This is a genomic window from Sphingobium sp. FW305-3-2-15-F-TSA7 (assembly GCF_058787155.1).
Map to the genome: position 1 here is coordinate 1 of NZ_JBYSZM010000011.1, position 57671 is coordinate 57671.

Genomic DNA, 57671 nt, shown 5'->3' on the forward strand with positions numbered 1-57671 from the left:
AACGCTCAAGCGGGGGGGGCGACGTTGAGGGTGGGCCGGCTGGAGGCGCTGTCTCGGCAGGTGTGGGCGCAGGCGCCTCGTTCCGCACCGGCATTGCGGCAGTCACAGCCACGCTCGATGACGGTGTCGACTGGGCGAGCCGCACCCGCTCGCTCTGGCTGATTGGTGCCGTCACGGGTTCGCTGAAGCCCGGCGCCGGCGCATTGTCGCGTACGGTCGGCGCGGTTGCCGAAGTAGCCGGCGGAACGGCCGGCGCAAGGTCGGATCGCGCCGATGCAGCCGGCGTCACGATCCGCGATGGCGTCAGCGCCCGGGTCGGCGTCGATGCCGCGGGTGTCGGGCGCGGCGGATCGGCCCGTGCGGCGAGCGCCACCGGGGCACCCGGCCGCCGCCGCGGTTCGCGCGAAACCGGCGCCGGCTGCACATTGGCAGGCAGGTCGTCATCGGCTTCATGCCCCGAATCCATCGGCTCGCTCATCGGCACCTGCCCACGTGCCGAAGGCTGGGGCAAGCGTGCGTCGATATCCGCCGCAGCGAAGCTCTGCGTGGTCCTGCCATCGGACGGGATACGCCCGAAATGCACCGCCGCCGCCTTTTGCGACGCCGACAGCGACGGCAGGCGCGCGAAGAACGGCGCCATCGGCTGGGCAAGATTGGCCGGCATCACCGTCCGCGCCACGCCATTGGCGCCATCGACATCACCACCGATCGCCATGACGAAAGCGCGCGCGCGCCACGCGGCGCGATCCTGGCTCCGCAGCAACGGATCGAGCGTCTGCATCGCCTGCTCGCGCTCACCGCTGATCGCGTACGACAGCGCCAGCCGCCGCGTCACTTCCGCATCGGGGCCGTGCCGAAGCGCCGACGCATAATCGCGTTGCGCCCGTCGCGTGTCGCCGCGCAGATCATAAGCGAGCCCGCGATCCCCCGCGATCTCTGCCTCGGTGACGCCGAGCGCGACCGCGTCATTGAACAGCTTGAGTGCTTCGCGTGGTTTTTCGGTCATCAGCATGGCGCGCGCGAGTCCGGCCTTCACCCGGCCATTGCGCGGGTCGACCTGTTCGGCGCGCGCGAAAAAGCCGAGCGCGCCATTGGGATCCTCGAGCGCGAGCGCGGCATTGCCAGCCTCGATCAGCGCGCTGACATTCTGCGGATCGGACGATAGCGTATTGAGCGCCTCGGACAGAGCACGGCCAGCCTGGGCATCGGAAATGGCCTGGGACTGCGCATGCACGGCGAATGGCGTCAGGAACACGAGCGCCGCCGCCGCGGTCGCACGGAAAGTCTGGATGATTGTCATGGCTGATCCCGCACTGAGCGCGGTGTCGATGAAGCCCGGATGAATTGCAAGCGCAATCCCGCCCAGCCGTCTCCAGAGCCTGATCGGTTGAGCCGAAGAGCGATCATGGCGCAGATACAGAAAGGGCCGGACGGCGAGAGCGACGCTCCCGATCGTCCGGCCCCTCCGATCGTCCACCGCAAGCGGTGGACGCCCCCTTTACTGGTTGTTCTGGCGATTCAGGAATCGCGGGATGTCGAGCGGATCGGCCTTGCCCTCGGTATCGCCCTCGTCGCCCTTCGCCGCACCGCGCGCGATATTCGACATGCGCTCGAACAGCGTGCCACCACCGGTCGAGACACGCGGCGCGCGCGGCTCAGGAGCGGCTTCGACCTCGGGAGCGAGCCAGCTCGGCGTGGCGGGCTTGGGTTCGGGCGCGGCTTCCGCCGCCTCGGGCGCTTCGACGGTCAGGTCGAGCGGCGCGTCCGCTTCGTCCTCGACGATCCGGCCATTGTCGAGCAGCAGCTCGTCTTCGGCACTGGCCGCCACAGGCTCGGAAGCGGCAAGCTCCGCCACTTCAGTCGCGATCTCCGGCGCGTCCTGGACGGGCGCGACCTTCACCGGTTCGGGCGCGCGGTCGCGCGCGGTCGGAAATGCGAAGACGCGGGCGGGTTCGGGCTGGACCGAGGTTTCAGCCTCTATGCCGGTCGCAACCACCGAAACGCGGATCTTGCCCTGCAGGTCGTTGTTGAACGCCGAACCCCAGATGATGTTGGCGTCGGGATCGACCAGTTCCTTGATGTGATTGGCGGCCTCGTCGACTTCCATCAGGCGCATGTCCTCACCACCGGTGATCGAGATGATGACGCCCTTGGCGCCACGCATCGAGACGCCGTCGAGCAGCGGATTGGCGATCGCCTTCTCCGCAGCCTCGATCGCGCGACCGTCGCCTTCGGCTTCGCCGGTGCCCATCATCGCCTTGCCCATCTCACCCATCACCGAACGGACGTCGGCGAAGTCGAGGTTGATCAGACCGGGCATGACCATCAGGTCGGTGATGCCGCGCACGCCCTGCTGCAGCACTTCGTCGGCCATCTGGAACGCTTCCTTGAAGGTCGTGTTCGCATTGGCGATCAGGAAGAGATTCTGGTTCGGAATGACGATCAGCGTATCGACATGCTTCTGCAGTTCCTCGATGCCGGCATCGGCCGAGCGTCCGCGGCGCGAGCCTTCGAAGCTGAACGGCTTGGTGACGACGCCGACGGTCAGGATGCCCTTGTCGCGCGCCGCTTTCGCGATCACCGGCGCAGCACCGGTGCCGGTGCCCCCGCCCATGCCCGCCGCAACGAAGCACATATGCGCGCCGTCGAGCGCGCGATCGATCTGCTCCATCGCCTCTTCGGCGGCGGCACGGCCGATCTCGGGCCGCGAACCGGCGCCGAGGCCCTGGGTGATGCGCAGGCCAAGCTGGATGCGCCGCTCCGCCGGCGAGGCGTTGAGCGCCTGCGCGTCGGTGTTCGCGACGATGAAGTCCACACCCTGGACCTGGCTCGCCATCATGTTGGCAATGGCGTTGCCGCCCGCGCCGCCGACGCCGATGACGCTGATCCTGGGCCGAAGTTCATCGACCTCAGGCGGCATGAATTCGATGCTCATTTGTTTAACTCCCAAGCTTCGTCGCGGGCGAAGCAAATGCCCCTTGACGTTTTTGCACTAACCGATTCGCGGAATCACCAAAAAAGTTAATCCGGGAATAAAAAATTGTGTCGAGTCGATGACAGGACCCCCTGCCCCTTGTGGTCAAGCCACCGCACGAGCCGTTCCGGTTCATCAATAACCGGCCCGAAAGGCGGTGATCAGGCGCTGCATCAGCCCCGTTCCCGCCGCGCGATGCACCATCTGCTGCGCGGGCACGATCGCGCGCAGATCGACCGGATTGGCCGCGGCATATTGAACCAGGCCCGCCAGCGTCGCGAAACCGGGCCCGCTATGCGCGTCGGGAAGCCCGATCAGTCCGCGCGGCTTGCCCAGCCGCACGGCCCTGCCGAGCGCGCCCTGCATATAATCGGCGATGCCCTTCAGCTCCGCGCCGCCACCGGTCAGCACGACCTGGCGACCGACCGGCCCGGAGAAGCCGAGTTCGTTCAGCGCCTTGCCGATCTCTCCGGTCAGATGTTCGAGCCGCTGGCGAATGACCGAGATGAGCTGCGCGCGCGTGATCCGCGTCGTATCCGCCTGATCGCCGTCGGGCGAGATCGGCGCGACCTCGATCATGTCGTGATTGTCGCGCGGACTGGTCGTCGCAGAGCCGTAGAAGCATTTCATCCGCTCGGCATGGGTGCGCCGCGTGCCGAAGGCCGAAGCGATGTCATCGGTGATATCGGCGGCGCCGAACGGGATCGACATCAGCCCGACCAGCATGCCGCCAGCGAACAGCGAGACATTGGTGACGCCCGCACCCAGCTCGACCAGCGCGACGCCGAGCTCACGCTCCTCGTCGGTCAGGCACGCCATGCCCGTCGCCACCGGCGAGGCGACGATCGACTTGACCTTGAGATAGGCGGAGCGGACGCACAGATCGAGATTGCGGACCGGCGATCCGTCGGCAGCGACGACATGGATATCGACGCCCATGCGATCGGCATGGAGACCGAGCGGCGTCTTCACCCCGCGCAGGCCATCGAGCGTATAAAGCGTGGGCAATGCGTGGAGCACCATCCGGCCATCGGGGTCGATCGAGCCGCGGCCGGCAGCGAGCAGTTCGTTGATATCCTCCTGCTCGATCCGGTGCCCGCCCAGCTCGACCTCGACCGAGGCGATGTCGCTCACCAGTCCGCCCGCGGAGAAGCTGACCCAGACATCCTCGATATTGGTGCCCGCGATGCGCTCGGCCTGCTCGACCGCCTCGCGCACCGCGCGTTCGGTTGCCGCCATGTCCGCGATATAGCCGCGCTTGACGCCCTGGCTCTCGCGCTGGCCGGTGGCGAGCACGTTGATCTCACCGCTCTCGGTCCGCTCCGCGATCAGCGCGGAGACTTTCCATGAGCCGATGTCGAGGGCGGTGATCAGCCCTTCAACCCGCGGTTGCGCCATTGCCCTTGTCCTTCTTGGCTGGTTTGGCCTGCTTGTCGTCACCATCCGCCTTGGCGGTGGTGGCTTCGTCGGGAACGATCGATCGCGCCGCACCCTTGGGCGGCAGGCGGACGTAGAATTTGTCGGGGATCCGCATGTCGAAACGGACAAAGCCGCGGCCGAGCAGCCGGTCGGTGCCGTCCATGCGCGCGAATTTCACCAAAGCCGCCGCAGCCTCCGGCGCGCCTTCGGGCAGCGCGAGCGTCTCACCCGACTGGAAGCGCAGATCCCAGCGGCGCTTGCCGATCCAGGTGGCGCCGGCAAGCATCGGCTTGAGCGCGGGCGCCGCTTCGAGCAGCGTGTCGAGGGCCGCGGTCTGCTTGTTGGCGTCGGGCCCGACGACCAGCGGCAGATCGGGCATCGCCCCGATCGAGACCGGCTCCAGTTCGACGCCGGTGGCGTCGATCAGCGTCAGTTTCTGCGCATTCTGCCAGATCGCGGCGGGCTTGCGCTCGACAATGTCGATCAGCAGCGTGTCGGGCAGCCGGCGCGACACGCGCGCATCGGCGATCCAGCCATAGGTCATGAGCTGACGGCGCACTTTCTCCAGATCGACGAGCGGCATCGCCATCGAATGCTGGTCGGCCGCGATGGCATAGACGGTCAGCCGCTCCATCCGGTCGATGCCGGTCAGTTCGATGCGCTTGACCTCGAACCCGGCGCGTCCCGTCATTTCGGCAAGCGCGACGCCCGCGGCCTGGGGCACGCCCATGATCGTCGCGGCCGTCCCGGCGAGCAGCACGATCAGCGCGATCACGCCATAGCCGGCCAGGCGCTGGATCGTCTCGACCGGCATGGGCAGGGTTTCGACCAGCCGGGTCATCATCGACTTGCGCTTGGACACGGGCTTGCGGCCGGCAACCTTGGGTCGCGCACGGCCGGCATTGCCCCTGCGGATGGTGGATGCGCTGCTCATAGGGCGTCCCTCACGATGCGGTCGCACAGCGCGGCATAGGAAATGCCGCGATATTTCGCCTGCTCGGGCACCAGGCTGAGCGGAGTCATACCCGGCTGGGTATTCACCTCGAGCAGATAGAGGCCGGCCAGGCCGCGTTCGTCGTCCCAGCGGAAATCCGAACGGCTCGTGCCCTTGCAGCCGAGCAGGCGGTGCGCGTGCAACGCCATGTCGAGCGCGGCCGCGGCGATATCGCTCGGAATGTCGGCGGGACAGATATGGTCAGTCAGCCCGTCGGTATATTTGGCGTCATAGTCGTAAAAGCCGCTCTTGGGCCTGAGTTCGGTGACCGCGAGTGCCTCATCCCCCAGCACCGCCACCGTCAACTCGCGACCGCGGATGAAGGGTTCCGCCAGCAGACGGTCGAAATGCCGCCACGGCCCCTCGACATCGGGGCCGATGGGATCGCCGTAATTGCCGCCCTGCGTCACGATCGCGACGCCGACCGACGAACCCTCATTGACCGGCTTCAACACATAGGGGCGCGGCATCGGGTCGGCATCATGCAGCGTCGCGCTCTCGACGATCCGCCCTTCGGGCATGCGGATGCCGTGCGGCACCAGCAGCAGCTTGGTCAGTTCCTTGTCGATCGCGATCACCGACGTGGCGATCCCGCTATGCGTATAGGGGATCTGCATCAGATCGAGCATGCCCTGCACCGTTCCGTCCTCGCCGGGCGAACCGTGAAGGGCATTGAACACGACATCGGGCCGCACGCCGGCGAGCACCTGTGCGACATTGCGATCCATGTCGATGCGCGTGACCCTGTGGCCCAGGCTTTCGAGCGCATCGGCGATCTGGGTGCCGCTCGACAGCGAGACCTCACGCTCGGCCGACCAGCCGCCCATCAGCACCGCGATGTGAAGGGGCTCGCTCACTTGGTCACTCCGATACGCTGTATTTCCCATTCGAGCGTGACGCCCGATTTCGCCTTCACGCGGCGACGCACTTCCTCACCCAGTTCCTCAATCTCGCCCGATGTCGCCGAACCGAGGTTGAGCAGGAAGTTGCAGTGTTTTTCGGACACCTGCGCATCGCCGATCCGCAGGCCGCGACAGCCGGCATCGTCGATCAGCGCCCAGGCCTTGTGTCCCAGCGGATTCTTGAAGGTCGATCCGCCGGTCCGCGAGCGCAGCGGCTGCGAAGCCTCGCGCTCGGCGGCGATGCGGTCCATCTCGGCCTGGATCGCGGCGGGGTCGTCGACATGACCCCGGAAGGTCGCGCCGACCACGATGCAGCCCTCGGGCAATTCGCTGTGCCGATAGGTGTAGCCGAGTTCGGCCAGGCCCAGGATCTTGCGCTGGCCCGAACGCAGGACGACCTCGCAATCGACCAGCACGTCCTTGACCTCGCGGCCATAGGCGCCGCCGTTCATACGGACGAAACCGCCCACCGTGCCGGGAATCGAGCGGAGGAATTCGAGGCCGCCAATCCCGGCATCGCGCGCGGTGGACGAGACCAGGATGCCGCTTGCCCCGCCGCCGCACGACAGGGTGGTGGAATCGAGACGCTCGACCCTGGCGAATGCCTTGCCGAGGCGGACGACCACACCCGGCACGCCACCGTCGCGCACGATCATGTTCGATCCGAGACCAAGCCCCATGACCGGAACCGACGGATCGAGATCGGCGAGAAAGCCGACCAGATCCTCGACGTCCTTGGGCTCGAACAGCCATTCGGCCGCACCGCCCGATTTGAACCAGACAAGGGGCGCAAGCGGTGCTTGCGGCGTCATCCTGCCACGGACATGGGGGATGGTGTCGAGTGCGCTCATGCCGCCATTCCGGCACGCACGGCGGTCACGCCATCGGCAAGGCCCGCCGCCCATTTGGTGATGTCACCCGCGCCCAGGCACACGACCATGTCGCCCGGCTGTGCGTCGGCGGCCAGCGCCTCGGCCAGCGCCGACGCACTGGCGATCTCATTGGCCGCGCGATGCCCGCGCTGCCTGAGCCCCGCGACCAGGGCCGCGGAATCGACGCCCTCCACCGGGGCTTCGCCGGCAGCATAGACCGGCGTCACATAGACGATATCGGCGTCGTTGAACGCCTGCTGGAACTCGTCCATCAGATTGCCCAGCCGCGAATAGCGATGCGGCTGGACGACCGCGATCACCCGGCCGGCCACGCCTTCGCGCGCGGCCGCCAGTACGGCGCGGATCTCGACGGGATGGTGACCATAATCGTCGATCACCGTCACCGTGCCGCCATCGACCGCGACTTCGCCAACCTTGGTGAAGCGCCGTTTCACCCCACCGAAGCGCGCGAAACCCTGCTGGATCGTCGCATCGTCGATGCCCATCTCCAGCGCGACACCAATCGCGGCGAGCGCATTCTGGACATTGTGACGCCCGGGCATGGGCAGCTCGACACGCTCGATCCGGCGGAGCGATCCGTCGCGGCTGCGGATGACGACGTCGAAGCGGTTGCCGCCCGGGATCGGCGTGACCTGTTCGCCGCGCACATCCGCCTGGGCGGAGAAACCATAGGTCACGACACGGCGGTCGCGGATGCGCGGCAGGATCGCCTGCACTTCGGGATGATCAAGGCACAGCAACGCCGCACCGTAGAAAGGCACATTCTCGACGAATTCGATAAAGGCCGATTTGACCGCGTCGAACGAGCCATAATGGTCGAGATGCTCGGGATCGATATTGGTGACGACCGCGATCGTGCCGTCGAGACGCAGGAAGCTGCCGTCGCTTTCGTCGGCCTCGACCACCATCCACTCGCTGGCGCCGAGCCGCGCATTCGATCCATAGCTGTTGATGATGCCGCCGTTGATCACCGTCGGATCGACTCCGCCGGCATCGAGCACGGCGGCGATCATCGAGGTCGTCGTCGTCTTGCCGTGCGTGCCCGCCACCGCGACCGTCGATTTCAGCCGCATCAGCTCGGCGAGCATCTCGGCGCGACGGACGACGGGAATGCGCAGCTCATAGGCGCGCTCGACCTCGGGATTGCCGCGCTTGATCGCGGTCGAGGTCACGACGACCGCCGCCCCTTCGACATTCTCCGCCTGCTGGCCGATCATCACCTTGATGCCGCGCGCGCGCAGGCCTTCGATCACATAGCTTTCGGCCATGTCGGAGCCCTGCACCGAATAGCCCATATTGTGCATCACCTCGGCGATGCCGGACATGCCGATCCCGCCGATACCGATGAAATGGATGATTCCGATCTCGGTGTTGACACCCCTCATGCGAGCGCGCCCTCTCCGTTCGGCGCGGCGACGCGTCCCGTCGTGGCGGGGACGATGTTCTGCACCGGCGCGGCGCCCAGGCTTTCGAGCAGATCGGCGAGATCGCTGGCGGCATTGGGCCGGCCGCATTGCCACATGCGCCGCGCGGCATTGGCGAGCGATCCGGGTTCCAGCGCCAGTTTCTGCATCTGCTTGGCCAGTTCGACCGCGGTGAACAGATGCTGCGGGATCGCCCGCGCGCCACCGGCCGCGACCGCCTCGGCGACATTATAGGTCTGATGGTCGTCGGTCGCCGACGGCAAAGGCACCAGGATCGCCGGGCGACCGGCCACGGTGAGCTCGGCGACGGTCGATGCGCCGGCGCGGGCGATCACGAGATGCGACCAGCCGAGCCGTTCGGGCAGGTCGGGCAGATAGGTGGCGAGATCGGCCGGAATGCCGAAATCGGCATAGATGGTGCGGACCCGATCGATGTCCTCGACCCGGCATTGCTGCGTCACCTGCATCCGCCGGCGGAAATTGAGCGGCAACAGGCCGAGCGCATCGGGCACCACCGACGAGAGGACCGTCGCGCCCTGGCTGCCCCCGGTGACGAGCAGGCGGAAAATGCCATCCTCCTCCAGCGCCGGGAAAGGCTCGCCGCGCAGCGCCATCACCTCGTCGCGCACCGGGTTGCCGACCAGATGCACCTTGCCGGCATGGCGCGCGGAAAGGCGCCTGACCTCGGGATAGGCGGTCGCGATCGCGTCGACGCGGCCGGAGAGCAGCCGGTTGACCCGGCCGAGCACCGCATTCTGCTCGTGAACCGCGGTCGGGATGCCCGCCTTGAGCGCGCCGAGCAAAGCGGGCAGCGCGGGATAGCCGCCGAAACCGATCACCGCCGTCGGCTCGAACGTCTCGTAGAGACGCATCGCCATCGCGCGACCCGCCAGGATCGCACGGCCAGCCGCCCACAGGGCAGCCGGGCTCTTGCTGATCCGCCCCGCGGGAAGGACATGGGTCTGCACGCCGTCGAACAGCCCCGGGATCTTCGCGCCGCGATCGTCGGTGACCAGCGCGACGTGATGACCGCGCTTCATCAGCTCGGCCGCAAGAGCATGCGCCGGAATCATGTGGCCGCCGGTTCCACCGGCTGCGAGGACGAAGTGACGCGTGACCGTCATTTGCCGCTCCATTTGAAGACATAGGGAGAGCGGACGAGATACGGGTTCCGGCGCGTGAAGGCCAGCAACAGGCCGAAGCCGAGCGACAAAGCGAGCATCGAGGAACCGCCATAGCTGATGAACGGCAAGGTCATGCCCTTGGACGGCGCAAGCTGCGTATTGACCGACATGTTGATCATCGCCTGCACGCCGAACTGGGTGGTGAGGCCGGCGGCGGCGAGGAGCTGGAACTGATCCTCCTCGTCGAGCAGCTTCACGAACACGCGCACGACGATGGCGACGTAGAGCAGCACGATACCCAGGCACGCGATCAGCCCGAATTCCTCGCCGATCACCGAGAAGATATAGTCGGTATGCGCCTCGGGCAGGCGGAACTTCATTTCACCGCCACCAGGGCCCGTACCCAGCAACCCGCCTGCCGTCAGCGTCGCATGCGCCATGTCGGTCTGGTAGGTGTCGCCGGTCTGGAAGATGAAGTCGTTGATGCGCCGCGTCGCCGTGTCGTAGAACAGATAAGCGCCGACGACGCCGGCAATGCCCGCGCCGAACAGCCAGCCCATGATCCTGATGCTGACGCCGGAAAGCAGCAGCAGCGCCAGCCAGACGGTGCCGAAGATCACGGTCTGGCCGAAATCGGGCTGTTTCATCAGCAGCAGCGCAACGACGCCCATCAGCAGCGCCGACAGCGGCACCACCGGCAATGTGCGGTCCTGCACCTTCAGCGACAGCAGCCAGGCCATGCCAACGGTGAAGCAGGGCTTGAGGAATTCGGACGGCTGGAATTTCGCGAAACCCGAACCGATCCAGCGCTTGGCGCCATTCACTTCGGCGCCGAGGATAGGCACCAGCGCCAGGCAAAACAGGAAGATGCACGCCAGCACCAATGCCATGCGCCGCGCGCGTTCCTTGGGCATGGTCGAGATGACCAGCATCACGGGAACGCTCAGCACCACCCAGACGAGCTGGCGGTAGAGATAATGATATTGGTCGAAGCGCACCGCCCCTTCCGAATAACGCTCGGCAGCGGCGGGCGACGCGGCGGCAACCGCGATGATGCCGATCGAGATCAGCAGCGTGACGAGCAGCAGCAGGACGCGGTCGATCTCCCAGAACCACAGGCCGAGCTGGGGATGCTTGTCGCGCGTATTCTGGCGCGAGACCACCGCCTTGCTGCGGGGCACCACGGGACCGGTCATGGGGCCTGGGATCGTGGCCATCAGACGAGCGCCTCCACCGCTGCGCGAAAGGCATCGCCCCGCGCCTCATAATCCTTGAACTGATCGAAGCTGGCGCAGGCCGGCGACAACAGCACGGTCTCGCCGGGCCGCGCGGCGTCTGCCGCGCGTGCCACGGCTGCCCGCAGATCGCCACACAGGCTGACGGGCATATGGGGGCGCAGCAGATCGGCGAACATCTCGGCGGCCTCGCCGATCGTATAGGCAGCGCGGACATGGCCGAAATGCGGCGCACAAGCGTCGAGTTCGTTGGTCTTGGCGCGCCCACCCAGGATCCAGTGGATCGCCGGAAAGGCCGCGAGTGCCGGTGCGGTCGACGTCGGGTTGGTCGCCTTGCTGTCGTTAACGAAGAGCACGTCATTGCGCTCGGCCACGCGCTCCATGCGGTGCGGCAGGCCCGGATAGCTGCGCAGCCCCTCCGCGATCGCATCTTCGTCGATGCCGAGCGCGCGGGCGACGGCGATCGCGACCGCCGCATTCTGCGCATTGTGCGGCCCTTGCAGGGTCGGCCAATCACTCTGATCGCCGGCATCGCTGCCCGCGACGCGCAGCAGGCGATGATTGACGCGCGACGCGATGGCGCGGCTGGGATCGTCTTCCGTCGCGATGACCGCGACATGGTCGGCCGACTGTAACGTGAACAGCCGTTCCTTCGACGCGGCATAGCCCGCGAACCCGTCATAACGGTCGAGATGGTCAGGCGTGATGTTGAGCAACACGGCGACGTCGCAATCGAGCGAATGGGTCAGGTCGATCTGGTAGCTCGACAGTTCGAGCACATAGACGCCACCCGCCGCCAGCGGATCCTGGCCTAGGATCGGCAGGCCGATATTGCCGCCCATCGTCGTCGGCAGGCCGGCGGTCTTCACGATATGATGGATGAGCGCGGTCGTCGTCGATTTGCCGTTGGTGCCGGTGATGCCGACCACCTTGTGCGCGGGCAGCGACGCGCGCGCCTGCGCGAACAATTCGATGTCGCCGATCACCGCTACGCCCGCGTCGCGCGCCTTTTGCGCGATCGGGTGGCGGTTGAGCGGCACGCCGGGCGAAACCACGACGCCGTCGAACCCGGCCAGGTCGATGTCCATCGGATCAGCGATCTCGACCGATGCGCCGAGCGCGGCGCGCGCCTCGGCGCGTTCGTCCCATGCGGTCACCCGCGCGCCGCTCGCCGTCAGCGCGCCGACGGTCGACAGCCCCGAGCGCGCGAGGCCCAGCACCGCATAGTTTTTTCCGGCAAAGGCGTCGGAGACGATCACCGCAGCTTCAACGTCGACAGGCCGGCCAGCGCCAGCACGATGGATACGATCCAGAAACGGATGACGACGGTCGGTTCCGACCAGCCGAGCTGTTCGAAATGATGGTGGATCGGCGCCATCTTGAACACGCGCTTGCCCGTGCGTTTGTAGAAGAACACCTGGATGATGACCGACAGCGCCTCGACGACGAACAGGCCGCCGATGATGCCCAGCACGATCTCGTGATGCGCGGTGACCGCGATCGCGCCAAGCGCGCCGCCGAGCGCGAGGCTGCCGGTATCGCCCATGAACACCGCCGCGGGCGGCGCGTTGAACCACAGAAAGGCAAGCCCGCCGCCGATGATCGCGCCGCACAATATGGTGAGATCGCCCGCCCCCGGAATGTGCGGGATGCCAAGATAGCCGGCATATTTCGCGTTGCCGACCAGATAGGCGATCAGCAGGAACGCCAGGCTGGCGATGATCACCGGGAAAGTGGCGAGGCCGTCGAGGCCATCGGTCAGATTCACCGCATTGCCGAAGGCGACGATCGTGAACGCCGCGAAGACGATATAGAACCAGCCCAGGTCGAGCGGGGGATAGTTGAGGAAGGGGACGTAGAGATGCGTGCCCGACTGGCTCAGGATCATCCAGCTCGCAATGCCCGCGATCAGGAATTCCGCCGCCAGCCGCGTCCGGCCCGAAACCCCCTTGTGGCTCGCCTTTCGCACCTTGTCGTAATCGTCGAGGAAGCCGATCGCGCCGAAGCCGAGCGTGACGAACAGGCACGCCCAGACATACATGTTGCTGATGTCCATCCACAGCAGCAGCGACAGCGAGACGGCGGTCAGGATCATCAGCCCGCCCATTGTCGGCGTGCCGCGCTTGGCGAGATGGGTCTGCGGCCCGTCGGTGCGGATGGGCTGGCCCTTGCCCTGGCGCACGCGCAGCCAGCCGATGAAGCGCGGCCCGATGATCAGCCCGATGAACAAGGCGGTCGCGATCGCCCCGCCCGTGCGGAACGAGAGATAGCGGACCAGGTTCAGCAGGCCGGGGAAACCAAGCTGTTCGGCAAGCAGATAAAGCATCAGTCCGTCCCGCCCGCCAGCGCGTCGACGACGCGGGCGAGTCCGATAGAGTTCGACCCCTTGATGAGGACCGCGTCTCCGGGCTGAAGCATTTCCGACAGGGCTTCGAGTGCCGTCGCGGCGTCGGGCACATGCGCGAAATCGACGCTGCCCTCAAGCCTTGTGGCGAGCGCAGCCATCTCGGGACCGACGAGCAGTGCGAAATCGACGTTGGCTTCCTCGATCGGCCCCGCAATCTCGGCGTGGAACCGGTCGCTCGCCTCGCCCAGCTCGCGCATCGCACCCAGCACGACCAGTCGGCGCTCGGCGATTTCCCTGCCGAGCTGGCGGATCGTCGCCACCATCGATGCCGGATTGGCGTTGTAGCTTTCGTCGATCAGCAGCACGTTGCCGCCATCGATCGGGATGCGGTGACGCGCGCCGCGTCCCTTGAGCCCGGGCATTTCGGCCAGCGCAAGCCCGGCCGCGGCCAGATCGCCGCCCATGATCTCAACCGCCGCGATCACCGCCATCGCGTTGGACACCCAGTGCATGCCGGGCTGCGAAATGGTGAAGCCCAGTTCGCCGCCGGGCAGATGCGCGGTGACCAATGTGCCGCCACTGGCGGCCGGCACGGCTTCGACCGCGCGGATATCGGCGCCCTCGCCCAGCCCGAAGGTCAGGATGCTGCCGGCAAAAGGCTGGGCCGCGGCGATCAGCCGGTCGCGATGCGGGCTGTCGAACGGCACGATCGCGGTGCCGCCAGGTTCGAGCCCCTGGAAGATCTCGCCCTTGGCGTCGGCGATCGCCTCGACGCTGGCGAAGAAGGCCTGGTGCGCGGGCGCGATGGCGGTGACGATCGCGACATGCGGACGCACCATTTGCGTCAGCGCGGCCAGTTCGCCAGCGTGATTCATCCCCATTTCGAAGATGCCGAAACGCGTCTCGGCGGGCATGCGCGACAGGCTGAGCGGCACGCCGGTATGATTGTTGTAGCTCTTGACCGAACGATGGACGCGGCCGGGCGCGGAGCGTTCGAGCGCGAGCGCCAGCGCTTCCTTGGTCCCGGTCTTGCCGACCGATCCGGTGACGCCGGCGATGCGCGCGGAGGTGCGCGCGCGGCTGGCGACACCCAGCGCTTCCAGCGCCGCCATGGTGTCGGCGGTCAGGATGTGCGGATGATCGACGGCCTGGCTGGTGATCGCCCCGGTCGCGCCGCTGGCGAATGCCTGGTCGACGAAGCGATGGCCGTCGGTCGCCTCGCCCTTCATCGCCACGAACAGGTCGCCGGGGCCGATCTCGCGAGAATCGAATGCAACGCCACCCACCGCGAAATCGGCGGATGCCGCGCCGGCAACGGCCGCGGCGATCTCGGCGGAGGTCCAGAGCGCGGTCATGCCGCGCACTCGCGCGCGACGGTGACGTCGTCGAAGGGCAGCACCAGATCGCCGACGATCTGGCCCTGTTCGTGCCCCTTGCCGGTCAGCAGCACGATATCGTCGGCCCCCGCCTCGGCGATCGCGGCGGCGATGGCCTCGCGTCGCCCCGCAACCTCGACCGCACCGGGCGCGCCAGCCATCACGTCACGCCTGATCGCGGCAGCGTCCTCGGTGCGGGGGTTATCGTCGGTGACGACAACATGGTCTGCAAGCCTGATCGCGGCAGCGCCCATTTCGGGCCTTTTGCCCTTGTCGCGATCGCCGCCGGCGCCGATCAGGATGATGATCCGGCCGCGCGCATGGGGGCGAAGCGCCGCGATCGCAGCCTCGATCGCATCGGGCGTATGCGCATAATCGACATAGACGGGCGCCCCTGCCTTGGTGACCACTGCGCGTTCCAGTCGCCCGCGTACCGGCTGTACGCGCGCCAGATTGGCAAGCACCGTCGCCAGCGGCCCGCCGGTGGCCAGCACCAGGCCGGCCGCCGTCAATGCGTTCGCGGCCTGATAGGCGCCGATCAGCGGCAGGTTCACCTTATGGGTGCCGCCCTCAGCCTCGATCGTCAGCGATTGTCCATACTGGGTGGGGGAACGGGCGATCAGCCGAAGCGTATCGCCACGCTCTCCCACACCCAGCACTCCGAGCCCCCGCTCGAGAGCCGTGCGAACCACTTTTTCCGAAGCCGGATCGTCCATCCACACCACGGCTTTTCCGCCGGGCTCGACCACTTCGGAGAACAACCGCAATTTGGCGGCCAGATAGGAGTCCATGTCGCCGTGATAATCGAGGTGATCGCGGCTGAGATTGGTGAAGGCGGCCGCCTGCACGGGCAGGCCTTCGGTACGATATTGCGACAGGCCGTGGCTCGACGCCTCGAAGGCGAGATGCGTCACGCCCTCGCGTTCGAGCCCGGCAACGTTCGACAGGAACGTGACGATATCGGGCGTGGTCAGGCCGGTCTTGGCCTGATCGCCCGCGGTGGTCACGCCCAGCGTCCCGATCGAGGCGGCATTATGCCCCGCCATGCGCCAAAGCTGGCGCGCGAGTTCGACCGTCGAGGTCTTGCCGTTGGTGCCCGTCACCGCGGCCACCGTCTCGGGATAAGGCGCGAAGAATTTGGCCGCCAGCCGCGCGAACGCCGCACGCGGTTCGGTCGCCGCGATATGGACCGCACCTTCCACCTTCGCCTCCGGCCGCGCGACGACGGCGACCGCACCGTCGGCGATCGCCTGGGCGATGAAATCCTCGCCGTTGAAACGTGCGCCGGCAAAGGCGCCGAAGATCGTGCCGGGTGCGATCTTGCGATGGTCGATCGCGAAGCCCGTCACCTGTGCGGACTCGGTGCCCCCGGTGAGCGCGCCCAATCGCATCACTCCTCGCCCTTCGCCTTCCAGAGGAGCGGAGTCAGGTCGGACACATCGACATCCTTTTTCTCGTCGGGGATGACGCCCAGCATCGGGCCGGTGCGCGCGATCACCTTCGACACCACCGGTGCCGCGGTCCAGGCCGCCGTGGTGAGGCCGAACGTCTCCGCCGTGCCCTTGGGCGCGTCGAGCATCGCGATCACCACATAGCGCGGCTTGTCCATCGGGAAGGCAGCGGCAAAGGTCGAGACATTGACGCGCTTGGAATAGCCGCCGACGCCCGGCTTCTCCGCGGTGCCGGTCTTGCCACCGACGCGGAAGCCGACGGCGTCGCCCTTGCGGCCGGTACCGTCCATCACCACCAAGCGCAGCAATTGCCGCATCCGCGCGCTGGTCGACGCGGTGAAGACGCGGCGCCCCTTGGGGATATGATCCTTGTCGAGCTTCATCACCGTCGCGGGCCGGAGGATGCCGCCATTGACGAGCGCGGCATAGGCGCTGGCCAGATGCAGCGGCGTCACCGCGATGCCATGGCCATAAGCCGTGGTCAGCGTGGTCGCGCGGCCCCAGTTGCGCGGATAGAGCGGGAAGCCCTTTTCGCGCAGATCGATCGCGGGCGCCGCCGCAAAACCGAGCTTGTGGAACAGATCCTCCATCCGCGCCTGCCCCATTTCGTCGGCGATGCGTGCGGTGACGATGTTGGAACTGTGGATCAGCGTTTCGGGCACGTTGAGCCAGCGGCCCGAGGGGTGATCGTCCTTAATCCGGAACCGGCCGATCGCGACGGGCGCGGTGGCGTCGTAGCGCTTGGCCATCGAGGTGACGACGCCACCATCGATCGCCTGGGCGATGGTCAGCGGCTTGAAGGTGGAGCCGAGCTCATAGACGCTCTGCGTCACATTGTTGCGGCGCGCCTCATCGGGCGAATTGCCGAACTTGTTGGGATTGAACACCGGCAGCGACGCCAGCGCGATCACCTCACCGGTATCGACGTCGAGCACCAGGCCGGTCGCGCCGAGCGCACTGTGCCGCGTCATCGCGGCATAAAGCTCGCTTTCCATCGCGGCCTGGACGCGGCTGTCGATCGACAGCATCACCGGGGTGCTGCGCGTGGCCGGATCGGTGAGGGTCTTGTCGAGCACCTTTTCCATGCCGATCACGCCATGGCCGTCGAAATCGGTATAGCCGAGCACATGCGCGGCAAGCGTGGTCTGCGGATAAAGCCGCTCGGGTTCGCGCGCGAATGCCATCGCCGGTTCACCCAGCGCGTTCACCGCCGAGACCAGTTCGGGCAGCGCGCGACGACGCAGATAGGTGAAGCTCTTGCCCGACCGCAGGATCGCCAGATATTCGGCTTCGGATTTCTCGGGCATCAACCGGGCAAGCTGGGGCGCGAGATCCTCGGGATCGCCAAGCAGGCGGTCGGGATGGACGCCGACCGACCAGGCATCGATGGTGCGCGCCAGCGGCACACCAAAGCGATCGACGATGTCGCCGCGGGCGGGGATGAAGGTCGAACCGACATAGCCGCGGCGCGGCGGATCGCCGAACGCGCCGAGCCAGAGCAACCGCCCGCCGATCAGCGTGCCGATGCCCAGGAACATCAGCATCAGCATCATCAGGCGCAGATGCGCGGTCGCCAGCCACTGATGCCGGGTGCCGGTGTCGCGAACGCGGTGCGGACGGGCGATCAGCGTGGTCATCGCTGCCTGCCGCTTTCCGCCCTGGCGCGGCTGGCCAGTTCGCCGATCAGCCCGTCGTCGAGCAGCTTCGCCTCGATCAGATCGATCGGCTTCTTCGCTTCCTTGCGCTTCGGTTCGGGCTTGGCGGCGGCAACAAGCACGGGCTGCGGCTTGCGCGCCTCTTCCGCCAGCACGCGACGTTCGACAGTCGCGGCAGGCCGTTCGACCGCATCGCTCGCCACCGGCGCGGCGGTCGGCACGGTCGCTGCGGCGGGCGTGCTGGTCATCGCCATCAACACCGCGCTCGGCGCGTAACGCGGCCCGGGGACGATGCCGGAGCGGTCGAGCGTCGCCAGCGCGCGCTCGTTGCCGACGAACTGATCGGCGTCGGGCGTGGTCAGCGCCAGCACTTCACCGTTCCAGCGCTCGAGCTGGCGCAGGCTGGCGCGTGTCCCCAGCTCGGTCTGGAGCTGGCGGATATCCTTGCGTGCCGAAAGGATCTGGCGGTCCACCCGCTCCAGATCGGTCCGCTCGGACGCGACCTGCGAAGTGATCATATACAGGCCCATCACCGCGCAGGTGCCCGCGGCCAGCCGCTGGAAGGACTGAAAACGCTTTGCGATCATGCCGCGCGCTCCTGTGCAGGTGCCGCAGTACGGCGCGCGACGCGCAACGTCGCCGAACGAGCGCGCGGATTGCGCGCCAGCTCGGTTTCGCCGGGGCGTATCGCCTTGCCGACGGCCTCGAAACTGGGTGCCGGACCCTTGGCGGATGCGCCCGGCAGATGGCGCGATCCCTGCGGCGCGGCGCCGCTACGATCACGCAGGAAACGCTTGACGATACGATCCTCCAGGCTGTGGAACGTCACCACCGCCAGCCGCCCACCGGGCTTGAGCGCACGCTCTGCAGCCGCCAGCCCATCCTCGAGCTCGCCAAGCTCGCGGTTGAGATGGATGCGGATCGCCTGGAAGGTCCGCGTCGCCGGATCCTTCTTGTCGTGCGGCTTGTATCCGGTGGCGCGGCGGACGATCTGCGCCAGCTCGGCGGTGCGCGCGATCGGGCGTGCGGCGACGATGGCGCGGGCGATCCGCCGGGATTTCGGCTCTTCGCCGAAGGTATAGATGACGTCCGCAATCTCCGCTTCGTCGACGGTGTTGAGGAAATCGGCAGCACTTTCGCCCGATTGCTCCATGCGCATGTCAAGCGGCCCGTCGGCCTGGAACGAGAAACCGCGCTCGGCACGGTCGAACTGCATCGACGACACGCCGATATCGAGCGCGACGCCATCGACGGCCGACACGCCGCGCTCGGCCAGCGCCTCGACCATGCGCGAGAAGCGTTCCGGCACCAGGATCAGCGCGCCGCCGCTTTCGTCGACCAGCGCGGCACCTTCGCGGATCGCATCGGGATCGCGGTCGAAAGCGAAGACCTGCGCCCCCCCGGCAAGCATCGCACGGGTATAGCCGCCTGCACCGAACGTGCCGTCGACATGCACCTCACCCGGCGCGATCGCCAAAGCGGCGATCACTTCGTCGAGCAGCACCGGGACGTGCGGACCGGCATTGTCGGGCATTGCCACGTGGAGAGCGGGTGCGGTCATTTCGCCCCCCGCTGTTCGAGGAAGAATTCCAGCGCGATCTTCGCTTCCTCGGGCACGAGATCCGAGTCCATGGCGAGGGTCGGATTCCAGATCTCGATATAGTCGCCGACGCCGTAGAAATAGGCGAGGTCCTCGAGCTTGCCGAGGCGGCGGACAAGCGGCGAGATGATGAAGCGACCCGACGTGTCGAAGGGCACGGTCTCGATCGTGGCGAAGGCCTGGCGCGCTAGATATTCGCGCGTGACCGTCGGATCCTTGCGCTCAGCATAGTCGCGCTCGAGCGTTTCGGGGATGCGCTTGATATAGGGTTTGTCGAAACAGGTCAGACAGGGCGCATTGCGGCTGCGAACCAGGCCGATCTCGGGTGCGCCGCCGCTGTTTTCGAGGATCAATCCGCGGAGCTGGGCAGGAATCGCGACTCGCCCTTTGGCGTCGATCGCGCTCAGCCCCCCTCCGACATAGATCTCCCTGTTCGTCACCGTCGGCTCGCCCTTGCACCCAGGCCAGCCTTCCCCGTTCGGAAAAACGGCATCGCCGCTTCCGCGCATCATCGCTGCTTGGGGAGACCCCGCCTGTGTGCATTAGGTATCAGGGGCAGTGCGGGGAATAAAGGGGTTTTCTAGGGATTTCTAGGGACAGAAGTAACATATTGATTTTACTACTTATTTTATGGATCCAAAATCACACTTCACACGCAATATTTGAATCGTTCCTATTATGTTCGTAGTTTCCGTTGAAGAATCGACCGAATCCGCAAGTGAAACGCCCCAAATTCAAGACGAACGGCATGACGAGAACTATGGAGTCGGAACGTGTCCCGTGAAAACCCCAGCCGGACCCCAACCCTTATCAAGGCCCCGGATCAGGGGCCCTTGCGCTTCGACGGATCCGCCGGTGCGGCATTATTGTCGGATGCGGTGCTGGGCGCGACGCCCAGCTCGGCCAGCGGTTCCTTGGGCAGCTCCTCGTCGGCGAGCTTGTTGCCGACCAGTTCGGGCAGCCCGTTCGGCACCTCGACATCGGCCTGATCCTGGACAGGCCTCTCATCGCTGGCGGAGCGCGTCAACGCCCCTGCGCCCATCACCACCAGGAAAACCGCCGCCAGGCCGGTAACGCCGATGCGCACCCGCTGGAGCCGTTCCTGACGATCGGTGTCATGCGATCCTGCCGTCACGCCATCGACGATAGTCGAGCGGAATCGCTTTGTCGAATATCGGATCAGTTGGTCCTGAGCGAAGCCGGGACGACGAGCCCCTTCGATTCAAGCCATTCAGCATTGTAGAGCGTCGACAGATAGCGGAATCCGGTGTCGCACAGGATCGTCACGATCGTCTTGCCCGGACCCATCTGCCGCGCCAGCGCGATCGCACCGGCCACATTGATGCCCGAGGACAGGCCGAGGCACAGCCCCTCCTCCTCGAGCAGGCGATGCACCTGGACGAGACCCGCCGCATCGGAGATGCGGAACTGCGCATCGACCGGTGCGCCCTCCAGATTGGCGGTGATGCGGCCCTGCCCGATCCCTTCGGCGACCGAGCTGCCCTCGGCCTTGAGCTCGCCACAGGCATAATAGCTGTAGAGCGCCGCGCCGTCCGGATCGCTCAGCGCGATCACGATGTCGTCGCGCTTCGCCTTCAATCCCATGCCGACCCCGGCAAAGGTGCCGCCCGTCCCGACAGCGCAGGTGAAGCCGTCCACCTTGCCCTCGGTCTGCGCCCAGATCTCTTCCGCCGTGCCCAGTATGTGGGCCTTGCGGTTGGCGATATTGTCGAACTGGTTGGCCCAGAGCGCATTTTCGGTCTCTTCGGCGATCCGGCGAGAGGTGTGAACGAAATGCCCCGGATTCGAATAGGGCGCGGCGGGCACGAGCACCAGTTCGGCACCGAGCGCACGCAGCGTGTCCATCTTTTCGCGGCTCTGCGTCTCGGGCATGACGATGATCGTCTTATAGCCCTTAGCGTTGGCAACGAGGGCCAGGCCGATACCGGTATTGCCAGCCGTTCCCTCGACGATCGTGCCGCCGGGGCCGATCAGCCCCTTCTCTTCCGCGTCGTTGACGATGAACAGCGCGGCACGATCCTTCACCGACGCGCCCGGATTGGCGAATTCGCATTTGGCGAGGATCTCGCAGCCCGTCTCGGCGCTGGGCCCGGCCAGACGGACGAGCGGGGTGTTGCCGATGAGCGAAAGCGTGTCGGGAGAGACGGTCATGCGCGGGTCACTGAAGCCTGATCGTTCGAGGAAGGGTCTTATGTTCGATCTAGGGCGAAAGCGGCGCGACGCCAAGCAAGGCTTTGCAGGGCGGGATTCAGCAGGGCTTGTCTCCGGATCGACCGATGCCGGCACGTGCGAGATGCGATGCCAGCTTGCCGGACAACGCCAGGAAGAACATCCGGTAATCGCTGACCAGCGACCAGAGCGGATGGGTGAAGGTCGCCGGCCGGTTTCGTTCCACCATGAAATGCGCGGCCCAGGCAAAACCATAGCCCGCGATCGGCACCGCCAGCCACCACCAGCCGCCCCGGGACAATGCCAGCCCCGCAAAGACGAAGGTCAGCGCCGTCCCGACATAATGAAGCCGCCGCGTGGCGGGCCGGGCGTGCTCACGCAGATAATAGGGCCAGAAATCGGCATAGCGCGTGATCGGCCTGTCCATGCCCCATCGTAACGCAGCGGCATGCGCGCCGCAAATTCAGGCCGCGATCATCAACCTGTCGCGCCCCGCATTCTTCGCGGCATAAAGCGCGGTGTCCGCCGCCTTCAGCACACGTTCGGGATTGGCATGGCCGTCGAATCTGGCGACACCCGCGCTCACCGTCACCCGGATGCTCGCCGTTCCCCAGAACAAGGCGGTCTCGCCCACCGCGATGCGGAGCCGGTCGCAGATATAGTGCGCCTGATCGATCGTCACGCCGGGAAGGATGATCGCGAATTCCTCACCGCCCAGTCGCCCGATCAGATCGGAATCGCGCACCGTCCGCTTGGCGATCGACGCGAAGCTTTCGAGCACCTGATCGCCGGCGTCATGGCCATAGGTATCGTTGACCCGTTTGAAGTGATCGACGTCGAAGATCGCGAGGCACCCGTTCAGCCGCGAGCCCCGCGCCTCGGCGAGCCGCCGGTTGAACTCCGCGTTGAAGCCGCGCCGATTGAACAATCCGGTCAGCGGATCGATGGTTGCCGCGCGCGTCAGTTCGGCCTCGACCAGCTTGCGATGGGAAATGTCGCGGATGGCGCTGACGACGCCGACGATCCTGCCATTCTCGTCGGGAACGCTGCGTGTCGTGGTCTCGAACCAGCGCACGGATCCGTCTGCCGTCACGCCCCGATATTCGACCATGAAGGTCTGGGCGGGCGCACCGAGCGCGGCGACATGGACCGTGCGGACACGTTCCCGGTCCTCGGCTATCACCAGTTCGATCACGGGCGTGCCCATCAGCGCCTCGACCGAATAGCCGCCGATCTGGACTATGGAGGGCGACACGTAGCGAATGATGCCGCCCGGATCGAGATTCATCACGATATCGGTCGAATTGTCGGTCATCAGCCGATAGCGCGCCTCGCTGTCGCGCAGCCGGTCGCCCAGCCGCTTGCGACGCTTGAGTTCCGCGGCGACCGGCAAGGCGGAGAGCACCGTCGCGGCCAGGTAGAATTGGAAGAACTGGACATGCGCCAGCGTACCGCCTTCGATCAGATAGATCGGCCCCATCCCACGCGCGGTGAGCGTGCCGCCGATGATCGCGATCAGCACCACCGAGACCGCGGCCCCCAACCGGCCGAGCCAGAACGTCGCCAGGATCACCGGCAGGATCGGCAGGAACAGGACGGGAAACCGGTTCTGCACGAAGACCGCCAAGGTGGTCGCGGCGACCAGCGTCAGCACCGCGATCCCCTCGCTCAACTGTCGACGACCGGCCCCGCCGACCCAGCGCTTGATGTCGCCGTTCAGGACAAAGGCGAAGACCGGAAAGAAGGCGAGTGCGCCGAGCGCATGGCCGAGATACCAGTTGACGATGTTCGACCAGAGCGGCGTCGCCGAAGCGAGCGATGCGGTCAGGCCGCCGGCGAGCGCACCCAGGATCGGCCCCGCAAAGCCGGCGGCAAGCACGAAGGCCGAGAATTGCGAAAGCGAGCCCAGCGCATCCTTGCGCAACCGCCAGCGTGCGAGCAGCGCCGCCGAAACCGCGACCTCCGCCATGTTCGACATTGCCAGCGGCAGTGCCGGACCGAAGCCCAGGCCGAAGACCGTCGTCGCCGCCATCCCCGCCACGCCGCAGGCCAGCATCGGCGCGGCCCAGTCGCGAAAGAGCCGGGACGACAGCGCGGCGAGCAGCAGGGCATTGGCAATCCAGAGGCAGGCGACGCCACCCTCGAAACGGGTCAGCGCGACCGCAGCGCTCGCCGCCACGAAATAGGCCAGCCCAAGCAGGGCCGCACGGCGACGGCGAGCGGCGGTACCGAAGGAACGCGACGCAAACATCGTCGCGGTCATAGCGGCTCGCAGTTAACGAAGGTTAACGACACAGCCCGAAATGGCCGGGTTCGGCCAAATCCGCCCCGGCTTCGGCCAATATTGTTCACTTTATGTTCTTATAGTGATAGCGTCCGCACCCGAAGATGCAGACCGAGTCGCCCCCAAGCACGGGCAAGCCCCTCACCTTTCCGCCGCGGCCGCTGCGCTGGCTCTATGTCGACCTGAACAGCTATTTCGCCGCGGTCGAACAGCAGCTCCAGCCCGCACTGCGCGGCAAGCCGGTCATCGTGGCGCCGGTGGGAAGTGACACGACCGTCGCCATTGCCGCTTCGGTCGAAGCCAAGCGCTACGGCATTTCCACCGGAACCCCGGTCTGGGAAGCGAAACGCCGGTGCCGCGACATCATCGTCACCCCGGCCAGGCACATGGAATATGTCCGTTTCCACGACGCCATCGTGGCCGAAGTCGAGCGGCACGTGCCGGTCCATGCGGTCTGCTCGATCGATGAGGTCGCCTGTCGCCTGCTCGACAACGAGAATGACGAGGCCGGCGCACATGCCCTTGCATGCCGCATCAAGGCCGGGATCCGCGCCCATGTCGGAGACTGCCTGACCGCGTCGGTCGGGATCGCGCCCAATCGGCTGCTCGCCAAGCTTGCCTCGGACATGGTGAAGCCCGACGGACTCACCATATTGCGCGCGGAGGAACTGCCCGACCGGCTGTTCGACCTGCCGCTGCGCGCGATCGCCGGGATCGGCGCGAAGATGGAACGGCGCCTCGCCCGGGACGGGATCAACGATATCGCCCAGCTCTGCGCACGCCGGCCGCGCGACGCCGGCAATGCCTGGGGCGGCGTCAACGGCGACAGGCTCTGGTATCTGCTGCACGGCGTCGATCTGCCGAACAAGCCCACCCAGCATCGCACGATCGGACACAGCCATGTGCTGTCGCCAGCCAAGCGCGGGATCGAAGCGACGCGGCTCACCGCGCGCCGGCTCGCGCTCAAATGCGCCAGCCGGCTGCGGCGCAAGGCCTGTCGCGCCCGGCTGCTCGTGCTCCATGCCAAGTTCGAGGACGACAAGAGCAACTGGCGCGCCAGTCACAAGCTGCCCGCGACGCAGGACAGTTTCGCGATCCTCGCGGCACTCGAAAAACTGTGGCTGCGGCTGCGCGATGCCGGGTGTGCGCGGCGTGGCGGTTTTCGGATGCGCATGGTGGGCGTCACCATCGCCGAGATCGAACCCGTCGACGGTGAACAGGCATCGCTTTTCGCGCATCTCGATCCCGACGATCCGCTGGCGCGCGGCACCCGAAACCTTGCGCTGAGTTGCGCCATGGACCGGATCAACGAGCGATTCGGGCGCAATGCGGTCAGCGTCGGGCCGCTTCATGGCGGCCGGATCGACCATGTCGGTGCGCGCATCGCGTTCGGACGTATCCCCAGCTTGGCTGAATTCCACGAATAGACACGTTACAACGCAACATTATTGCGCCGCACAAGGAAAATCGCCGACTGTCATGGATGTGAACTTGACGAATGGCGCCGCAGCCGCAAAGCGTCTGCCCACTATGAACATTCGATTCACCCTCCCCATCGCCGCGGCCTCCGCGCTTCTCGCCCTTGCGGCGTGCTCCACTGAGCCCGAGACCATCGTCGGCGGCGGTACGCCGGACGACATGGCGGCGGAACTCGCCAACGCGGCGCCGGTCGAGCTGCCGCCCTCGGTGAAGGAGAGCAAGAGCTATCGCTGCAAGGACAGCAGCATTGTCTACATCGACTGGCTGTCGGGCGACAAATCGGCCAACGTCCGCACCGAGAAGGGCGGCATGCCGACCCTCGTCAAGGCGGAAGAGGCCGGCAAGCCGATGGTCGCCGAGGGCTATTCGCTGGAAGGCAGCAAGTCGGCCATCACGATCACGCTTCCGGGCAAGGGCAGCCAGAGCTGCAAATCCTGATCATTCCGTCCCATTGAACGCAAAGGGGCCGGCGGAGCGATCCGACCGGCCCTTTTCTTTGAGAAGCCGATCTCGCCCCATGGCGGCCGCAGTTTTTCGTCACCCTGAACTCGTTTCAGGGTCCATGTTCAAACAGACGCAGCGTTTCGAGTTGCAGCATGACGATGTAGGTCGCGCCCGCCAAAGGGCATATCGCCAGCCCAACGTTCCGCCTCAGCGCAAACCGATCACCCGCTTGCCACGGCCCGACGACGCCCAGAGAGATTCGGCCATGCTGGGCTCGATCGTCTGGAAGGGCGCGACCAGCGCGCAGGCGTCGGCGATCGGCAGCGGGTGCGAGAACAGATAGCCCTGGCCATATTTCAGCCCGAGACCGCGCAATATGCCGAGCTGGGTCTCGGTCTCGATCCCTTCGGCGATGATGTTGATGTCCAGGCTGGCGCCCAGGTTGATGATCGCGGTCACGATCGCGAGATCGTCCTTGCTTTCCGCCAGCGTGCGAATGAACGACTGATCGATCTTCAACGTGTCCACCGGCAACTGCCGCAAATGGACCAGCGAGGCATAGCCCGTCCCGAAATCGTCGAGCGCGATCTTGAAGCCGAGCTTGTCGAGCGTACGGACGGTTTCGGAGACCGTGTCGACCTGCCGGCCGAGGAAGACACCCTCGGTCACCTCGATCATGACTTCGCTGAACGAGATGCCGGCATCGGCGATGCGGTTGGTCAGCCGATCGACGAAAGTGGTGCTGCGGAACTCGGCGGTCGAGAAATTGACGCTGACCGTACCCAGATCGGTGCCCTGCTGCTTGGCGCGCACCATATCGGCCAGCACCGCGCGTAGCATCGCGTCGCCGATCGCCTCGGCCACGCCGGCATCCTCGAACGCCGCCGCGATGCTGGACGGCGCGCAGATCCGGCCCTGGCGATCCTTGCGGCGCAGCAGCGCCTCGAACCCGATCGGGCGATTGCCCTCCAGCGAGACCTGCATCTGATAATAGGGAATGATCGAATCGGTCTCGACCGCCTTGCGGCCGAGATTGATCATCGCGACGCGGCGCTGCGTCTCCTGCTTCATGTCGAGCGAGAAGATCGTCATCTGGCCGCGGCCCCGCGCCTTGGCCTGGTAAAGCGCGATATCGGCGTTCTTGAACAGCTCGGTCGGACTCTGGCCATGGAAGGGGAAGATCGAGGCACCGATCGAGACACGGCATTCCACGCTCTGACCGTTGACCGTCACGGGATCGCGCAACGCTTCGAAGATCGTGCCGCTGACGTCGTGGAGTTCGCTCAACGGGCCATCGAACGGCAGGATGATCGCGAATTCGTCGCCGCCGATGCGCGTGAGCAGCGCCTTTTCCGGCAGCACGCGCCCGATCAGGTCGGCAAAGGCCATCAGCAGCGAATCGCCGGCATCATGGCCGAGCACGTCGTTGACGTCCTTGAAATTGTCGACGTCGGCCAACAGGATCGCGACCTTCAGGCCCAGCTTATTCTCTTCGCGGATGATCCGTTCGAGCTGGCGATTGAAGACCATGCGATTGGGCAGGCGCGTCAGCGCATCATGTTCGGCGGTCCAGCGGATCTGCTGCTCGATCAGGACATGATCGTCGATATCCTCGCTGTAACCGAACCAGCGGATGACCTTGCCATTGTCGTCGCGCAGCGGATAGGCGGTTGCGCGCATCCAGCGATAGGCGCCCGCCGCCGTCCGCACACGACAGCGCACATCGAGCACGGTTCCGGTCGTCACGGAATGGATCACGCGCTCCTGCGTCACCGCCATATCGTCGGGGTGCACGACGAGCGCCCAGCCGCCGCCGACCAGTTCCTCCTGCGTGCGTCCGGTGAATTTCTCATAGCGTTCGGTGAAGGCGATGATGTTGCCGTTCGCGTCCGCCAGCCAGGGAAGCTGCGGGTTGAGTTCGACCGTGTGGCGCAGGTGATCGCGCTCGGTCTCCAAGCTTTCGACATATTCGGTCTGCGCGGTGTTGTCGCGCATCACGACGAAATAGCCTTCGCCCTTCTCGTCGGGAGACAGGCTCATCTTGATGAAGCGACGCGCCGCCGTGCCGGCCGTGATCGGCACCACCATCTCGCCGCCCGGTTCGCCGTTGCCGGCGAGTTGCTGGTCGAAGAAGCGGACGAGCGCACGCCGCTTGCGGCGGTCCACCGACCGCAGCGCCTGTTCGATCGAAACGGTGGTCGAGCGTGCGCCGAGCAACGCGCGGGCGGCGTCACCGAGCACGAGCTGCCGCTCCGCGCGCAGCAGATACGCCATCGCGACGCCCGCATCCGCGAGCGCTGCGCGAATCGGCGCAGGGACATCCTCGATCCGTTCGAGCACGCGTTTCACGCGGTCGGGATCGAGCGTCGCAAAGGTGGAGCGCTCGTTCGTCATGTCCCCGTCATGGCTGGCACCCGGATCATCGTTATCCCCATTAAGGCGCGGGGCCCTGCAAATCGGTTAACGCATCTGTAAATTCCTGCTTCGGTCTTTTTTAACGTAACGCAGCGATAACCATCGCATCGACAGAGGATGCCATGGCGCGAGCGACCCGCCCCGTTACCAAACACGATGAACGGCCCGCGCCCGTAACAATGGGTGCGCTTCATGCGCGCGCGCAGGCCGCGGAAACGCTCGAAGACCTTATCGAAGCCTTCACCGCATCGATCGCCGCCGATGGCTTCCGATCGCATTTCTGCTTTGAAATCGGTGAAGACGGCGACGTCGAACCGCTGTTCGGCGACGCCGATTCGCTCCCGGTGCAGCGCGCGCCGGGCGAAGCGGCGGCGGTGCGGCCGGGCTATCTGCTGCTGCCCCTGCAATGCTGGCATGAAGCCGACCTGTTCATCGGCCTGGGCGGGCGGCGCATTCCGATCGGTCCGACGCTACGTGCGTCGCTCCAGGGTCGCGCCGAAGTCTATGCCACCTATGGCATGGCGCTGCTCGAGCGCGAACGCGACGTGATGACTTCGTCCGGAATGGGCCTGGCCCAGCGTCAGTGCCTCGCCCGGCTGCTGACCGGAGAACGCGATCCGCAGATCGCCGAGGCGCTTGGCCTGACCCCGCTCGCCGTACGCGGACATATTGAAAGCGCTATGAAATTCCTGTCGGCACGCACGAGAGCAGAGGCGGTTTCGATCGCCGCACGGCGCGGCTGGCTGGCCGGTCTCGATCGCGAGCCGGAGATTCTTTTCGCACCGAATTAGATGTAATATGGTTAACTGATTGATAACCACCTGCATTTCGATCTAGACTCCGGTGAAACAAATCAGGGGTCTTCGTCACCGTGGTCATGCATCTGATCAATGCAGGCAATCAGCATCTCTACGGGCCCGAGCTCGAGGACCTGTATCGCGCGCGAAAGCAGATCTTCGTCGACGGTTTCGGCTGGGATCTGAAGCTCACCAACGGCATGGACATCGACCAATATGACGATGCGCGTGCGGAATATGTCGTCGGATATGATTCGGCCCATAATTCGGTGATGTCGCTCCGGCTGCGCCCGACCGATGACATCTCGCTGCTCGGCGATCTGTTCGGCCATACCCTGCCCGCCGATATGCGTCCGCTGACCGATGGCCGGACCTGGGAAGCGACTCGCGGCTTCTGCCTGGAATATGGCCGCAAGCCATGGAACATGCAGCGCAAGGGCGCCTGCATGTCGGCGCCGTTCGAGATCATGCTGGCCCGCGGCCTCGATCGGCTGGTCGCCTTCACCGACACGCGCATGTTCACGTTCGTCGTCAATATGGGCTGGCAGTTCCGCATTCTCGGCGACGCGGTTCCCTATGGCGAAGGATCGGGCTTCGCGCTCGAGGTCGATGTGAATGAAGCACTCGTCAAATCGATGCGCGAGATGTGGGGGTTGCCGGGTCCCGGCTATGTCTATGTCGAATCGCTCGAACCCGGCGAGACCGTGCATATCGCCGCCATGCGGCTGGCCCGCGCGCAGGGCATCGATTTCCTCGCCGCGCGCGACGATCTCAGCCGCCTGCGCCGCGATCGTTCCAAGCCGGTGGCGGAAGCGGCAGCCGCGGCCTGAAGCAAGCCCGGCCGAAGTTTCGGGATCGGCACTTTACCTCCGTTGGGGCCGAGCCTGAGACGATCAAGGTCTAGTCGAAGCGCGCCGCCGCCGCTAAGGCGCGGCGCATGACCGAGATCACGCCCGCAATCGTCGCCGAGCACGGCCTGTCCCCCGAAGAATATGATCGCGTCCTGCACGCGATGGGGCGCACGCCCAATCTAACCGAGCTCGGCATCTTCTCGGTCATGTGGTCCGAGCATTGCTCGTACAAATCTTCGCGGATCCACCTGAAGAAACTGCCGACCACCGGCCCACAGGTGATCTGCGGCCCCGGCGAAAACGCAGGCGTGGTCGATATCGGCGATGGCCAGGCCGCCATCTTCAAGATGGAGAGCCACAACCACCCCAGCTATATCGAGCCCTATCAGGGCGCCGCGACCGGCGTCGGCGGCATCCTGCGCGACGTGTTCACGATGGGCGCGCGGCCGGTAGCGAACATGAACGCGCTGCGATTCGGCCGGCCCGACCATCCCAAGATGCGCCACCTGATCGCGGGCGTGGTCCATGGCATCGGCGGCTACGGCAATTGCGTCGGCGTGCCGACGGTGGGCGGCGAAGTGAATTTCCACCGCGCCTATGACGGCAACATCCTGGTCAATGCGATGACGGTCGGTGTCGCGCAGACCGACAAGATCTTCTATTCGGCGGCCTCCGGCGTCGGCAATCCGATCGTCTATGTCGGATCGAAGACCGGGCGCGACGGCATCCACGGCGCGACGATGGCGAGCGCGGACTTCGGCGAGGATGCGGAGGAAAAGCGCCCCACGGTCCAGGTCGGCGACCCCTTCACCGAAAAGCTGCTGATCGAGGCGTGCCTGGAACTGATGGCATCCGATGCGATCGTCGCCATCCAGGACATGGGCGCCGCCGGCCTCACCTCTTCTTCGGTCGAGATGGCCAGCAAGGGCGGCGTCGGACTCCGGCTCGACATGGACAAGGTGCCGCAGCGCGAAACCGGCATGACCGCCTATGAGATGATGCTCTCCGAAAGCCAGGAGCGCATGCTGATGGTGCTCAAGCCCGGCAAGGAGGCTTTTGCCGAGGCGATCTTCCACAAATGGGAGCTCGATTTCGCGGTGATCGGCGAAGTCACCGATACCGGCCGGATGGTGCTGGTCCATCACGGCGAGACGGTGTGCGACATCCCACTCGCGCCGCTGGCCGACGACGCCCCGCAATATGACCGCCCCGCGATGTCGCGCGACGATTACAAGGCCTGGTCGGGCGTCAAGCCGCTGGGCGATGTGCCCGAGAGCACCGATATCGCGGCCGACCTCATCACGCTGATGGGATCGCCCGACATCGCCAGCCGCCGCTGGATCTGGGAACAGTACGACCACATGGTCGGCGGCGATACCGTCCAGCGCCCCGGCGGCGACGCGGCGGTGGTGCGCGTGCATGGCACGCAGAAGGGCATCGCGATCAGCACGGATTGCACGCCGCGCTATTGCTATGCGGACCCCTATGAAGGCGGCAAGCAGGCGATCGCCGAATGCTATCGCAACCTGTCCGCGGTTGGCTCGACGCCGCTCGCCGTCACCAACTGCCTGAACTTCGCCAATCCGCAGCGGCCGGAGATCATGGCGCAGTTCACCGGCTGCCTGGACGGCATGGGCGATGCCTGCCGCGCGCTCGATTTCCCGATCGTGAGCGGCAATGTCTCGCTCTACAACGAGTCCAAGGCGACGGGTGGCGGCTCCGCGATCCTGCCCACGCCGGCGATCGGCGGCATCGGCCTGCTCGCCGACTGGTCGAAATCGGCGACGATCGCTTTCAAGAACGAAGGCGACGCGATCTGGCTGATCGGTGATGATGGCACGCATCTCGGCCAGTCGATCTGGCTGCGCGAAGTCCATGGCCGTGAGGACGGCGACGCGCCGACGGTCGATCTCGAACAGGAAAAAGCGCGCGGCGCGGCTGTCCGCGATCTGATCGGATCGGGCATGGCGAACGCGGTCCATGACATCAGCGATGGCGGCCTGCTCGTCACGCTCGCGGAAATGGCGCTTGCCGGCAATCTCGGCTGCGAGCTGAGCATTGCGCTCGATGCCGCCAAGGCGTTCGGCGAAGATCAAGGCCGCTATGTCGTGACCGGATCCACGGATGCGTCCTTCCAGAACGCCGTCCGCATCGGCACGGTGCGCGGCGGCGCAGTGGCAGGCGTGTCGATCTCAGACCTTCGCAACGCACATGAGGGCTTCTTCCCGTCGCTGATGGGAGCTGACGCGGCGCTTGCCTAAATGACGGCCCTGATTCGTGTCCTGATCGGACTGTTGCTTGCCCTGTCCGCGTTACCGGCAAGCGCAGCGGGATCGGCGACTCCGCGCGTCCGGATCGAGACCAGCCTGGGTGCGATCGTCGTCGAGCTCGATATGAAGCGCGCGCCGATCACCTCGGCCAATTTCCTCGCTTATGCCGAGGAAAAGCGGCTCGACGGCACCAGCTTCTACCGCGCGGCGCGCAACAAGGGCGATCCCAAGCGCGGTCTGGTCCAGGGCGGCATCGACAGCAAGGTCCGCAAGGCGCGCTGGCCGATCGATCACGAACCGACGACGAAGACGGGATTGCGCCATATCGACGGGACATTGTCGATGGCGCGCAACGCCCCGGGCAGCGCGATGGGCGATTTCTTCATCACCGTCGGCCCTGCATCCTATCTCGACGCACGCGAGGGCAATCCGGGCTATGCCGCGTTCGGCCGCGTGGTCAGCGGCATGCCGATCGTCCATCGCATCCTGGCGCTGCCGACCTGGCCGGGCGGTCGATCGATCACCACCAAGGGCCAGCATATCAAGGAACCGATCCGCATTCTCACGGTGCGCCGCGTCCGATAGCGGAGCGAGGACACCGCGACGCCTGGACACCATCGATCCCGGCGCGACTTGCCACCGGGCCGAATCCGACATCAATTATCCAATCAGGATCATACTGTCTCAGTTAGGTTGCATACGGCTGTGAACTGGATCATGATCCGGCGATAAAATCGGGGGAGCCGGCCATGATCTCGTTCGCACGCGTGAGGCATATCGTCCTGTCCGCCATGGCAATCGCGCTGATTGCGCCGGCCGTGGCGCTGACCCAGCCTTCACCCCCTGCATCGCCCACCACGACGGCGCCATCGAACCCCGCCTCGGTTCAGGTGCCGCGATTGGAGCGCGCCGATGTCGATGCCTGGCTCGACGGACTGATCCCGGCGGCGATGCGCAGGGGCAAGATTCCGGGCGGCGTGGTCGTGGTGGTCAAGGACGGCGAGATCCTGACCGAACGCGGATATGGCTATGCCGATGTCGCAAAGAAGCGGAGGGTCGATCCCAGGACAACGGTCTTCCATCCCGGATCGATTTCCAAGACCTTCACGTTCACTGCGGTGATGCAGCTTGTCGAACAGGGCAGGATCGACCTCGACGCCGATGTGAACAGCTATCTCGATTTTAGGATTCCGCCGCGCGACGGCAAGCCGGTGACGATGCGGCAGATCATGACGCACACGCCGGGCTTCGAGGAGTCGATCAAGAACCTGACGACCGGGAGCAAGCCTGCGCCCGCACTCGGCACCTACCTGAAAACCTGGGTGCCGGAGCGCATTTTCGTGCCGGGCACGGTCCCCGCCTATTCCAACTATGCCTCGGCGCTTGCCGGCTATGTCGTCCAGCGCGTCTCCGGGCAGGACTATTACGACTATATGGACGCCCATCTCTTCAGCCCGCTCGGCATGACATTGTCGAGTTTCCGCCAGCCGGCGCCCACGAAGCTGCAGCCGCTGCTCAGCCAGGGCTATGCGGCGGGTTCAGACGACCCTGCCTATTTCGAGCATTGGAGCGTCGCCCCCGCTGGCAGCCTGCTGGCGACCGGCCACGACATGGGCAGCTTCATGATCGCGCATCTCCAACAGGGGCGTTTCGGTAACGCGCAGATCCTGGCACCGGCGACGGCTGCGAAGATGCATGCGATCCAGCCGCGTATCTTCCCCGCGCTCAATGGCATGGCGCTGGGCTTTTACGAGCATAGCCGCAACGGCCATCGCATCCTTGCGCATAATGGCGGCACGCAATTCTTCCACAGCGACATGCACCTGTTCCTCGACGACGGTGTCGGCATCTTCATCTCGCTCAATAGTCCGGGCCTCGAGGGCGCCGCATCGGGCCTGCACGACGCGTTCTTCCGCGGCTTTACCGATCGCTATTTCCCCGCCCGCCCATCCGCGAAGCCGTCCGGCATCGATGCCGCGACGGCAGCGCGCCACGCACAGCTCATGGCTGGCGCATGGGATTCCAGTCGCAGGTCGGATTCGAGTTTCCTCCGTCTGAGCAGCCTGATGGGGCCGTTCACGATCGCCGCCAATGCCGACGGCACGATCGGCTTCGATATGCCCGGCCAAGGCATGGTGAAGTGGCGGGAGATCGCGCCTTTCGTCTGGCAGGAGGCCGACGGGACCGACAAGATCCAGGCCCTGGTCAAGGACGGACGACCAATCATGCTCGGCTTCGACATAGCCGCACCCCAGGCATTCATCCCGGTACCAGCCTGGCGCTCCCCGTCATGGCTGATGCCCGCGCTGCTGGCTTCGCTCGCCATCCTGCTGATCAACGGCCTGGCCTGGCCGGTCCGTGCGATCGTGCGACGCCGCTTCGGCGCGCCGCCGCCCTATACCGGCCGGGCGGCGACCTTCTACCGGATCACGCGCGCGCTGAGCCTGGCCGCGGTCGCCGTCATCGCCATCTTGATGGGGACGCTGATCTACATGGCCGCCGATATCGAGCGGTTCAGCGAAACGATGGATCCCTGGCTGTTGTGCGTGAAGCTGGCGGCCGTCGCGATCTTCGTCGCCGGATCGGCGGCCGCGCTCTACGATCTGGTCGCGCACTTGTCCCTGCGGAAAGGCTGGGCAGGCAAGCTCTGGTCGATCCTGGTCGCGATCGGCTGCATCGTGCTGCTATGGATCGCCTTCGCGTTCAACCTGACCAATTTCAGCAGCCATTATTGAAGAGGGACCGCATTCTCTCGCCGGGCACAATGGGTTACAGTCCCCGCCGATAAAGGGGGAGGATCGCATGCTCAGACCCATTGTACTGGCGACGCTGATCGCCGGAACGCTCGATATCATTTCCGCTTTCGTATTCGCCGGCATGGCCGGCATGTCGCCGATGGCCGTGCTCGTCTTCGTCGCGAGCGGGCCGTTCGGCGACGCGCCGACCGCCACCATGGGCTGGGCGATCGCCGGACTGCTCGTCCATTTCGCGATCATGACCTGCATGGCGACAGCCTATATGATCGCCGCACCCCGCATTCCGGCGCTGCTGCGCCATCCGGTGGTCGCGGGCATCGCCTATGGCCTGTTCCTGTGGATCGTCATGTACTGGATCGTCCGCCCGATGCGCTGGCCGGAGATGCCCTTGCCGCACACGGCCTGGGGCATCGGCAATGCGCTGTTCTCGCACTGCATCCTGGTCGGAATCCCGATCGCGCTGGTCGCCAGACGGTATCTCGCGCCGCGCGCATGACCGCCGGCTATTCAGGCACGCCACTCGCGAAGAAATTGTCGCTGAAACCCGGGCAGCGCGCCTGGTTCGACGCCATGCCGGCAAGCGTGCTCGCCGAGATCGGCGATCTCGGGCTCGATCGCCTGACGACCCCCGCCGCGCCGATCGACGTCGCGCATATCTTCGTGACCGAGCGCACCGATATGGCGGCGAAGCTCGCCATGCTGCGGCCCCTGCTCTCGCCCGCCGGCTTCATCTGGGTGAGCTGGCCGAAAAAGGCGTCGAAGCAGCCGACCGACATCACCGAAGACGCGATCCGCGCGGTCATCCTGCCCGCATCCGACCTGGTCGATGTGAAGGTCTGCGCAGTCGATCAGATCTGGTCGGGGCTCAAGCTGATGATCCGCAAGGACCGACGGTGAGGGGCATCTGATCCTCGTCGTCATTGCGAGCGGAGCGAAGCAATCCAGCGATGTGTCCGCACCCTGGATCGCTTCGTCGCTACGCTCCTCGCGATGACGGTTGCGCTAGTTTGCCAATCACCCCGTCTCGTCCAGCCATCGCCGGAACAATGTATGCGCGATGGCATAGGGCGGCGGCGGCAGGAAACGGGCGTCGGGATCGCCGTCCATGCTGGCCGCCACTTCGTCGCGCGTCACCCAGATCGCATCCTCCAGCTCGGTATAGTCGATGGTGAGCGCATCATCCTCGACCTCGGCGATACAGGCCATCATCAGCGACGACGGAAAGGGCCAGGGCTGGCTGACGAGGTAGCGCACCTGTCGGGCCTTCACGCCCGCTTCCTCGTGCAGTTCTCGCGCCACCGCTTCCTCGATCGATTCACCCGGCTCCAGGAAACCTGCCAACGCCGAATAGCGGCGCGGCGGATAGCGTGGCTGGCGGCCGACCAGGACACGCCCCTCATATTCGGCGAGCATGATCACCACCGGATCGACGCGCGGGAAATGCTCGGCGCCGCACGCGCCGCAATTCCGGCCCCAGCCACCGCGGAACATCATGGTCGCCGTCCCGCATTTCGCGCAGAAACCGTGACGGACATGCCAGTCGATCAGGCTGCGCGCCGCGGCATAGGTCGACGCTTCCTCGGGCGGCAATATGTCGAGCATGCGAAAGATCGCCATCGATCGCGTCGCCCCTTCGGGCAGGTCGGACCGAACCTCGGTGAAGCGCGGCTTGCCCTCGATCGTCCCCAGGAAGATCAACTCGCTCTCCGGATCCGCTTCCGCCAGGCTCTTCCAGCTCAGCATGCCGGCATCGTCGAGCACCGGATCGATCCCGTCGAGCGACAATAGCCGCGCCGACAGGCTCGATATCATCGCGGCGAGCCGATCGGGGTCGGTGCGGATCAGGTCCTCGCGGTCGAGCGCGCTGCCGGTGAAACCCGGCTGATGACCATCGTGCCACAGCGTCATGCGAGATCCGCGTAGACGGCTTTGGCGAATTCCTTGGGAAAGCCGAAAGCGCTGTCGGGCATATATTGCGCGAAGCCCGCAGCACGGATGCCGCGCGCTGGATCGACCCAAGCAATGGTGGCGGCGGCCCCGCCCCAGCCATAGGTACCGAGACCCTGACCACCCGGCGTGGGATTGATGGTGACGCGGCCGCCCGCGCCGAAACCCTGCCCCTCGGCAAAGGTGCCGGCGGTATCCGCGCCGGGCGGCAGCAGGTTGGACATGCCGAGCCTGACCGTCTCCGCCTTCATCACCCGCTTGCCATCGACCGCGCCCTGCCCTGCCAGCATGAGCAGGAAACGATCATAGTCGCGCGCGCTCATCACCAGGCCCGCGCCGCCGAACGGAAAGGCAGGCTTGTCGAGATAGATGCTGGTAGCACCCGGATCGATCGGGATCACGCCGATCGCGATCGCGAGATGATTGGTGACCAGCCGGTGTGCTTCGCTCGCCGGCACCTGCCAATAAGTGTCTTTCATACCGAGCGGATCGAAGATGCGTTCCTGCAGGAAACCGTTGAAGCTCTTGCCCGAGGCGACCTCGATCACGCGGCCGAGCAGGTCGAGCGCGACCGAATAGCTCCACCGCGTCCCCGGATCGGCGATCAGCGGCAATGTCGCCAGCCGGTCGGCGAACTCCGCCAAGCTTGGTGCCGTCGCGAAATCGGGCGCGCCCGGCATTTTCTGGCGACTGACCTGACCGGGCAGGATGCCGAGACGGTTATAGGCATCGAGCAACGGCCCCTTGGTGATGATCGAATAGCCGAGCCCGGCGGTGTGAGTCAGCAGATTGCGGACGGTGATCGGTCCCTTGGCGGGGCGGCTGTCGAGACTCCTTGCGGGATCGACGAGCACCTTGGGCGCGGCAAAGCCGGAAATGAAATCGGCGATATTCTGGTCGAGCTTCAGCCTGCCATCCTCGATCAGCATCATCGCCGCCATGCCGGTGATCGGCTTGGTCATCGAATAGACGCGCCACAGCGTATCGGCATCGACCTTGACCGTGTTTTCCTTGGCAAGCGTGCCGGCGAAGAGGAAATCCGCAGGCGCCGTTCCCCGCCCGATCGCGCCCGCAAGCCCGGGAAGCTTGGCGGGCGCCAGCGCGTCCATCACAGCACGGACGAGCGGCCAATCCCCGCCCGCTGCCCGTCCCAGCGCTGGCACGGGCAGCGCACCCGCCAGTCCCAATGCCGCAAGACCACGAAGGAAATCGCGCCGTTCGAGCACCATCTCAACCATCCGCATCTCCCTCGATCGCGTGCCGGGCAGCCTTGGCGAAGACCGTCGGTAATCCCGCCGCGTCCAGCCGCTCTATCGCCCACCATTCTCCGCCCAGTTGCGGAACGCAACCCTTTTCCAGCGATGCCCGCACGACACGCAGTTCGAGCGCGAAATGGGTGAAGACATGCTCGACATGCCCGTCGATCCAGCGCCAGTCGAGCGGTGCCGGCGCATCCGCCAACCCGGAATCGGTCTCGGTCCAGGGGCCGGTGGGCAGCGCGCGCATGCCCCCGAGCAAACCCTTGTCGGGCCGGCGGACGAGCAGCACCTCGCCATCATGCTCGATCCAGAAGATCGTGCCGCGCCGTCGCGGCCTTGCGGCTTTCGGCGCCTTGCGGGGCAGCCGTGCGGGGTCGCCAGCGGCGAAGGCGGTGCAATTCCGGTCGAGCGGGCAAAGCGCGCAGAGCGGATTGCGCGGCGTACAGAGCGTCGCGCCCAGATCCATCATCGCCTGCGCGAAATCGCCGGGTCGATCGGACGGCGTGATCGTATCGGTGAGCGCATAGAGTTCGGGCTTGGCGGCAGGCAGCGGCGTTTCCACCGCGAACAGCCGCGCGACCACGCGCTCGACATTGCCGTCCACCACGACGGCACGGCGCGCAAAGGCGATCGCCGCGATCGCCGCGGCGGTGTAGCGGCCGATGCCGGGAAGCGTCAGCAATGCCGCTTCGTTATCGGGGAATTGCCCACCATGATCGGCCGCGACGACGCGCGCGCAGGCCAGCATGTTGCGCGCACGGGCATAATAGCCGAGCCCGGCCCAGGCGGTCATCACCTCCTCATCGGGCGCGGCCGCCAGCGCCTGCACCGTCGGCCAGCGCTGGGTGAAGCGCGCGAAATGCGGCCTGACCGCGGCAACCGTCGTCTGCTGGAGCATCACTTCGGACAGCCAGACGCGATAGGGATCGGGCGGCGGCGTGCCGGGCGGACTCCGCCAGGGCAGCGCACGGGCATTGCGATCATACCAGGCGAGCAGCGACGCCGCGACGCTCACCGGGTTTCCCCTTTCCGAAATCCGTGGATAAGTCTTCGCGCGAACTCGACTGGCATGGGTCGGCTATGGCATGGAGTGTCGGATGAGCGAAGGGCATACACGCAAACCGAGGAACGGACAGGCGGACGGACCGCGCGGTGGGCGCACGCGCACCGTGGCCGAAATGCTGCCCGATATCGGCCGTGCCGCCTATCGCCGCTTCGGTTTCGTGCAGAGCGCGGTGGTGAGCCGCTGGTCGGAAATCGTCGGAGACCGCTATGCTGGCGTCTCGGCCCCCGAATCGATCCGCTTTCCGCAGGGCCAGCGTTCGGACGGCGTGCTGACGCTCGGCGTCGTCGGGGCACATGCGCCGATGATGCAGCATGTCGCGCCCGAGATCATCGAGCGGGTCAATCGCTTCTTCGGCTATCCGGCGGTCGCCCGCATCGTGATCCGCCAGGGCATGGCGCCGAAACCGGCTGCGCCGCGCAAGGCGCCCCCATCGCTCAAACCGCTGCCGATCGATCTGGGCGACAGCCTGCGTGCGATCGGCGATCCCGAATTGAAGGCCGTGCTCGAATCGCTCGCGCGCGGCGTCGCCGCGACGCAAGGGCCGCCCGTGTTCGAAGGAGAAGGATGATGAAGCGCGTCGCGATTCTCGCTTCGCTGGCGCTGGCCGGCATTGTCGGGACGGGACTGGGCGGGACCGGACTGGCCGCACCCGCGCGCGACTGGACGCGCACCGTCGTGCCGACCAAGGCCGGTACCTATGTGTTCGGCAATCCCGCTGCCAAGGCCAAGCTGGTCGAATATCTGAGCTATACCTGCTCGCATTGCGCGCATTTCACCGAAGAGGCCTGGCCGGCGCTCAAGCGCGATTATCTTGCGCGCGGCACCGCCAGCATCGAAGTGCGCCACGCGCTACGCGATCCGATCGACATGGCTGCGGCCTTGCTCGCGCGCTGCGACGGCCCGGCCCGCTTCCTGGAACATAGCGAAGCGATCTTCGCTGCGCAGCCCGACCTGCTCGCCAAGGGCCAGCAATTCATGATCACGAACGGCGAACGCGTCCGCAAGCTGCCCGAAACCCAGATCGCCGGCGAATTCGCCAATGGATCGGGTCTGGTCGCGCTGATGCGCTCGCGCGGCATGCCGCAGGCGAAGATCAATGCCTGCCTGGCGAACAAATCCCAGCTCACAGTGCTTGCCGGCATGGCCGACGAGGCATGGAAGGTCCGCAAGGTTCCCGGGACACCGGCCTTTCTGATCAACGGCACGCTGGCGGCCGACACCAATAGCTGGGCGGCGCTCAAGCCGAAGCTCGACGCCGCCGCGAAATGATTTTCCAAGGAGCGACGACCAAGATGAGAATCCTTTCCGCCCTCCCCGTCCTGAGCCTCGCGCTCACCCTGGCCGCATGCGGCAGCGATGCCGGTGGCAATAATGCGACCGCCACCAACAGCAGCGCGGGTGCCGTCGCCGCCCCCACCGGATCGGCCTGGACCGATACGGTTTCCAAGACCGCGGATGGCGGCTTCGTGATGGGCAATCCCGACGCAGCGGTGAAACTGATCGAATATGGCGCGCTCAGCTGCAGCCATTGCGCGGAATTCGCCGAGAAATCCTCCGAGAAGCTCCGCGGCTATATCGCCAAGGGCACGGTGAGCTACGAGTTCAGGCCGTTCCTGCTCGGTCCGCTCGATATCCCCGCGACTTTGCTCGCGCGCTGCTCGGGCCCCGGCCCCTTCTTCACGATCGCCGAACAGATGTTCGCGGCGCAGAAGGACTGGCTCGGCCGCACCGCATCGATCACCCCCGCCGAGCAGCAGAGCTGGCAGGGGCTGCCGCCTGAAAAGCTTGCGCCGACGCTCGCCGCCAAGCTCGGGCTGGACAGCTTCGTCCAGCAGCGCGGCGTCACCAGCGCCCAGGCCCAGGCCTGTCTGAGCGACCGTGCGGCAATCGACGCGCTCGGCAAGATCACCCAGGATGGCTCCGCCAAGTTCCAGATTACCGGCACGCCCACCTTCATCGTGAACGGCAAGAAGCAGGAGGTGAACACCTGGGAAGCCGTCGAACCGCTGCTGATCGCGGCCGGGGCCTGATCGAAGCGATGCGGACCGGGGGGCGCCGCATTCGGTGAAAATCAAGCGCCTCAAACTTGCCGGCTTCAAGAGCTTCGTCGAGCCGGCGGAGCTGAGGATCGAGTCGGGGCTGACGGGAATCGTCGGCCCCAATGGCTGCGGCAAATCGAATCTGCTCGAAGCGATCCGCTGGGTCATGGGCGAATCCAGCGCCAAGTCGATGCGCGGCGGCGGCATGGAGGACGTGATCTTCGCGGGCACCGATACGCGGCCCGCGCGCGCATTCGCCGAAGTCGCGATCCTGACCGAACGCCCGCCGGGTGAGACGCCCGGCCCCATCGCCGCCGCCAATGACGGCGACGTCGAGGTCATCCGCCGGATCGAGCGCGGCGCCGGCTCCGCCTATCGCGTCAATGGGCGCGACGTGCGCGCGAAGGACGTCGCGCTGCTGTTCGCTGATGCCGCCACCGGCGCGCATTCGCCGGCACTTGTCAGCCAGGGCAGGATCGGCGCGGTGATCGCGGCGAAGCCCGCCGAGCGTCGCCAGATGCTAGAGGAAGCGGCGGGCATCGCGGGCCTGCACGTTCGCCGCAAGGATGCCGAGCAGAAGCTGCGCGCGACCGAGACCAATCTGACGCGGCTCGACGAACTGCTCGCCGACATGGAAGTGCGCGCCGCGGCACTGAAGCGGCAGGCGAAGCAGGCCGAGCGCTACCGGCTGCTGACCGACCAGATCAAGGTGGCCGAAGCCCGGTTGATCTATGCGCGCTGGCGCGATGCCGCCGCGGCGGCGGATGCGGCGCGCAAGGAAGCCGAAGCCGCCGAAGCCGCGGTCGCGCGCGCGAGCGAAGCCCATCGCGGCACCGTCGCATGGCAGGCACAGGCGGTGCAGGTGCTGGCCGACAAACGGTCCGCCGCACAGGCCGCGCGCGAAAAAGCGTCGGAAGCGGGCCATATATTGGCGACGCTGCGCAGCGAACGCGCCGCGCTCGACCGGCGGATCGCCGAACTTGCCGCGCAGAAGGAACGCATGGTGCAGGATCGCGAGCGCGAAGGCGCGCTGGCGAACGATGCGGCGGATGCGCTGGCGCGGCTCGGCGAAGAAGCGAAGCTGCTCGATGCCCGGGTCTCGACCGCCGAAAAGGACCGCCCGGGGCTCGAACGGCGCGTGCTCGATGCCGAAGCCGCGGCCCGCGATGCCGAAGTGAGCCTGGCCAAGGCGATGGCGGCACAGGCCAGCGAGCAGGCCGAGGCGCGTGTCGCCCAGGCCGCGCTGGGCAATGCGCGCGCACGGCTGGAGCGCGCCGAGCGCGAAGCGGCGCGGCTGGCGGGCGAACGCGACGGACTGGGTGACGAGGCCCCGTTGATCGCCGCGCGCGATGCTGCGGTGGCGACGCGCGAAGCGGCGGAGGCCGAAGCCGCTGCCGCAACCGTTGCGATCGGTGACGCCGAACGGCGGCGCGACGAGGCGGCGACCGCGCGCCAGGCGGCGGAAAGTGCGACGGCGGCGGCCAAAGCCGGTCTTTCGGCATTGGAGAGCGAAGCCAAGGCGCTCGTCCGCGCGGTCGAGCAGGGCGGCAACAAGGATCGGCTGCTCGACAAGATCAAGGCGGCGCCGGGCTATGAACGCGCGCTGGCGGCCGCGCTCGGCGACGATCTCGATGCCGGCATGTCCGCCGAGGCGAAGCGCTATTGGGCCGGGGCCCAGCCCGTAAGCGGCGACCCGGGGCTGCCCGCCGGCACGAGGCCGCTCGCAGAACATGTCCAGGCCCCCGAAGCGTTGGCACGCCGGCTGGCGCAGATCGCGGTGGTCGAAACAGATGACGGTGCGCCGCTCGCCGTCGGGCAAAGGCTGGTCACGCTGGCCGGCGTGCTCCGGCGCTGGGACGGCTATGTCGCGACCGAAGGCGGTGCAGCCGCCGCCGAACGGCTGATCCGCCTGAACCGGCTTGCCGAGATCGAGGATCTGCTGCCCGAGGCGCAGGCGGCCGTCACGCGCGCGGGCGAGGATGCGGATACGGCGCGCGCGGCGGTGGAGGCCGCACGGGCCGCGGCCGATGCGGCACGCGCGACGCTTGCCCGCGCCGAACAGGCGGCGCGCAATGCCGCGCGCGAAGAGGATCAGGCCAACGGCCAGATCGAGCGGCTGGCGGCCCGGCGCGGCGAGATGGTCGAACGGATCGGGCGCGCCAATGCCGAAACCGGCGAGGCGCAGGACGAGGTCCGCCGTGGCGAAAGCGCCGTTGCCGCGCTGCCCGACGGATCGGCCACAGCACAGCAGGTCGCCGCGCTGCAGTCGGTGAACGAAGCCGCGCGCAGCGCCGTCGCGCATCTGAAAGCCGAAAGCGCGACGATCGACCGCGCCATCGCCACCGATCGCGAGCGGCTGTCGGCGGCGCAGGCCGAAGCCAAGGGCTGGCGCGCGCGCGCTGGCGAGGCGGCCCGACGCATCGAGGAAATGGCGAAGCGCAGCGAGGCGGCGGAGAAGGAAGCCGCGTCGCTTGCAAAAGCGCCCGCCGCACTCGACGCGAAGATCGCGACGCAGGAAGAATCGAGCCGCACGCTCACCGCCGCATCGGAAACGCTGTTGGTCGAGGAGCGCGAGGCCGATACGGCTCTACGCAAATCCGAAGCCGCGCTTGCCGAGGCAGGCGAGGCGCTCGCCGTGGTCCGTGAGGCGCGCGCAGGCGCGGTCGCGCGCGCCGAGAATCAGGAACAGCGCCGGGTAGAGATGGGGCGCATTTCGGGCGAGCGTTTCGAATGCCCGCCCCCGGTGCTGCCGGAGAAGATCGGTTTCGCCAGCGCCGATGTCGGCGATGCCGACACCGAATCGGCGCGCAACGACCGGCTGGTGCTCGATCGCGAAAGGATCGGGCCGGTCAATCTGATCGCCGAACAGGAATTGTCCGAACTGGAGGCCGAACGCACGACATCGGCGGCCGAGCGCGAGGAACTGGGCCAGGCGGTCAATCGGCTGCGCGGATCGATCGGCAGCCTCAACCGCGAGGGGCGCCAGCGGCTGCTTGCCGCGTTCGAGGCGGTCGACGGACATTTCCGCCGGTTGTTCACGACGCTGTTCAACGGCGGCCAGGCGCATCTCGAACTCGTCGATTCGGACGATCCGCTCGAAGCCGGGCTGGAGATCATGGCGCAGCCCCCGGGCAAGAAGCTGTCGACGCTCACCTTGCTGTCGGGCGGCGAACAGGCACTGACCGCGGTCGCCCTGATCTTCGGCCTGTTCCTGACCAATCCGGCGCCGATCTGCGTGCTCGACGAAGTCGACGCCCCGCTCGACGACGCCAATATCGAGCGCTTCTGCGACCTGCTCGACGTGATGGTGGGTGAGACCGAGACGCGTTACCTGATCGTGACGCACAATGCCGTGACGATGAGCCGCATGCATCGTCTGTTCGGCGTGACGATGATCGAACGCGGCGTCAGCCGGCTGGTCTCTGTCGATCTCGGCGGCGCCGAACAATTGCTGGCGGCGGAATGATCGGCCGCGATACCGGATCGAAGTGGAGCATCATCCCATGCGCATCGCCTTCCTCCTTTTTCCCGACGTCACCCAGCTCGACCTGACCGGGCCGGCGCAGGTGCTCTCGCGGATCGGCGACGTGTCGGTCGAGCTGGTCTGGAAGACGCGCGATCCGGTGCGGACCGATGCGGGATTTCCACTGCTGCCGACAGCCACTTTCGACGAGATCGAGAGCGCCGACATTCTCTGCGTGCCCGGCGGATTCGGCACCGTCGCGGTGATGGAGGATACGGAAACGCTCGACTGGGTGCGCCGCATCGCGGCCGACGCCCAATGGGTAACGAGCGTCTGCACCGGATCGCTGATCCTCGCCGCCGCAGGGCTGCTCAAGGGCTATCGCGCCGGATGCCATTGGGCGTCACGCCACCAGCTCGAATGGTTCGGCGCGATTCCCGTGGCGGAGCGCGTGGTGTTCGACCGCAATCGCGTGACGGGCGGCGGGGTTACCGCGGGCATCGATTTCGGCCTGTCGCTTGCCGCCGCGATCCGCGGCGAAGCGCATGCCCGTTTCATCCAGCTCAGCCTGGAATATGATCCTGCCCCACCCTTTGATTCGGGATCGCCCGACAAGGCGACGCCCGAAACCCTCACCGCCTATCGCGCGCTGGTGGCGAAACATGCGCCAGGACGCGAGGACAAGGTGAAGGCGATCGCGGAAGCGTTGGGGTTTGCAGGGGAAGATCCCGGCGTTTCTGGCTGAACCGTTCAGTCAATCGCACCGTTGTCCCGAGCCCTGTCCTGAACGCCTGTCGAAGGGCTCGGGACAAACGGGCATTATTGCATTTGCGTTGGCCCAGCCACGCTTCGCGCCGCCATACGCAATTCATCGACGAAGCGCGCACGCTCCGCTTCCACATCGCCCTGCATGCGCAGCAGATAGCTGGGATGGATGGTGATCCAGCCCTCACCGCCATCGGGCAGGTCGAGCGCCCTGCCCCGGCTTTCGCCGATCTTCATCGTCCGGCCGAAGATCGATTGCGCCGCGGTCGCGCCCAAGGCCACGGTCACTTTGGGCCGGATCAATAGAGCTTCCTGCTCGATCCACCATTTGCAGGCCTTGATCTCGCTGGTCAGCGGACGCTGATGGATGCGGCGCTTGCCGCGCTGCTCATATTTGAAATGCTTGACGGCGTTGGTGACATAGACCTTGCCGCGATCGATCCCGGCGGCCGTCAGCGCCTCGTCGAGCAGCTTGCCGGCCGGCCCGACAAATGGGCGGCCCTGCTGATCCTCCTGATCGCCGGGCTGTTCGCCGACCAGCATGATCTCGGCATCGAGCGGCCCTTCGCCGAAGACGGTCTGCGTCGCATATCTGTGGAGGTCGCAGCGCGTGCAACCCGCAGCTTCCTCGCGGAGCGCTGTCCAGGCCGCGCCGATATTGGTCGGCGCCGTCGCCCTGGCCGTCCGGATCATGCCACTCTCCCGCGCCTGCGCGCCTGCGATCAACTGCGGCACCAACGCGGTTTCGGGCATGTTGTGCCAATATTTTCGCGGCATTTCCTTCAACATCATGCCGGGCTTCAGCCGCGCCGGATTGAAGATCGACGCATAATAGGTCTTCCATACCGCTTCGACCGGATCGTCGCCCGGCGCATCCTCGCGGCGCGCGGCCGGCCCTTCCGACAGGATATCGCCATCCCAGTGCAACGAGAGTTCGGGCGTCAGGATCGACCAGCGCATATTGGGGAAGCGACGCACGAAGAAACCGGCATTGGCGCGCACGATATGATGCTCGGGCTCGAACCAGGCGACGAAACGCGTGGTATCGGCTTCGGCCACTTCGCGGAAGCGCAGGAAAGCGCGCATCTTGTGGATGTCGCGCCGCACCGATCCGGCCATATGTTCCAGCCGCCTGATCAGCGGATCGGCGCGATCCTCGATCAGGCCCGGTTGGCTCAGCAACAGCAGCAATAAAGTGTAGAGCAAGGCGAAACGTTCGGCATCGCGATGCAGGATCGCGGTTTCGGCGAGCTCGAGAAAGGGGCGCGGCACCGAAAAGGCGGCCTGCGCCATCGGGATCACCGGTATATCCGCGAACAGATCGACCGGGGTTTCACCCACCTGCCAGACGATATCTGCCGGTGAGATGCCGGCAAGAGCCAGCGTCCGCGCGTCGCGCCGCCAACCTTCGAAATCATCTTCGCCGGCCAGCGACGCGACACGCATTCCCGTCTATTTCGCCCGTTCGAGTTCGGCCGGCTTGCGCCGCTTGAAGACTTCGGCGAGCTGGACTTCCTCTTCGCCGGTCAATTGCTTCGCCGCGTCGGGAAACATCTCTTCCTCTTCCTCGTCGATATGATGCTCGTAGCGATGACGCATCGCGCGAAAGCGCGTCAGCCAGCCGGGCGACGAGAATTCCATCTCGTCGAGCTCCTCGAGGAAATCGTCGATCTCCTTATGCTCCGACACCGAATGCTGGGCGTCCTCGCGCAGGTCGGGTTTGGCGAGCATCGTCGCGTAAAGCGATTCCTCTTCAGCCGCGGCATGCGCGGTGACTTCGACGCGAAACGCCTCGAACAGCGCGCGGCGCTCTTCGCTGTCGCCTTTGGTCTCGTCGATCTTCGCCAGCATCGTGCGATGCCGGTCATGATCCTGCTTCAGTCGTTCGAAGATTTCGGCGTTTGCCATCGATATGCCTCCGTTCAGTTCGGAGGTTCAACGGCCAGACCTGCGTCCGGGTTCAACCGATCAGGCGATAGAGCCCGCTCCAGAGGAAAGGTACGATCACCGCCGCCACCCAGAGCAGGCCCGCCGCGCGGCGAAAGGCACCCGCATCGGGGCGGGCAATCCAATAGGCCTCGAAGCGCGCCATCAGCGGAATCACGGCCATCACCGGCAGCACGAGCGCGATCATATGCAGCGGCGCGGCATGCCCCGACGCGGCGGCGAGGCACAATATGTGCAACAGCGCGAACACGATCAGCGCGCCCGCGCTGTTGTTCGACACACGCCGCTTCCAGATATCGCGATCGAACGGTTGGGATGCCATGTCTTCTCCCTCGACTCGGCCCTAATGAAGCCGAGTCGGAGCGCCATGGCAAGACGGCATGAATGCGACGATCCGAATCGCTCATGCGTCGAACAGTTCCAGCTGTTTGCGCTTCGGCCTCACCAGCGGACGCAGGTCCGCGGCATCGGCCAAAGCGACCGGTCGCCAGTCCTCCGCGATCAGGAACGGTCGAAGCTTCGTGACCGAGACGGTCAGCCGCGCAAGATCCGCAAGGCCCAGCCGGCGCCAGCGCCGCGCGGTCAGGATCGCGTCCACCGCCTTCACGCCCAGCCCCGGAATCCGGAGCAGCATCGTGCGCGGCGCGCGGTTGACGTCGACCGGAAAGCGATCGCGATGCTTGAGCGCCCAGGCAAGCTTGGGATCGATATCGAGCGGCAGCATGCCGCTATCGTCGGCGGCGGCGACAACCTCGTCGGCCGCGAATCCATAGAAGCGGATCAGCCAGTCGGACTGATAGAGCCGATGCTCTCGCATCAGCGGCGGACGACGCAAGGGCAGCACCGCGCTGGCATCGGGGATCGGGCTGAATGCCGAATAATAGACGCGGCGTAGCGCGAAACGATCGTAAAGGCTGTTCGCACGCATCACGATGTCGCCATCGGTCGCAGCGTCTGCGCCGACGATCATCTGGGTCGACTGGCCGGCCGGCGCGAAATCCGGCGCGTGCCTGTAATGCGCGCGCGCATCGGCGGTATCGACGATCGCGGCCTTCAGCCCCGCCATCGCCCCTTCGATCCGCACGCCCGATTTCTCGGGCGCCAGCCGCTTGAGGCCGCGCTCGGTGGGCAGCTCGACATTGATCGACATGCGATCGGCATGAAGCCCTGCTTGATGGATCAGGTCTGGATCGGCGTCGGGGATCGTCTTGAGATGGATATAGCCGCGAAAATCATGATCCTCGCGCAGCGATCGCGCCACCTCGACGATCTGCTCCATCGTATAGTCGGACGATCGGATGATGCCCGAGGAGAGGAACAGCCCCTCGATATAGTTGCGCCGGTAGAAAGCGAGCGTCAGATCCACCACCTCCTTCGCAGTGAAGCGCGCGCGCCGCACGTTCGAACTCTTGCGGTTGATGCAATAATGGCAGTCGAAGATGCAGCTGTTGGTCAGCAGGATCTTGAGCAGCGAGATGCAGCGGCCGTCGGGCGCATAGGCATGGCAGATTCCCATGCCCTCGGTCGAACCGATCCCCTTGCCCCTGGCCGAGTCGCGCTTAACCGTTCCCGACGACGCGCAGGACGCGTCGTATTTGGCGGCATCGGCAAGGATTTCGAGCTTCTGGCGGACATCGAGCTGGGACATGTGTTCACTATATGTTCTTAAAGTCCGCCTGTCGCTGATTTTGATCAATCCGAAGGCGGATCGGGTCGGCGATGATCCAGTTCGGATCGAACCGGATCATCACCGAATATCCCTTGTTTGCCGTGGTTCCGAGCCACTTCAGAACCCGATCCGCCCCGCCATGCCCGGCTTCGCGCGCGCCTCGGCTTCGAGCAGCGCGACGACGACATGCGGTTCCAGCCCGGTGCTGAAGCGAAGCTGGCGCTTCACCACGGCGAAATCGCCGGGCGTCAGATTCTCCGGCATCGGCATGCCGGTCGGCGCCGGCATGCCGAAAAAGCGTTCGAACGCCCGTGCCGCGCGGGCCCGTGACAGCGGCCCAAGCGACAGCTTGAACACGAAACGCCGAAGCGCCGCGGGGTCGAGCCGTCCGGGATGGTTGGTCGCCGCGAACACCGGCAGGCCGTGCCCGTCCAGCCAGGTCAGCAATTCGTTGACCTGGGCCACTTCCCACGACCGCGTCGCGTCCGCCCGATCGAATAGCAGCGAATCGACCTCGTCGAACAGCAGCACCGCACCCTCGCGCCGTGCATCCTCAAAGGCGTCGGCGATGTTGCGCTCGGTCTCCCCCACCCATTTACTCAGTACGTCCGACGTCCGCTTGACGTGTAGCGGACGATCGAGCCCGCGCGCGACATGGCCGACCAGCGCGGTCTTGCCGGTGCCGGGCGGGCCGGTGAGCAGCATCGTGAAATCAACGGGCGCACCGGGTGCGGTCAGCCGTTCGATCAGATCGGCCACCGGCGGATCGCTCTCGAACAGGTCGAGATCGAGCAGCGGCTTCGCCGTTTCACGCGGCATCCCCTCTTCGTCACGCAGCCCGCGCACCAGCGCCCCGGCAACCATCGCGGCCTCCGCAGCATCACCGCCGGCGATCCGCGCCGAGCGCAGCGCGACGCGTGCGATGCTGGGCAGTTCGACCGCGTCGCGCGCAAGGCCGGCCAGCGGCTCAGCCGCACCCGGCATCTCCTCCAGCGCGGCGATGCGCGACAGGACGCGCATGCGATCGCGTCCGCGCGGATGATCGAGCTTCAGCACGAAGCTCATCCGGCGCAGATGCGCGGCATCGATCCGCGAGATCGCATTGCTCGTCCAGATCACCGGAATCGCATTGGTTTCCAGCATCCGGTTGATGAAGATCTTCGAACCCATGCGGGCGTCGGAATAGCCGCTGCCGCCCTGCCGCGTGTCGCCGATCAGATCCTCCATCTCGTCGAACAGCAGCAATGTACCGCCACGCCGCTCCAGCGCGCGCTGGGCGCGACGAAGCGCCGAGATGCGGTCGAAGCGTGACGGTTCGTCACCATCCTCGTCGACTTCGCCCACGGCATGGAGCGCGGCCCCGGCCGCCGCTGCCAACGTCCGCGCCAGCTCGGTCTTGCCCGTACCCGGCGGGCCATGGATCAGGATGTTGACCCCGGGTTCGCGCCCCGCGACAGCTCCCTTGAGCAGCCGCACGAGCAGATCGGCCTCGGCGACACCCGCAAAATCGTCGAGCGTCAGCACCGCGCCCTGCCGCGGGCCGGCAAGTGCATCGGCCAGCCAATCGGGTTCGGGAACGCCGCGATTGAGCAGCCGCTCGAACGTCCAGCTCAGATCGAGGTCGACGCCGCCGAGCGACTTCATCGCCACTTCGAGCAGCCCGAGCCCGACCGGCAGGCTGGTGCGCACCGCAAAGGCGGCACGCCCCCGTTCGGCACCGGCCAGCATGCCGAACACCACCGGCATGTCCGCGCGTTCCTTTTCCAGCACGGCACGCAGTTCGGTCAGCCGGTTGGCACGATGGAAACCGATCACGGCGACAAGCAGCGCCCGATCGAAACCGTCGAGCGACAGCACGTCGGCGATCGCCTCCGCCAGCCGCAACGGCGTGCCCGGTGCTTCGCCCGCCGGAATCCGGCCGGCGAAACCCTCGATCGACTCCCAGTCGATGGCCTCGGGCGCTTCGCCCGCAGGCCACAGCCAGTCGCGTCGTTTCTCCATCCATTCGACCAGCGCCTTTCCGGCGCCGGAATCCGCTTCGATATGTTCGCGCAGCAGCAGGATCATGCCCCGCGCAAGGTCTTTCTCGCCCATGTCTTCACCCGGTCCACCCGTCGGACGCAAAGGTGCCGCAGGCATTGGTTCTCTGAATTTTTCGGGATGATTGCAGCCAGGTCCACGGACCCGGCCGAGGACGCGACTAGCGCTTCGGCGAGGTCCGGACGGCTGCGGGGATCAATCCCGACAGATAAAAGCGTCCGAACATTGCAGTTCCTTTCGCTCACCGGGATTGGCGAGCGGGCGGGTCGTTAATCGCACGTAACGTTAAAGTCAATCAGCCCGAATGGGGTGCCCGCTTCAGCAGATCGGCGGGATACGCGGCATTCGCGGCGACCATCGGGCGGTTTTATCCAGCGTCGTTCGCTTCTCCGCCAAGCTCGCGTGCGCGCACCGCCAACCTTACCGCCTCGTCGATCAGCAGCGCCGCCATATCCGGCTGTGTCTCGCGAACCGCGATGGCCAGACAATTTTCCGCTTCACGCCGCAACTTTCCGGAGCGCTGCAACCGCCGCGCACCACCGATATTCATTCCGCTCATGGCCTGTAGAATGGACGGCACGGTCGGGAGTTCCGGATCGCGCCGACGGTTCGTCGCATAGCCGAACCGGAAGAGCGGAGTGGGCATCCGCCGACAAAATGACTAGCGTTTCAAGCACATCACAATTCGCGAGGATCGTCCGATGCGCCGCTGGTTCTTGACCGCCCTGCTCCTGTCCGCCCATCCCGCCACGGCTGCACCCGCCGACGATTTCAAGCGGCTGCAGAGCGACTACGAGGCCTGGATGCTGCGCGAATCGCCGACACTGGCGACATCGCTCGGGGTGCGCGATTATGACGATCGCATCCGCGACATCAGCCTGGCGGCGGCCGACCGGCGCACGAGCGACAATGCGGCATTCCTGAAGCGGCTCGATGCGATTCCGGACGCGAGCCTGTCCGCCGCCGATCGCGTCAACAAGGCGATCCTGCGCCGGACCTTCACCGAGGCCGTCGAGGAAAATCGTTTCGGCCAGCGCACCATGCTCTTCACCACCTATTATGGCTGGCACCAGGGTTTCGCGAGCATGGCGGACGACCTGCCCTTTCGCACGCGCGCAGATTATCAGAGCTATCTGGCCCGCATCGCCCAATATCCGAAACTCAACGACGAAGCGCTGAAGATCACCGGGCAGGCAGTCGATGGCGGCTATGTCCTGCCCTGCATCGCGCTCAAGGGCTATGAAAAGGGGATCATCGGCGTCGTCTCCGCCGATCCGGAGAAATCGCGCTTCTACGCGCCCTTCCTGAAACCCCGCCCCGTCGACATGTCCGACGCCGACTGGACGGCGATGAAGGCCCGCGCCCGCGCGATCGTGACCGATGTGCTCAATCCGGCCTACACCAGGCATCATGATTTCTATGTCGGCACCTATGCGAAGAAATGCGCGAAGGCACCGGGCATATCGGCGCAGCCGGGTGGTGCCGCCTATTACGCCTTTCGCATCCGTCAGGAGACCACGACCGATCTGAGCGCCGATGCGATCCACCGGATCGGGCTAAGCGAAGTCGCGCGAATCCGGGCGGAGATGGACGAGGTCGCCAGAAAGGCGGGCTTCGCCAGCCGCGAGGCGATGATCGCCGATATGCGCACCAACCCGAAATATTTCGCGAAGACGCCCGAAGAACTGCTCGAAAAATCGGCGCGCATGGCCAAGACCATCGACGGCATGATGCCTGGCCTGTTCGGAAAGCTCGCGCGGCTGCCCTATGGCATCCGTCCGATCCCCGCCGAGACGGCGGAGGGCACCACCACCGCCTATTACAGCGCCGGATCGCCGGTAACGGGGATTTCGGGCACCTATTATGTCAACACGTCCAAGCTCGACCAGCGGCCCTTCTGGGAGATTCCGGCGCTGACCAGCCATGAGGCGGTGCCCGGCCATCATCACCAGATCGCGCTCCAGCAGGAACTCGATATCCCGCTGTGGCGCCGCTACGGCAACGGCTTCACCGCCTTCACCGAGGGCTGGGGGCTCTATTCGGAGCGGCTGGGCATAGAGACCGGCATCTACGACACGCCGCAAAAGGATATGGGCCGGCTGTCATACGAGATGTGGCGCGCGTGCCGTCTCGTCGTCGACACCGGCATCCATGCCAAGGGCTGGAGCAAGGATCAGGCCGTCGCCTTCATGAAGGACAACAGCGCACTGACCGACGCCAATATCGATGCCGAGGTCAATCGCTACATCACCTGGCCGGGCCAGGCGCTGGCCTACAAGCTGGGCGAGCTCAAGATCCGCGACCTGCGCGGCCGTGCCGAAAAGGCGCTCGGTCCGAAATTCGACCTGCGACGCTTCCACGATGCCGTGCTCGGCCAGGGCGCGGTACCGCTCGACGTGCTCGACGCGCAGATCGAAGACTGGATCGCGGCGGAGAAGAGAGGCTGACGCTCTCCTCCCTATGCCGCAGGCATGGGGAGGGGGACCAGCCGCAGGCTGGTGGAGGGGAAATGCGATCTATCCGCCAATATTGATTCAGCCGCCGCTCTCGCGGCGCTTCCCCTCCACCACGCGACCATGTCGCGCGGTTCCCTTCCCCATCGCTACGCGATAGGGAGGAGAGGGCCTTATTTTGGCTCTTTCGCCGCCTCTGCGTCGCGCGCGGCTTTCGCCGCTTCCTCGGCCTTCACCCGCGCTTCGATCGCTTCCGAATCGGCATCGATCCGGCCGACCCGCGCCTCGCGGGCTTCCTCGACCAGCGCGACCCAGTTGGTGCCGTCGCCTTGTGCACGCTCGGCCCGCGCCTGACGGACGAGCTGGTTGAAACAGCCGCTGGTGCCGCCCGAACCGGTGGGCGTGCAGCTGCCGATGCCGTTGCGTCCGACATATTCGAGCGACTGGGCACGCGCGCCCCAGGCGGCGTTCTCGGGCGCATTGGGATTGCTGCGCAACGGTTTGGGAATGCGATAGGGATCGGTCCGGCGCTCGCAGATCACGATTTCGTCGGCATTGCCCTTGGGACAGGGCTGATCGCCATAGACGATGACCTGGTTGATTTTCTCATTGTCCGGATCGGGCACGGCCTGGGCGTGCGCGGCGGCGGGCGCGAGAGCGAGGATCAGTATCGGGGCCAGGATGCGCATCGTCATTGTTCGTCGTCCTCGTCTTGATCCACATCGCTCAACGGGCGATCATTTGCACTCGGGATCGCATTGTTGGCCGCGCGCTGGGCGCGGCGATCGGCCTGGGCTTCACGCAGGAACTGGGCATAGCATCCCGTCCAGCCCGCGGGCCCAACCACCGAGCATTTGCTGATTCCGGTCGGCGATGCCTCATTGAGCGCTTCCGATCTGACCGCCCAGCTCTCATTGGCGTTGCCCGGCGCGACTTCCTGTTCGCGGAAGCGCTTGGGCACGCGGTAGCGCTCGCTTTCCGGCCGCCTGGGGCAGACGATGATTTCCTCGCCTTCCTTCGCGACAGGACAGGGATCGTCGCCATAAACGACGATCACGCGCTGGTCCTGCGCGTGCGCAGGCACCGCAGCCGTCGCGCCGCCAAGGGCGGTCAGGGCGACGGCAATGAGGAACGCGCTACGCATGAAACCGGTCCTTCTTCACTCCAGGAACGCGCGGGCGCTCCATAATCTCCGTCAGATCCGCTTCGACAGCGCGATCGCGGCACGGCATCCCAGGCGGATCGCAGCACTCAGCACCGGATAGGCGGGCGCCCGCTCGGCGCCGGCGGCAAGCGCCTGGTCGCGATGCTCGATCTCTTCCGCGCGGAACTCGGCGATCGCGTCCGACAATTCGGGATCGCTGTCTCCCAGTTCCTCGAGCTGTTCGCGGTAATGATTGTCGATCTCGGTCTCGATCGCCGCGGTGCAGGCCATCGCCGCCTCGGGGCCGATCGCCGCGGTGGCGGCGCCCAGCCAGAAGCCGGCCACGTCCCAGATCGGCTGAAGCAGGGTCGGACGCACGCCGCGCGCCGCGATCATCGCGTCGAAATGACGACGATGGCGTTCTTCCTGCGCCGCCATGCCGGCGACCAGCCGCGCGGCGGGGGTGCGATCGCCCATCACCGCCATCTGCCCGGCATAGATGCGGGTCGCGCCATATTCACCCGCCTGGTCGACGCGCAGCATCGACGCGGTATCGGGCTTCGACAGGCCGGTCATGACTTGCGTGCCTTTGCCATCAGGCCGAATATGGTGAGCGCGGCACCGATCGAAAAGATCGCGTTGAATCCGGCGAGCGAAATGCCCGCCAGCGTCCATTGCGCCTCGTCACAGCGAACCACGGGCGCCTGCATCAGGTTGCGCAGCATGTCGTCGACGCTGCCGCCCGAATCGGCGATGCTTGAACAGGTCGTCAGCCCTTCCCACCAGCCATATTCGACCCCGGCATGGAAAACGCCGATCGCGCCGCTGGTCAGGATCGCAAGCGCCGCCAAGGCCAGGAACAACCGGCCAATGCCCTGCCCGCGCAGCAGGATGGCGAGCAGCGCCAGCGGAATCGCGGCATAATGCGGCCAGCGCTGCCAATGGCACATCTCGCACGGATAGAGACCGCCGAAATATTGCGAGCCGAGCGCCCCGGCCATCAGGAGCACCGGCGTCAGCAATGCGACGGCGCGAGCGAGTTTGAGGCGATCCATCAGCAACCTTCTTCATGTCGCACCGCAAACGGCGCGCCCGGCACCATGGCGATTGCCAGCTGTCTCCGGGATGACCGGACCGAAAAATATGCGCGTTCGTTCAGCGGCGACCGCCGGGCCGCGCCGCGGCGCTCGCCACCACCATCGGCTTGCGCGACCGGGCAACCGCCTTGATCGCATAGTCGAGCTGGAAATCGGTGACTCCGGCTTTCTTGAGCTGTTCGGCGGTCTGGGTGAAACGCGGATCGTCCTTCGAATCGTCCTCGAGTACCGTGTTGTCGACCTTGGCCTCGTTGATCAGGTGGCGCTTGAGGTCGGCTTCGCGGAAGCGCGGGCGGGTCTTGTAGTCGGGATCCGAAAGCTGCGGCACGAGCAGGTCGGGCTCGATGCCGCCTTCCTGCACCGAACGGCCCGACGGCGTGAAATAACGCGCCGTGGTCAGGCGCAGCGCCGTGGTGTCGGTCAGCGGCAGCAAGGTCTGGACCGAGCCCTTTCCGAAGCTGCGTTCACCCATCACGACCGCGCGATGATGATCCTGCAATGCGCCAGCGACGATCTCGGCGGCGGAGGCCGATCCCGAATCGACGAGCACGACGATCGGCAGACCGCGCGCCATATCGCCGGGCCGCGCGTAGAAACGCTCGATATCGCCCTTCTCGCGTCCGCGCTGCGAGACGACCTCACCGCGCTCGAGGAATATGTCGGAGACCTCGACCGCCTGATCGAGCAATCCGCCCGGGTTCGAGCGCAGATCGACGACATAGCCGAGCGGCGGCGCGCCAAGCGACTTCTCGATGCCCACCACCGCGGCGCGGACGCTGTCGGCCGTCGTCTTGGAGAAGCCGTTGATGTTGATGATGCCGACGCGATCTTTCACTTCCCATTTCACCGGCTTCAGCTCGATGATCTCACGGGTCAGCGTCACGTCGAACGGCTTTTCGCGGCCGGGACGGACGATGGTGAGGGTGATGGTCGTGCCCGGCCGGCCACGCATCTGATCGACTGCGTCGTCGAGCGTGCCGCCGAAGATCAGCGTCTTGCCGATATGGGTGATGTAATCGCCCGCCTTGATCCCGGCGCGGAAGGCCGGCGTATCCTCGGTCGGCGTGATCACCTTGACTGCGCCGTCCTCCATCGAGACGGTCAGCCCCAGGCCGCCATAGGCGCCATCGGTCTGGGTCCGCAGATTCTCGAAATCGCGCGCGTCGAGATAGGAGCTGTGCGGATCGAGTGCGGCAAGCATGCCGTCGATCGCGCCCTTGAGCAGGGTCTGATCGTCGACCTGCTCGACATATTTGCTGCGCACCTCGTCGAACACCGCGATGAACTGGTCGAACTCGCGCCAGGTCTTGGCGTCGACCGCGGCCATGCTCGCGGTCGTCGCCGGGACAAGCGCGATCGCGGAAACGGCGATGGCGGCGTGGATGATCGATTTGGACATCTGCAACAGGCTTTCCAAACTTTAGATTCCCAGACTTCTGATCGCGAGCATACAGGCTTTTGCCTTTCCCGAAAACCGGCGGGCAACGACCCGATACAGACTCGCGGCCTTTTCGACCGAATCTCAGCCGACGAGCGGCGTGATATCCACCGGACGTCCGTTGCGACGCAGTTCCACCGTCACTCTCGGGCGCCCCGCCCCGGCGCGGCCGATCGGGCTGCCCTGGGTCACGGCATCCCCCACCTTGACATCGAGCGCCGCCAGATTGGTGATCAGCGAGGTCCAGCCCTGGCCATGATCGACGATCACGATCTTGCCGAAACCCCGATAATCCGAGGCATAGGCGATGCGCCCACGCGTGGGTGCCACCACCTGCGCGCCCGCCTGCGTCTCCAGCGTCAGCCCCTTGGCACGGACGCCCGAAGCGGACACCTCGCCCAATCCGGTCACCACCTCTCCAAGCACGGGCAACCGATAGGGCGGATTGCGCGGCTGCGCGATGC

General features: G+C 66.0%; 52 protein-coding genes (1 of these 52 running past the window's edge). 15 read left to right on the forward strand and 37 right to left on the reverse strand.

The genetic code is table 11. The features are described 5' to 3' along the window. From AC3WN8_RS10445 to AC3WN8_RS10545, 21 genes are all read right to left on the reverse strand, one after another. A partial coding sequence (locus tag AC3WN8_RS10445; protein WP_492669349.1) for a tetratricopeptide repeat protein occupies positions 1 to 1300 on the reverse strand: 1300 nt, incomplete at its 3' end. Positions 1301 to 1498: 198 nt separating this feature from the next. Continuing rightward, positions 1499 to 2935, reverse strand: a complete 1437-nt coding sequence (ftsZ, locus tag AC3WN8_RS10450) for a cell division protein FtsZ (protein WP_492669350.1) — start codon at positions 2933 to 2935, stop codon at positions 1499 to 1501. A 174-nt stretch (positions 2936 to 3109) separates the two neighbouring features. Next, positions 3110 to 4372 carry a cell division protein FtsA gene (ftsA, locus tag AC3WN8_RS10455; RefSeq protein WP_492669351.1) on the reverse strand — a complete coding sequence of 421 codons (1263 nt, stop codon included), beginning with the start codon at positions 4370 to 4372 and terminating at the stop codon, positions 3110 to 3112. Then, positions 4353 to 5327, reverse strand: a complete 975-nt coding sequence (locus AC3WN8_RS10460; RefSeq protein WP_492669352.1) for a cell division protein FtsQ/DivIB — start codon at positions 5325 to 5327, stop codon at positions 4353 to 4355. Before AC3WN8_RS10460 ends, ftsA begins: the two co-directional genes overlap by 20 nt. Continuing rightward, the gene (locus AC3WN8_RS10465) at positions 5324 to 6274 is read right to left on the reverse strand and encodes a D-alanine--D-alanine ligase (protein WP_492669353.1); all 951 of its coding nucleotides are present in this window, start codon (positions 6272 to 6274) and stop codon (positions 5324 to 5326) included. Before AC3WN8_RS10465 ends, AC3WN8_RS10460 begins: the two co-directional genes overlap by 4 nt. Next, the gene (gene murB / locus AC3WN8_RS10470) at positions 6241 to 7140 is read right to left on the reverse strand and encodes a UDP-N-acetylmuramate dehydrogenase (protein WP_492669354.1); all 900 of its coding nucleotides are present in this window, start codon (positions 7138 to 7140) and stop codon (positions 6241 to 6243) included. The genes AC3WN8_RS10465 and murB overlap by 34 nt, the downstream gene beginning before the upstream one ends. Next, complete coding sequence (murC, locus tag AC3WN8_RS10475; RefSeq protein ID WP_492669355.1) at positions 7137 to 8567, reverse strand: UDP-N-acetylmuramate--L-alanine ligase; 1431 nt, start codon at positions 8565 to 8567, stop codon at positions 7137 to 7139. The genes murB and murC overlap by 4 nt, the downstream gene beginning before the upstream one ends. Beyond that, a complete protein-coding gene (gene murG / locus AC3WN8_RS10480; RefSeq protein WP_492669356.1) occupies positions 8564 to 9730 on the reverse strand; it encodes an undecaprenyldiphospho-muramoylpentapeptide beta-N-acetylglucosaminyltransferase in 1167 nt (388 codons plus the stop codon). The genes murC and murG overlap by 4 nt, the downstream gene beginning before the upstream one ends. Then, positions 9727 to 10926 (reverse strand): FtsW/RodA/SpoVE family cell cycle protein, encoded by a 1200-nt coding sequence (locus AC3WN8_RS10485; protein ID WP_492669512.1) that lies wholly within the window; start codon positions 10924 to 10926, stop codon positions 9727 to 9729. The genes murG and AC3WN8_RS10485 overlap by 4 nt, the downstream gene beginning before the upstream one ends. Before the next feature lie 20 nt (positions 10927 to 10946). Continuing rightward, a complete protein-coding gene (gene murD / locus AC3WN8_RS10490; RefSeq protein ID WP_492669357.1) occupies positions 10947 to 12224 on the reverse strand; it encodes a UDP-N-acetylmuramoyl-L-alanine--D-glutamate ligase in 1278 nt (425 codons plus the stop codon). After that, positions 12221 to 13291: a phospho-N-acetylmuramoyl-pentapeptide-transferase gene (mraY, locus tag AC3WN8_RS10495; protein ID WP_492669358.1), complete on the reverse strand. Its 1071-nt coding sequence runs from the start codon at positions 13289 to 13291 to the stop codon at positions 12221 to 12223. The genes murD and mraY overlap by 4 nt, the downstream gene beginning before the upstream one ends. Continuing rightward, positions 13291 to 14667 (reverse strand): UDP-N-acetylmuramoyl-tripeptide--D-alanyl-D-alanine ligase, encoded by a 1377-nt coding sequence (locus AC3WN8_RS10500; RefSeq protein ID WP_492669359.1) that lies wholly within the window; start codon positions 14665 to 14667, stop codon positions 13291 to 13293. The genes mraY and AC3WN8_RS10500 overlap by 1 nt, the downstream gene beginning before the upstream one ends. Continuing rightward, complete coding sequence (locus AC3WN8_RS10505) at positions 14664 to 16079, reverse strand: UDP-N-acetylmuramoyl-L-alanyl-D-glutamate--2,6-diaminopimelate ligase (RefSeq protein WP_492669360.1); 1416 nt, start codon at positions 16077 to 16079, stop codon at positions 14664 to 14666. The genes AC3WN8_RS10500 and AC3WN8_RS10505 overlap by 4 nt, the downstream gene beginning before the upstream one ends. Beyond that, positions 16079 to 17776, reverse strand: a complete 1698-nt coding sequence (locus AC3WN8_RS10510) for a peptidoglycan D,D-transpeptidase FtsI family protein (protein WP_492669361.1) — start codon at positions 17774 to 17776, stop codon at positions 16079 to 16081. Before AC3WN8_RS10510 ends, AC3WN8_RS10505 begins: the two co-directional genes overlap by 1 nt. Beyond that, positions 17773 to 18381: a colicin transporter gene (locus AC3WN8_RS10515; RefSeq protein ID WP_492669362.1), complete on the reverse strand. Its 609-nt coding sequence runs from the start codon at positions 18379 to 18381 to the stop codon at positions 17773 to 17775. Before AC3WN8_RS10515 ends, AC3WN8_RS10510 begins: the two co-directional genes overlap by 4 nt. Beyond that, a complete protein-coding gene (rsmH, locus tag AC3WN8_RS10520; protein WP_492669363.1) occupies positions 18378 to 19355 on the reverse strand; it encodes a 16S rRNA (cytosine(1402)-N(4))-methyltransferase RsmH in 978 nt (325 codons plus the stop codon). The genes AC3WN8_RS10515 and rsmH overlap by 4 nt, the downstream gene beginning before the upstream one ends. Continuing rightward, on the reverse strand, positions 19352 to 19834 hold the full coding sequence (locus AC3WN8_RS10525) for a division/cell wall cluster transcriptional repressor MraZ (RefSeq protein WP_492669364.1): 483 nt from the start codon (positions 19832 to 19834) through the stop codon (positions 19352 to 19354). The genes rsmH and AC3WN8_RS10525 overlap by 4 nt, the downstream gene beginning before the upstream one ends. A gap of 383 nt (positions 19835 to 20217) precedes the next feature. Beyond that, on the reverse strand, positions 20218 to 20529 hold the full coding sequence (locus tag AC3WN8_RS10530) for a hypothetical protein (protein WP_492669365.1): 312 nt from the start codon (positions 20527 to 20529) through the stop codon (positions 20218 to 20220). Positions 20530 to 20573: 44 nt separating this feature from the next. After that, positions 20574 to 21566 carry a cysteine synthase A gene (locus tag AC3WN8_RS10535; RefSeq protein ID WP_492669366.1) on the reverse strand — a complete coding sequence of 331 codons (993 nt, stop codon included), beginning with the start codon at positions 21564 to 21566 and terminating at the stop codon, positions 20574 to 20576. Between the two features lie 97 nt (positions 21567 to 21663). Next, the gene (locus tag AC3WN8_RS10540; RefSeq protein ID WP_492669367.1) at positions 21664 to 22011 is read right to left on the reverse strand and encodes an Mpo1-like protein; all 348 of its coding nucleotides are present in this window, start codon (positions 22009 to 22011) and stop codon (positions 21664 to 21666) included. 36 nt (positions 22012 to 22047) lie between these two features. After that, positions 22048 to 23847, reverse strand: a complete 1800-nt coding sequence (locus AC3WN8_RS10545) for a GGDEF domain-containing protein (protein WP_492669368.1) — start codon at positions 23845 to 23847, stop codon at positions 22048 to 22050. A 125-nt stretch (positions 23848 to 23972) separates the two neighbouring features. Between AC3WN8_RS10545 and AC3WN8_RS10550 the strand changes: the two genes are divergently transcribed. Continuing rightward, positions 23973 to 25295 carry a DNA polymerase Y family protein gene (locus tag AC3WN8_RS10550; protein WP_492669369.1) on the forward strand — a complete coding sequence of 441 codons (1323 nt, stop codon included), beginning with the start codon at positions 23973 to 23975 and terminating at the stop codon, positions 25293 to 25295. 109 nt (positions 25296 to 25404) lie between these two features. Next, entirely contained in the window at positions 25405 to 25785 is a 381-nt protein-coding gene (locus AC3WN8_RS10555) for a hypothetical protein (protein ID WP_492669513.1), read from the forward strand. A gap of 213 nt (positions 25786 to 25998) precedes the next feature. On the opposite strand, the gene AC3WN8_RS10560 is transcribed toward AC3WN8_RS10555, so the two are convergent. Continuing rightward, the gene (locus tag AC3WN8_RS10560; protein ID WP_492669370.1) at positions 25999 to 28185 is read right to left on the reverse strand and encodes a putative bifunctional diguanylate cyclase/phosphodiesterase; all 2187 of its coding nucleotides are present in this window, start codon (positions 28183 to 28185) and stop codon (positions 25999 to 26001) included. A 143-nt stretch (positions 28186 to 28328) separates the two neighbouring features. Here AC3WN8_RS10560 and AC3WN8_RS10565 point away from each other — a divergent pair, with 143 nt between their 5' ends. From AC3WN8_RS10565 to AC3WN8_RS10595, 7 genes are all read left to right on the forward strand, one after another. Then, positions 28329 to 28997, forward strand: a complete 669-nt coding sequence (locus AC3WN8_RS10565; protein ID WP_492669371.1) for a helix-turn-helix transcriptional regulator — start codon at positions 28329 to 28331, stop codon at positions 28995 to 28997. 86 nt (positions 28998 to 29083) lie between these two features. Continuing rightward, positions 29084 to 29833: an acyl-homoserine-lactone synthase gene (locus tag AC3WN8_RS10570; protein ID WP_492669514.1), complete on the forward strand. Its 750-nt coding sequence runs from the start codon at positions 29084 to 29086 to the stop codon at positions 29831 to 29833. A 107-nt stretch (positions 29834 to 29940) separates the two neighbouring features. Beyond that, positions 29941 to 32115 carry a phosphoribosylformylglycinamidine synthase subunit PurL gene (purL, locus tag AC3WN8_RS10575; protein WP_492669372.1) on the forward strand — a complete coding sequence of 725 codons (2175 nt, stop codon included), beginning with the start codon at positions 29941 to 29943 and terminating at the stop codon, positions 32113 to 32115. Further along, on the forward strand, positions 32116 to 32709 hold the full coding sequence (locus AC3WN8_RS10580) for a peptidylprolyl isomerase (protein ID WP_492669373.1): 594 nt from the start codon (positions 32116 to 32118) through the stop codon (positions 32707 to 32709). 164 nt (positions 32710 to 32873) lie between these two features. Continuing rightward, a complete protein-coding gene (locus tag AC3WN8_RS10585) occupies positions 32874 to 34859 on the forward strand; it encodes a serine hydrolase domain-containing protein (protein WP_492669374.1) in 1986 nt (661 codons plus the stop codon). Between the two features lie 67 nt (positions 34860 to 34926). Continuing rightward, on the forward strand, positions 34927 to 35376 hold the full coding sequence (locus AC3WN8_RS10590; RefSeq protein WP_492669375.1) for a hypothetical protein: 450 nt from the start codon (positions 34927 to 34929) through the stop codon (positions 35374 to 35376). Next, the gene (locus tag AC3WN8_RS10595; protein ID WP_492669376.1) at positions 35373 to 35777 is read left to right on the forward strand and encodes a hypothetical protein; all 405 of its coding nucleotides are present in this window, start codon (positions 35373 to 35375) and stop codon (positions 35775 to 35777) included. The genes AC3WN8_RS10590 and AC3WN8_RS10595 overlap by 4 nt, the downstream gene beginning before the upstream one ends. A gap of 117 nt (positions 35778 to 35894) precedes the next feature. On the opposite strand, the gene nudC is transcribed toward AC3WN8_RS10595, so the two are convergent. The 3 genes from nudC to mutY are packed head-to-tail and all read right to left on the reverse strand — an operon-like array spanning position 35895 to position 39101. Further along, complete coding sequence (nudC, locus tag AC3WN8_RS10600; RefSeq protein WP_492669377.1) at positions 35895 to 36788, reverse strand: NAD(+) diphosphatase; 894 nt, start codon at positions 36786 to 36788, stop codon at positions 35895 to 35897. Then, the gene (locus tag AC3WN8_RS10605; RefSeq protein WP_492669378.1) at positions 36785 to 38065 is read right to left on the reverse strand and encodes a serine hydrolase domain-containing protein; all 1281 of its coding nucleotides are present in this window, start codon (positions 38063 to 38065) and stop codon (positions 36785 to 36787) included. The genes nudC and AC3WN8_RS10605 overlap by 4 nt, the downstream gene beginning before the upstream one ends. Next, the gene (mutY, locus tag AC3WN8_RS10610) at positions 38058 to 39101 is read right to left on the reverse strand and encodes an A/G-specific adenine glycosylase (RefSeq protein WP_492669379.1); all 1044 of its coding nucleotides are present in this window, start codon (positions 39099 to 39101) and stop codon (positions 38058 to 38060) included. The genes AC3WN8_RS10605 and mutY overlap by 8 nt, the downstream gene beginning before the upstream one ends. A gap of 70 nt (positions 39102 to 39171) precedes the next feature. On the opposite strand from mutY, the gene AC3WN8_RS10615 reads away from it, so the two are divergent. From AC3WN8_RS10615 to AC3WN8_RS10635, 5 genes are read left to right on the forward strand one after another with little or no spacing between them, the layout of a single operon-like run. Beyond that, a complete protein-coding gene (locus AC3WN8_RS10615) occupies positions 39172 to 39720 on the forward strand; it encodes a DUF721 domain-containing protein (protein WP_492669380.1) in 549 nt (182 codons plus the stop codon). Beyond that, positions 39720 to 40421, forward strand: coding sequence for a DsbA family protein (locus tag AC3WN8_RS10620; protein ID WP_492669381.1), 702 nt, complete (start codon positions 39720 to 39722; stop codon positions 40419 to 40421). The genes AC3WN8_RS10615 and AC3WN8_RS10620 overlap by 1 nt, the downstream gene beginning before the upstream one ends. A 23-nt stretch (positions 40422 to 40444) precedes the next feature. Then, the gene (locus AC3WN8_RS10625) at positions 40445 to 41182 is read left to right on the forward strand and encodes a thioredoxin domain-containing protein (RefSeq protein ID WP_492669382.1); all 738 of its coding nucleotides are present in this window, start codon (positions 40445 to 40447) and stop codon (positions 41180 to 41182) included. A 34-nt stretch (positions 41183 to 41216) separates the two neighbouring features. Further along, the gene (gene smc, locus AC3WN8_RS10630; protein ID WP_492669383.1) at positions 41217 to 44657 is read left to right on the forward strand and encodes a chromosome segregation protein SMC; all 3441 of its coding nucleotides are present in this window, start codon (positions 41217 to 41219) and stop codon (positions 44655 to 44657) included. Between the two features lie 37 nt (positions 44658 to 44694). After that, entirely contained in the window at positions 44695 to 45399 is a 705-nt protein-coding gene (locus AC3WN8_RS10635) for a DJ-1/PfpI family protein (protein ID WP_492669384.1), read from the forward strand. 74 nt (positions 45400 to 45473) lie between these two features. Here the strand turns inward: AC3WN8_RS10635 and AC3WN8_RS10640 are convergent, their stop codons facing one another. From AC3WN8_RS10640 to AC3WN8_RS10665, 6 genes are all read right to left on the reverse strand, one after another. Then, entirely contained in the window at positions 45474 to 46865 is a 1392-nt protein-coding gene (locus AC3WN8_RS10640) for a UdgX family uracil-DNA binding protein (protein ID WP_492669385.1), read from the reverse strand. A gap of 6 nt (positions 46866 to 46871) precedes the next feature. Then, complete coding sequence (locus AC3WN8_RS10645) at positions 46872 to 47327, reverse strand: hemerythrin domain-containing protein (protein WP_492669386.1); 456 nt, start codon at positions 47325 to 47327, stop codon at positions 46872 to 46874. 52 nt (positions 47328 to 47379) lie between these two features. Beyond that, positions 47380 to 47688: a hypothetical protein gene (locus tag AC3WN8_RS10650; RefSeq protein ID WP_492669387.1), complete on the reverse strand. Its 309-nt coding sequence runs from the start codon at positions 47686 to 47688 to the stop codon at positions 47380 to 47382. A gap of 81 nt (positions 47689 to 47769) precedes the next feature. Further along, entirely contained in the window at positions 47770 to 49014 is a 1245-nt protein-coding gene (locus AC3WN8_RS10655; RefSeq protein ID WP_492669388.1) for a putative DNA modification/repair radical SAM protein, read from the reverse strand. A gap of 138 nt (positions 49015 to 49152) precedes the next feature. Beyond that, positions 49153 to 51129: an AAA family ATPase gene (locus AC3WN8_RS10660; protein ID WP_492669389.1), complete on the reverse strand. Its 1977-nt coding sequence runs from the start codon at positions 51127 to 51129 to the stop codon at positions 49153 to 49155. Positions 51130 to 51442: 313 nt separating this feature from the next. Next, entirely contained in the window at positions 51443 to 51721 is a 279-nt protein-coding gene (locus AC3WN8_RS10665; RefSeq protein ID WP_492669390.1) for a hypothetical protein, read from the reverse strand. A gap of 55 nt (positions 51722 to 51776) precedes the next feature. On the opposite strand from AC3WN8_RS10665, the gene AC3WN8_RS10670 reads away from it, so the two are divergent. Beyond that, the gene (locus tag AC3WN8_RS10670; RefSeq protein WP_492669391.1) at positions 51777 to 53522 is read left to right on the forward strand and encodes a DUF885 domain-containing protein; all 1746 of its coding nucleotides are present in this window, start codon (positions 51777 to 51779) and stop codon (positions 53520 to 53522) included. Positions 53523 to 53701: 179 nt separating this feature from the next. Here AC3WN8_RS10670 and AC3WN8_RS10675 read toward each other — a convergent pair whose 3' ends face one another. From AC3WN8_RS10675 to AC3WN8_RS10700, 6 genes are all read right to left on the reverse strand, one after another. Further along, a complete protein-coding gene (locus AC3WN8_RS10675) occupies positions 53702 to 54223 on the reverse strand; it encodes a hypothetical protein (RefSeq protein ID WP_492669392.1) in 522 nt (173 codons plus the stop codon). Then, complete coding sequence (locus AC3WN8_RS10680; RefSeq protein WP_492669393.1) at positions 54220 to 54672, reverse strand: hypothetical protein; 453 nt, start codon at positions 54670 to 54672, stop codon at positions 54220 to 54222. Before AC3WN8_RS10680 ends, AC3WN8_RS10675 begins: the two co-directional genes overlap by 4 nt. Positions 54673 to 54723: 51 nt before the next feature. Next, entirely contained in the window at positions 54724 to 55248 is a 525-nt protein-coding gene (locus AC3WN8_RS10685) for a demethoxyubiquinone hydroxylase family protein (RefSeq protein ID WP_492669394.1), read from the reverse strand. Continuing rightward, complete coding sequence (locus AC3WN8_RS10690; protein WP_492669395.1) at positions 55245 to 55727, reverse strand: disulfide bond formation protein B; 483 nt, start codon at positions 55725 to 55727, stop codon at positions 55245 to 55247. Before AC3WN8_RS10690 ends, AC3WN8_RS10685 begins: the two co-directional genes overlap by 4 nt. A gap of 100 nt (positions 55728 to 55827) precedes the next feature. Continuing rightward, positions 55828 to 57168 (reverse strand): S41 family peptidase, encoded by a 1341-nt coding sequence (locus tag AC3WN8_RS10695; RefSeq protein WP_492669515.1) that lies wholly within the window; start codon positions 57166 to 57168, stop codon positions 55828 to 55830. A gap of 123 nt (positions 57169 to 57291) precedes the next feature. Then, on the reverse strand, positions 57292 to 57671 hold the 3' portion of the coding sequence (locus AC3WN8_RS10700; RefSeq protein ID WP_492669396.1) for a murein hydrolase activator EnvC family protein. Its footprint extends 820 nt past the window's final position; only the last 380 of its 1200 coding nucleotides appear in the window; its start codon lies beyond the right edge, outside the window; it ends in the stop codon at positions 57292 to 57294.

Coding starts and splice junctions, on each gene's coding strand:
- ftsZ (WP_492669350.1), bottom strand. CDS start 2,935: ATGAGCATCGAATTCATGCCGCCTGAGGTCGATGAACTTCGGCCCAGG.
- AC3WN8_RS10615 (WP_492669380.1), top strand. CDS start 39,172: ATGGAGTGTCGGATGAGCGAAGGGCATACACGCAAACCGAGGAACGGA.
- AC3WN8_RS10560 (WP_492669370.1), bottom strand. CDS start 28,185: ATGACGAACGAGCGCTCCACCTTTGCGACGCTCGATCCCGACCGCGTG.
- AC3WN8_RS10580 (WP_492669373.1), top strand. CDS start 32,116: ATGACGGCCCTGATTCGTGTCCTGATCGGACTGTTGCTTGCCCTGTCC.
- AC3WN8_RS10540 (WP_492669367.1), bottom strand. CDS start 22,011: ATGGACAGGCCGATCACGCGCTATGCCGATTTCTGGCCCTATTATCTG.
- AC3WN8_RS10550 (WP_492669369.1), top strand. CDS start 23,973: ATGCAGACCGAGTCGCCCCCAAGCACGGGCAAGCCCCTCACCTTTCCG.
- AC3WN8_RS10690 (WP_492669395.1), bottom strand. CDS start 55,727: ATGGATCGCCTCAAACTCGCTCGCGCCGTCGCATTGCTGACGCCGGTG.
- AC3WN8_RS10670 (WP_492669391.1), top strand. CDS start 51,777: ATGCGCCGCTGGTTCTTGACCGCCCTGCTCCTGTCCGCCCATCCCGCC.
- murB (WP_492669354.1), bottom strand. CDS start 7,140: ATGAGCGCACTCGACACCATCCCCCATGTCCGTGGCAGGATGACGCCG.
- AC3WN8_RS10625 (WP_492669382.1), top strand. CDS start 40,445: ATGAGAATCCTTTCCGCCCTCCCCGTCCTGAGCCTCGCGCTCACCCTG.
- AC3WN8_RS10535 (WP_492669366.1), bottom strand. CDS start 21,566: ATGACCGTCTCTCCCGACACGCTTTCGCTCATCGGCAACACCCCGCTC.
- AC3WN8_RS10605 (WP_492669378.1), bottom strand. CDS start 38,065: ATGGTTGAGATGGTGCTCGAACGGCGCGATTTCCTTCGTGGTCTTGCG.
- nudC (WP_492669377.1), bottom strand. CDS start 36,788: ATGACGCTGTGGCACGATGGTCATCAGCCGGGTTTCACCGGCAGCGCG.
- AC3WN8_RS10545 (WP_492669368.1), bottom strand. CDS start 23,847: ATGACCGCGACGATGTTTGCGTCGCGTTCCTTCGGTACCGCCGCTCGC.
- AC3WN8_RS10465 (WP_492669353.1), bottom strand. CDS start 6,274: ATGGGAAATACAGCGTATCGGAGTGACCAAGTGAGCGAGCCCCTTCAC.
- AC3WN8_RS10585 (WP_492669374.1), top strand. CDS start 32,874: ATGATCTCGTTCGCACGCGTGAGGCATATCGTCCTGTCCGCCATGGCA.
- rsmH (WP_492669363.1), bottom strand. CDS start 19,355: ATGACCGCACCCGCTCTCCACGTGGCAATGCCCGACAATGCCGGTCCG.
- purL (WP_492669372.1), top strand. CDS start 29,941: ATGACCGAGATCACGCCCGCAATCGTCGCCGAGCACGGCCTGTCCCCC.
- AC3WN8_RS10460 (WP_492669352.1), bottom strand. CDS start 5,327: ATGAGCAGCGCATCCACCATCCGCAGGGGCAATGCCGGCCGTGCGCGA.
- AC3WN8_RS10655 (WP_492669388.1), bottom strand. CDS start 49,014: ATGTCCCAGCTCGATGTCCGCCAGAAGCTCGAAATCCTTGCCGATGCC.
- murG (WP_492669356.1), bottom strand. CDS start 9,730: ATGACGGTCACGCGTCACTTCGTCCTCGCAGCCGGTGGAACCGGCGGC.
- ftsA (WP_492669351.1), bottom strand. CDS start 4,372: ATGGCGCAACCGCGGGTTGAAGGGCTGATCACCGCCCTCGACATCGGC.
- AC3WN8_RS10635 (WP_492669384.1), top strand. CDS start 44,695: ATGCGCATCGCCTTCCTCCTTTTTCCCGACGTCACCCAGCTCGACCTG.
- mraY (WP_492669358.1), bottom strand. CDS start 13,291: ATGCTTTATCTGCTTGCCGAACAGCTTGGTTTCCCCGGCCTGCTGAAC.
- AC3WN8_RS10660 (WP_492669389.1), bottom strand. CDS start 51,129: ATGGGCGAGAAAGACCTTGCGCGGGGCATGATCCTGCTGCTGCGCGAA.
- AC3WN8_RS10675 (WP_492669392.1), bottom strand. CDS start 54,223: ATGACGATGCGCATCCTGGCCCCGATACTGATCCTCGCTCTCGCGCCC.
- AC3WN8_RS10620 (WP_492669381.1), top strand. CDS start 39,720: ATGAAGCGCGTCGCGATTCTCGCTTCGCTGGCGCTGGCCGGCATTGTC.
- AC3WN8_RS10590 (WP_492669375.1), top strand. CDS start 34,927: ATGCTCAGACCCATTGTACTGGCGACGCTGATCGCCGGAACGCTCGAT.
- AC3WN8_RS10510 (WP_492669361.1), bottom strand. CDS start 17,776: ATGACCACGCTGATCGCCCGTCCGCACCGCGTTCGCGACACCGGCACC.
- AC3WN8_RS10665 (WP_492669390.1), bottom strand. CDS start 51,721: ATGCCCACTCCGCTCTTCCGGTTCGGCTATGCGACGAACCGTCGGCGC.
- AC3WN8_RS10485 (WP_492669512.1), bottom strand. CDS start 10,926: ATGACCGGTCCCGTGGTGCCCCGCAGCAAGGCGGTGGTCTCGCGCCAG.
- AC3WN8_RS10505 (WP_492669360.1), bottom strand. CDS start 16,079: ATGCGATTGGGCGCGCTCACCGGGGGCACCGAGTCCGCACAGGTGACG.
- AC3WN8_RS10500 (WP_492669359.1), bottom strand. CDS start 14,667: ATGACCGCGCTCTGGACCTCCGCCGAGATCGCCGCGGCCGTTGCCGGC.
- AC3WN8_RS10695 (WP_492669515.1), bottom strand. CDS start 57,168: ATGTCCAAATCGATCATCCACGCCGCCATCGCCGTTTCCGCGATCGCG.
- AC3WN8_RS10645 (WP_492669386.1), bottom strand. CDS start 47,327: ATGGCAAACGCCGAAATCTTCGAACGACTGAAGCAGGATCATGACCGG.
- AC3WN8_RS10685 (WP_492669394.1), bottom strand. CDS start 55,248: ATGACCGGCCTGTCGAAGCCCGATACCGCGTCGATGCTGCGCGTCGAC.
- AC3WN8_RS10640 (WP_492669385.1), bottom strand. CDS start 46,865: ATGCGTGTCGCGTCGCTGGCCGGCGAAGATGATTTCGAAGGTTGGCGG.
- AC3WN8_RS10595 (WP_492669376.1), top strand. CDS start 35,373: ATGACCGCCGGCTATTCAGGCACGCCACTCGCGAAGAAATTGTCGCTG.
- AC3WN8_RS10650 (WP_492669387.1), bottom strand. CDS start 47,688: ATGGCATCCCAACCGTTCGATCGCGATATCTGGAAGCGGCGTGTGTCG.
- AC3WN8_RS10680 (WP_492669393.1), bottom strand. CDS start 54,672: ATGCGTAGCGCGTTCCTCATTGCCGTCGCCCTGACCGCCCTTGGCGGC.
- AC3WN8_RS10565 (WP_492669371.1), top strand. CDS start 28,329: ATGGCGCGAGCGACCCGCCCCGTTACCAAACACGATGAACGGCCCGCG.
- AC3WN8_RS10570 (WP_492669514.1), top strand. CDS start 29,084: ATGCATCTGATCAATGCAGGCAATCAGCATCTCTACGGGCCCGAGCTC.
- murC (WP_492669355.1), bottom strand. CDS start 8,567: ATGAGGGGTGTCAACACCGAGATCGGAATCATCCATTTCATCGGTATC.
- AC3WN8_RS10515 (WP_492669362.1), bottom strand. CDS start 18,381: ATGATCGCAAAGCGTTTTCAGTCCTTCCAGCGGCTGGCCGCGGGCACC.